Origin of the sequence: Nocardia sp. NPDC059229, assembly GCF_042754165.1 — a bacterium.
In the GTDB taxonomy this organism is placed as follows: Bacteria; Actinomycetota; Actinomycetes; order Mycobacteriales; family Mycobacteriaceae; genus Nocardia.
The window spans coordinates 674,966-732,636 of record NZ_JBHZAK010000001.1; the positions used below are offsets into that span (position 1 = coordinate 674,966).

Below are 57,671 nucleotides of genomic sequence, written 5' to 3' on the forward strand. Positions count from 1 at the left end.
GTCCTTCGGCTCCGACTCCGCGGCCGTGTCCACCACCGCGGTGCTCGACGGCGACGAGTGGGTGCTCAACGGCACCAAGATCTTCGTGACCGCCGGTTCGCGCGCCACCCACATCGTGGTGTGGGCGACCGTCGACAAGTCGCTGGGCCGCGCGGCCATCAAGTCGTTCGTGGTGCCGCGGGATGCCAAGGGCCTCACCGTGTCCCGCCTCGAGCACAAGCTGGGCATCAAGGCCTCCGACACCGCCGAGCTCCGCCTCGAGGACTGCCGCATCCCCAAGGACAACATCCTGGGCTCGCCGGAAGTCAATGTGGAGAAGGGTTTCGCGGGCGTCATGCAGACGTTCGACAACACCCGCCCGCTGGTCGCCGGAATGGCCGTCGGTGTCGGCCGCGCCGCCCTCGAGGAGCTCCGCACCGTCCTCACCGACGCGGGCATCGAGATCTCCTACGACAAGCCGGCCAACAACCAGCACGCCGCCGCCGCGGAATTCCTCCGCCTGGAGGCCGACTGGGAAGCCGCCTACCTGCTGTCGCTGCGCGCCGCGTGGATGGCCGACAACAAGAAGCCCAACTCCCTCGAGGCTTCCATGTCCAAGGCCAAGGCCGGCCGCATGGGCACCGACGTCACCCTCAAGGCCGTCGAACTCGCCGGCACCGCGGGTTACTCCCAGCGCACCCTCCTGGAGAAGTGGGCCCGCGACTCGAAGATCCTCGACATCTTCGAAGGCACCCAGCAGATCCAGCAGCTCATCGTCGCCCGCCGCGTGCTCGGGCTGTCGAGCGACAAGCTGAAGTAACAAGTCCCCGACGAAAACCGGTGCGGCCCGCATTCGTGGCCCGCACCGGTTTTCTCGTTCCGGACGCCGTGATCCGGGTCAGATTACGAGTGCCTTCAGCAGGCTGCCGATAACCGGAATGGAGTCGGCGCTGCCCGTGCGGGTTTGCGCGGCCGTCACGCTCACGACCAACGTCGCGGTCGGCGGGCGGACACCGGCAGGCCAGGCGGGGCCATCGCAGCCATACTCTGATTCAAGCTGGGTGTATCGGCGTTGCAGTTGCTGAAATGTGATTTACGCGGATAGGTTTCGCCGGTGCGTGGATTCAGTAGGCGGATGCTATTGGGGGCCGGCGCTATTGTCGCTGGGGGGATGATGCGGGCGGGGACGGCGCGGGCGGGGGTGCCGGTGGTGGGGCCGGCATTCGATGCGCAGTATCGGGCGATCACGAAGGTTGCCGGGGGGCGGTGGCATTGCCTGGTCAGTGATTTGGGGTCGGGGAAGCCGGTTCCGGTGGTGGAGGAGGACGCGGACTTCGTCATCGAGGGGGCCAGTGTGCAGAAGCTGGCGGTGATGACGGCGCTGATGAGTGAGGTGGATGCGGGGCGGATCAAGCTGTCCGACACCACGACTCTCGATGCCGACATGGTGGCCGAGGGCAGCGGGCTGTATTTGAATCAGGCGGCGTTCGGGGATCAGCTCACGGTGGCGAATCTGCTGACCACGATGTTGCAGGTTTCGGATAACACCGCGGTGCGGTTGCTGTCGCGGTTCGTGTCGGGGGAACAGGTCAACGCGACGTTGGATCGGCTGGGTTTCAAGGAGACCCGGGTGGTGCCGTTGCCCGGGGAGAGCCGGTTCTATCTGGGGAATACGACAGCCCGGGAGAACAACGATCTGCTGTTCCGGCTGGCGTCGGGGACGTTGTTGTCGAAGGAGTCGACGCAGGCGGTGCTGCGGATCATGACGTGGACGGCGGTGGGGTACACCGACGGGATCCGGCGCAACATGTCCTCGGACGAGCGGGCCCGCTTCGCCACCAAACACGGTGCGTCCGATGACAAGCGGCACGATACCGGGATCATGTTCGATGCGGCGGGGGCGCCGCTGGTGGTGTTCTCGTTCTTCGCCGATCAGGCGCCGGACGCGGACAACTACGGGGCTACGAATCCGGTGGTGGAGGCGCATGCCACGCTGGGGCGGGCGTTGCTCGACACCTATACGCATCTGTCGCCGCTGCAGTCGTTCATCGATCCGAAGAAGATCGCCTCGGGCGGACACTGAACGCCGGGCAGCGGAAGCGTCAGCCCGCCAGCAGGTTTCGCATGGCGGTGAAGACCTCCGAGGCGCCGCCCAGGGACCAGCCACCGTCGACGGGAACGACCGCGCCGTTGACGTAGGACGCCAGCGGAGACGCGAGCCAGAGGCAACAGTCGGCGATCTCCTGGGCGGTGCCGTAGCGGCCCATGGGAACGGATTTGGCCACCAGGTCGGACAGTTCGGGGGTGGGGGCCAGGCGCGACATGCCCTCGGTGTCCTCGATCGGGCCGGGGACCACGGCATTGACGCGAATGCCCGCCGCCGCCCATTCCAGCGCCGCGACCTTGGTGAGCATGTCCACGCCTGCCTTGGCGGCGCAGGCATGGGCCTGCAGGGCCATAGGAACGGTCGACTGCGGCGCGGAGACGGTGATGACCGAGGCCCCGGGCGTGCGTAGGTGCTCGCGGGCGGCGCGCAGGACATTGAAGGTGCCCTTCAGATCGATGTCCACGACCGCGCCGAAGGCCCGGGCCGACATGGATTCCGTTGCGGCGGGGAAGTTCCCGGCCGCACCCGATACCAGCACGTCCAGCTCCCCGAGCTCGGTGCAGGTCGCGGCGAGGCCCGCGGCGACCGCCTCGTAGTCGCGCACGTCCGCGGCGAAGCCCAGGGCGGTGACCCCGCATTCGCCGAGCGAGTCGACCGCCGCCCGCACCTTGTCCGGCGTGCGCGAGAGCACCGCCACCGAGGCCCCGGCCCGCGCGAAGGCGCGCGCCACAACGAGATTGATGCCGCTGGTACCGCCCGCCACGAAGACCGTCCGGCCGGAGAAATCGAAGAGGTCGTTCATCTTCTGATTCTGCGGCGATCAGCACGAGAATTAGTTCGGATCGGCCCAAACCCTCAGTCGCGGAACCGTATTCCGGCCCGGCGCATGACATCCTGGCCAACGACGGGCAAGCTGGTCATCGACCCCGACCCGGGGCATAGCCGGATCTCGCAGCAAAGGATCGACATGAGTACAGAAGACCCGCGCCGCTGGCTGATCACCGGAGCCAACAGCGGTTTCGGCGCGGCCTTCACCCGGGCCGTGCTGGCCGCCGGGGACGAGGTGGTGGCCGCGGTGCGTCGCCCCGAGACCATGGCGGACGTGGTTGCCGCGCACCCGGACCGGGTGCAGGTGGTGACCCTGGACGTACGCGACCCGGCCGCCGCCGAGCGGGCGGTGAAGGAGGCCGGGCGGATCGACGTCCTGGTCAACAATGCGGGCTACGGCATCGTCGGCGCGATCGAGGAGACCACCGAAGCCGATCTGCGGGACGCCATGGAGGTCATGTTCTTCGGTCCGCTGCGGCTGACCCAGCTGGTCCTCCCCCAGATGCGCGAGCGCCACGCGGGCACCATCGTCCAGCTGACCAGCATGGGCGGATTCCTGTCCTTCGCGGGCGTGGGCGCCTACAGCGCCGCCAAGGGCGCGCTGGAGCTGGCCAGTGAAGCCCTTGCCGCCGAGGTGGATCCGCTCGGCATCCAGGTGCTGATCGTCGAACCCGGGGAATTCCGAACCGGTTTCGCCAAGCCCGCCGCCCTCACCATCGGTTCCGCTATCCCGGACTACGCCGGCACCGTGGGCGCCATCCGCGACGGCCTGCCCGCCTCCGACCAGCAGCAGCAGGGCGATCCCGGCAAGGCCGCGGCCGCCGTCCTCGCGGTGGTCGGCCAGGCGGACGCGCCGCTGCGCCTGGCCCTGGGCCCGGACGCGGTCGGCGCCATCCGCGGCAAGCTGGCCGCCGTCGCCGCCGAGCTGGACGCCACCGCCCACCTGGGCCTGACCACCGGCTTCGACCAGGCCTGAGCCCGGATATGCGAACAGCCCGCCGATCGGTCGGCGGGCTGTTCGCGTGAGCGCCGGATTACAGCGCGGCCAGCGACGCGCTTCCGGTGCTCATGGCGGCGACGATGTTGGCGAGTGCGGCGAGAATCTCCATAGGGGTACCTCATCGGTTCGGGGAAGGGGGAACCCGCAGCCTGGGCGACCCAGATTACGAGCGAGCTATCAACAGGTGAACACAGTAGGGCCATTCGCTCAGAGTTGCTGTGTGTCTGTTGTGACCGAATTTGTGTAACGGCCGTCACAGGCCGCTGTTACGGTGACGCTACCGCCGTCGGGTCCGGGCGGTGGACGGCTCGTCAACGGAGGTGGTCCGCATGGCCTCGGTTCTGCATTCGGCTCGGCAGCGCATGGCGCACACCGGTGAGGCGGTCAAGGGCCTGAGGCGTTTGCGGGAGCTGGGGTTGAGCGATCCCACCGACCCGGTGGGGACGGTCCGATTGCTCAGGGACGCCAGGGTTTTCGGGCCGCCGGCGACCGCGGTACGGCGCGCGGCGCGCCTGTTCGGGGACCGGCCGGCCCTCGCGGACGAGCGGGGTGAGCTCACCTACCGGGAGCTGGACGAGCAGTCGAACGCGCTGGCGCGCGGATTGCAGCGCAACGGCGTCAAGCCCGGAACCGTGGTGGGCGTGCTGGCCCGCGATCACCGGGGCCTGGTGCTGACCATGGCGGCGCTGGGCAAACTCGGCGCGCGGCTGGCACTGATGAACACCGGATTCGCCAAACCGCAGTTCGCCCAGGTCTGCGAGCGCGAGAACGTGCGAGTCGTATTGCACGACAGCGAATTCCTCGGCCTGCTCGACGCCCTGCCCGAGGACCTTCCGCGCATACTGACCTGGGTCGACGAGGGCACCGAAATACCGTCCGGCACAAAAACTCTGGACGAGCTCATCGCGGCCAACGCACCGACGCCGCTGCCCGCGCCGAAGCAGCCGGGCGGCTTCATCATCCTCACCTCGGGCACCACCGGCATGCCCAAGGGCGCCCCGCGCGAACGCACCGGACCGCTGTCGACGGTGCAGATGGTGGACCGCATCGACTTTCCGCAGCAGGGCACGATGGTCATCGTCTCCCCCATCTTCCACTCCACCGGGTTCGCGACCTGGCTGACCGCGTGCGCCTTCGGCAACAAGGTGGTGATGGCGCGCCGCTTCGACGCCGAGCGGACGCTGCGCATGATCGCCGAGCACCGCGCCGACATGCTGGTGGCGGTGCCGACCATGCTGCATCGAATGGTGGAGCTGGACAAGGAGATTCGCCAGCAGTACGACACCTCCTCGCTGACCGGGATCGTGCTCGCCGGTTCGGCGCTGTCGCCGGAGCTGTCGGTGCGCACGGCCGAGGTGTTCGGACCGGTGCTCTACAACCTCTACGGCTCCACCGAATGCGCGATCGCCTCGGTCGCCCGGCCCGAGGATCTGGCCCTCGCGCCGGGGACGGCGGGACGGGCGCCGCTCACTTGCGAAGTGGCGCTCTTCGACGACGACGGGCGGCGCATCCTCGCCAAGAACGTGACGGGCCGAGTCTTCATCCGCTCGGGCTCGCCGTTCAAGGGCTACACCGACGGGCGGATGAAGGAGGTCATCGACGGGTACATGTCCAGCGGCGATGTCGGGCACTTCGACGATCACGGACTGCTGTTCATCGACGGCCGCGACGACGACATGATCGTCTCCGGCGGCGAGAACGTCTTCCCGCAGGAGGTCGAGAACCTGCTGCTGGAGCGCCCCGACGTGTTCGATGCGGCCGTGGTCGGCGTGGACGATGTGGAATTCGGTAAGCGCCTGCGCGCGTTCATCATTCCAGAGCCCGGCGCGAAGCTCGCGCCCGAGGAGATCAAGACCTATGTGAAGGCCAATCTGGCCCGCTACAAGGTGCCACGGGACGTCTTCTTCCTCGACGATCTGCCGCGCAATGCCACCGGCAAACTGCTGCGCCGGGTCCTCGTGGAGTACGAGCCACCCGTCGCGAGTCAGTAGGCGGCACAGCACCGAGTCAGCACGCGGCACAGCGCCGAGTCAGCAGGTGGCACAGCGCCGATGACGTCCGCGACACGGCGGCAATCCTGGGATCCCCACCACGAGCTGCGCGGTTTATTCGTAACTGTGAGTAACGGAGACCTCGGCCACACCCCGGCTGCCTGCGCTTGCTAGGGTTAGCACCGCACTGGATCTCGATGTTGCGGTCCGTCGGCCGACTCGTCCGGCGGGGGATCGCGGAAGGTTGTACCCATGTCACTTGCCCTTCCATCGGCTGGCACGGTTCTACGCAAGGCCGGCGATACGGCGCTCAGCGTCAATGCCATGGTCCGAGGGGGACTCTTCAATCCGCTGCGCCCCGATCACGCGGTGCGCTCGGCGCTCAATGTGCTGAAGTTCGGTCCGTTCGCGGGCGCGGTCGTGCACGCGGCCAACACCAATCCCAAGTCCGCGGCCATTGTCGACGAGCGCGGTGAGCTGACCTTCGAGCAGCTCGACCAGCAGTCCAATGCCTTTGCGCGCGGCCTCGCCGCCCAGGGCCTGGGCCCCGGCGATGTGATCGGCGTACTGGCCCGTGACCACCGCGGCATGGTGCTGAGCCTGGTCGCCGCCGGCAAGCTGGGCGTGCGCGCGGTGCTGATGAACACCGGCTTCGCCAAGCCGCAGTTCACCGATGTGGCCGCCCGCGAGAACGTCAAGGCGGTGCTGCACGACACCGAGTTCTTCGATCTGATGTCGGCCATTCCGGCCGAGATTCCGCGCATCCTGACCTGGGTCGACGAGCAGGACAATGCCGACCCGTCGATTCCGACCATCGAGTCGGTGGCGGCCGGGCAGTCCACCGCGCCGCTGGCCCCGCCGGAGAAGCCGGGCGGCATGGTCATCCTGACCTCGGGCACCACCGGCACCCCCAAGGGCGCGCCGCGCGACAAGGTCAGCCCGTTCATCACGGCCCAGTTCCTGGATCGAATCCCGTTGCCGCGCAACAGCACCGTGGTGATGGCCGCCCCGATCTTCCACGCCACCGGCCTGTCGCAGTTCACGCTGTCGATCGCGCTGGGCAACCGGGTGGTGTTCCAGCAGCGCCGCTTCGATCCCGAGGGCACGCTGGCCAATATCAAGAAGTTCCGCGCGCAGGGTCTGATCGTGGTCCCGACTATGCTGCAGCGCATCCTGGACCTGCCGGAAGAGACGCTGGCGAAGTACAATCCGGCGGAGACCCTGAAGGTCGTCTTCGCCGCCGGCTCGGCCATCCCGCCGGACGTCGTCACCCGCACCCTCGACTACTTCGGCGAGACCCTCTACAACGTGTACGGCTCCACCGAGTGCGCGGTCATGACCGTGGCCACCCCGTCGGAACTGCGCAAGGCCCCGACCACCGCGGGCAAGGCGCCGGTCGGCATTCGCGTCGCGCTCTACGACGAGAACCGCAAGCGCATCTCCGCGCCCAACGTGACCGGCACGATCTTCATCGAGAACGGGCACTCGTTCAAGCAGTACACCGACGGCCGCACCAAGGAGTACGTGGACGGCCTCATGTCCTCCGGCGACGTCGGTCACTTCGACACCGACGGGCTGCTGTTCATCGACGGCCGCGACGACGACATGATCGTCTCCGGCGGCGAGAACGTCTTCCCGCAGGAGGTCGAGAACCTGCTGTCCAACCGCCACGACATCCTGGAGGCGGCGGTGGTCGGCGTCGACGACCGCGACTTCGGAAAGCGCCTGCGCGCCATCGTGGTTCCGGGGCCCGACTCCAAGCGGGACGTGCAGGAGATCAAGGACTACGTGAAGGAGAACCTGGCGCGCTACAAGGTGCCGCGCGAGGTGATCTTCCTCGATGAGCTGCCGCGTAATGCCACCGGCAAGCTGCTGCGCAAGCCGCTGATCGAGATGGAAGTCACGGAGAATTAGCCAAAGCCGTTCGCACCCCGCCGGTTAACGGCAGGGTACGGACAGGGGCTGGATCAGGCCTGGCTATTATCAGCGCGTGAACATCGAATCCGGCCGCTCTACAGCGCATTCCCGCAGCGATGCTGCGGCATTGCGCGGTGGGGCGGCCGGTTCGGTATCCGGGGCGCTCGCGGTGGCCGCGCACGGCTGGATCTCGGGGGCCGCGCCCCTGGAGTCCGGTCCGCTGACGCTGCTGGTCGCCGCCTCGGCCGCGGTCGGCGCGGTGGTGGCGAGCGTGCACACGCTGCGCACCACGGCGCTCGGGCTGGTGGTCGCGCTGATCGGCGGGCAATTCCTGGGTCACTTCAGCATGATGTGGGGCTCGCCGGGCAGCATGCACCATCACCACCACAATGCCTCGATGTGGAGCCCGGCCATGCTGGCCGCGCACATCGTGGCAGCGTGCGCGGCGGCCGTCGTAATTCTCGGTGCGGAGGCGGCCTATCGGATCGGCACCACGGTGCTGTCCTGGGCGCTGCCGCTACCTATTTCACTACCGGTGCGCATCGGGCCGCCGCTGCTGCCCATCGCGCACCGGGATCTCGTCGTGCTGCGCATCTTCGCGGCCGACGTCTTCCGCACTCGCGGACCACCCGCGCTCGTTCGAGGCTGATTCCCTTCTTTTCACACCCGGGCACACGGACTTTCGCGTCCGTGTGACTTCGCTGTACGCCCGCGTCCGTCGCGGTGGCGTCATGCGCGTCCGGGCATCCCCATGACCGCTGTGCGCACGCGGTGGCAGTCGCGTGCGCACCATGAGGGGGTCATGGTGTGCCCTGACATGCGTCGCCTCGACGTGTTCGCTCCCCGTACCGCGTGTCCCCGGGTGTTCCCTCGAACCCGAAAGATCGCTGGTGACAATCACTGACAGCGGTGTCGATACGACACCGCCGCCCTCCCCTACCCGGACGACGGAGCCGCCGCCGTCCGGCCGGCCCCCGAAACGTGGCGCGGGCAATGCCTTTCAGGCGCTCATGCTGCGACTGCACTTCTACGCGGGCGTCTTCGTGGCGCCGTTCATCCTGATCGCGGCCGTGACCGGTGCGCTGTACGCGATCTCGCCGACGCTGGAGACCATCACCTCCAGCGGCCTGCTGCACACCGATTCGACCGGCCCGGCCAAGCCGTTGCGGGAGCAGGTCGCCGCCGGGCAGGCGGCCGAGCCGAACCTGGCGCTGGTGGCGGTGGCCCCGGGACGGCACGCCGGGGAGACCACGCGCGTGCTCTTCAGCGATCCGTCGCTGGGCGAATCCGAGCGCCGCGCGGTGTTCGTCGACCCGGTGACCGCGCAGCCGGTGGGCGACAGCGTCGTCTACGGCAGCTCGGGCGCGCTGCCCATGCGCACCTGGATCGACCAGCTGCACAAGGATCTGCACCTGGGCGCGTTCGGCCGCTACTACAGCGAGATCGCGGCCTCCTGGCTGTGGCTGGTGGCACTGGCCGGGCTGGTGCTCTGGTACCGGCGGGTGCGGGCGCGGCGCGAGAAGCGGTCGCCCGGCTGGCTACTGCGGCCGGATCGGTCGCGGACGCGGGCCCGGACACTGAATTGGCATGCGGTGGTGGGTGTCTGGATCCTGCCGGTGCTCCTGCTGCTGTCGGTCACCGGTATGACCTGGTCGAAGTACGCGGGTGAGAACGTCACCCAGCTGCGGCAGGCGATGAGCTGGACCACGCCCGCGGTGAGCGCGAAGCTGCCCGGGTCGACCGGTCCGGCCATGTCCGCGGGCGGTGAACACGATCACCACGGTGGCGGTGCGGCCGCGGCCATGCCGGCCGCCGACAAGGCGGCACTGGTCGACACCGTGTACGGCGTCGCCCGGGCCAATGGCCTGACCGGGCCCTTGGAGATCAGCATTCCGGCCAAGGACGGCATGGCCTTCGTGGCCCAGGAGCTGCGCCGGCCCGGCCAGTACACCCGCGATGCCATCGCGGTGGACGGCGCGACCGGCAATGTCACCGACAAGCTGCCGTACTCCGACTGGCCGCTCATGGCCAAGCTCACCAACTGGGGCATCCAGTTCCACATGGGCCTGATGTTCGGCCTGGCCAATCAGCTGTTGCTGCTGGTCATCATGGCCGGACTGGTCACCGTGATCGTGCGCGGCTACCTCATGTGGTGGCGGCGCCGCCCGACCAAGGAGTCGAGGCTCGCCGCGGGCAAGGCGCCGCGCCGGGCGCTGGCGCAGACCCCGCTGATCGTCCTGGCGCCGTTGGCAGCGGCCGCCGCGGTGGTCGGCTGGTTCGCGCCCATGGTCGGCATTCCGCTGCTGGGCTTCCTGGTGATCGACCTGCTGGTGGGTGTGGGAGCCCGCCTGCGCGCCACCGCCTAGTCCACGAAAACCGCTGAGCGACACGGCCTCCGGGCCGTGCCGCCGGCCAGTCACATCCTTTCGCGGCTCACGCACATAGAAGAGCCGCGCCATCCGTGCGGACCCTGACCCGCACTGACGAAAGACCAAACCTGATGAAGCTCAACAAGTTCGCCGTATCCGCCGCCCTCGTGACGACCGCGCTCGGGGTCACCGCCGGAACCGTGAACGCCGCACCCGCCCAGTCCGACGCGGGTGTCGTCAACTACAGCGCCACCACCGGCGAGAGGGACCTGACCATCCGCACGGATGCCGGGTCGCTGGTGGTGGACAATGGCGTCCTGAAGATCAAGGCCGCCGACGGAACCACGGTCGCGGGCACCGAATTGTCGTTCCGGGTGGACGATTTCGTCTTCCCGATCGCCGCCGACATCCATGACCACGTCGCCACGCTCACCCCGCAGTTCGACACCGCCCACGCGGTCTACCAGCCGGTCGCGCTGCCCTTCGAGAACAGCGCCCCCTGGAAGTCGGACTACGAGCGTGAACAGGCCGCCTGGAGCCGCATGACCAGCACCATCTCCATGGGCGCCACCGTCGGCACCCTGGCCGGCGGCCTCGGCGGCGCGGCTCTCGGCTGCCTGCTCGGCGCCGTCGGAGCCGCCGGCCTGGTCACCCTCGGCTCCGCAGGCGTCCTCGCCGCCATGTTCGTGCCGCTCCTCGGCGCAGCCGGCACCGGCTGCCTCATCGGCGCAGGCGCCGTCGGCTTCGTCGGCACCATCGCCGGCCAGCTCTTCGTAACCGCCCCGGTAGCCATCGCCGCCGCAGTCCAGTACTTCACAACCATCACCCAGCCCTCGATCACACCCGCGAAGTAACCCGAAACCCGTTGCCGCCGACCGATCCACCGACTTCCCGATCGGCCGGCGGCACCGTGACCACCACCGAAAAACGGGCGTCTCGCCACCATTTGCACCAGCCCGGACGACAACATCACACCAACTGTCACTGCTGATACACCGCCGAACCGAGCGAGGCCAGGCGAATGACCCACACGCACTGCAGTTTCGCGGCTCGGCGAACAGCGCGTTGCTCGGCGGAGGGTTACCGCTCGAGTCCGGCCGCGCGTGGATCCAGTTACGGCGGACAGCCTCTGACGACGAGTTGGAGGTACAGCGCGGGTCAGGGAAGGCGGTGGGCGCCGGCGGAGGGGGTTGCCGTGTAGTCGTGGGGTGGGGGGAATCCCTTGGTGGCGAAGGATTCTCGGATGGCGGTGACGATGTCGGGGGTGTCGTCGCGGTCGGCGAGGGCGAGGATGCTGCCGCCGAAGCCGGCGCCGGTCATGCGGGCACCGTGGGCGCCGGCGGCGAGGGCCGCGTCGACGGCGGTGTTCAAGGGTGGGGCGGAGACTTCGAAGTCGTCGCGGAGGGATTGGTGGGCGGCGGTGAGGAGGGGGGCTATGGTGCGGGGGTCGGCGCCGGTGCGCAATTGTTCGGCTATTTGCAGGACACGGGCGTTTTCGGTGATCACGTGGCGGGCGCGGCGGCGGAGGAGAGGGTCGGTGAGGCGGTCTGCTTCGGCGGCGAAGGGGATGTCGCGGAGGGTGGGGGCGTCCAGTTGGGCTGCGGCGGCGGCACATTCGGCGCGGCGGGTGGCGTAGTCGCTGTCCACCAGGCGGTGGGGGGTGCCGGTGTCGATGATGAGCAGCGTCAGGCCGAAGGCGGCCAGGTCGAAGGGGATCTGCTCGGTGGCTCCGGTGCGGGTGTCGAGGAAGAGGAGGTGACCTGCGGTGCAGAGGAGAGAAGCGGACTGGTCGAGGGTGCCGGTGGGGACGCCGGCGTAGACGTTTTCGGCGGTGCGGGCGATGTCGATGAGCTCGGTGTCGGTGATGGCGGGGGCGAACAGGTCCCGCAGGGCGATGGCGACCGAGCAGGACAGGGCCGCCGAGGAGGACAGGCCCGCGCCGATCGGGACAGTGCCGTCGAGGTCGAGGTGAACGCCGGGCACCTCATGGCCGCGGCGCTCGAATTCGCGGATGACGCCGAGCGGATAGCGCGACCAGGCGGGGAATTCGGACCAGCCGCCGGTGGCGATCGCGGGCGTGGTGGTGTCGACGGGGTCACCGGGCGCCTGCCGGGATCTCAGCCGCACCACACCACCCGGTCTGGCCGCCGCGGCGCAGGTCACACCCAGCGGCAGGGCCATCGGGAGCACGTAGCCGTCGTTGTAATCGGTGTGCTCGCCGATGAGATTCACCCGGCCCGGGGCCCACCAGCGTCCCGCCGTCGTTTCCACTTCCGGCTCCTGTTCACAGGTTCGCGCAGGCCGTACGGTTCGATTCGCTGGGGAGCATAGCGAGTCTCGCGGAAAGTGATCCTGCGGGTTCGCCGAACTCCGCTCCGGAGCGGCCGTTTTCATGTCATGATCGGTTCGGTTGCCCAGATAGTGGCAGCGCCTTTTCTCTACCGGGCACTCTGTCACTGCTGCGCGGGACCTATGCTCGTACCGCAACACTCGGTTGATGATCGGCGGTGTCTTTTCGAGTACTGCTCGGACAAGGGGGGCTGGTGGGAACGGACGCACAACCGGCCGAACGGTCTGGTCCGCGCTTCAAAATCTGCTGGCGCACCGTGCTGTTCGTCGGTGGCGTGCTAATTCTCGGCCTGCCCATGGTGGTCAATGCCCGCGCGGTAGCCCTGGGCACCCTGTTCGTGTCGGTGGCCATCAGCCTCACCATGATCGGGCTCGGTGTACGCAGGTACCACCCCCGCCATCCCCTGCCCTGGTATCTACTCTCGGCGTCCGCCGTGCAATTCGCCATCGGCACCGGGCTGCGCCACATCTCCGAATCGCAGCGCCACCCCTTCGACGATCTGTTCACCCTCAGCGGGTACTGCTGCGTCGGTGTGGCCGCGGTGCTGTGGCTGCGCCCGCGGCAGAACAGCACCGACCACGATCTGCTGCTGGATTCCGGGCTGATCGGCCTGGGCGCGCTGCTGCTGTCGTGGACGTTCCTCATCTCACCGGTGCTGCACATGACGCACCACACCTACTTCACCACCATCACCTCGGTCGCGGATCCCATCGTGGACGCCCTGCTGCTCACCGTGATCGTGCACTCGGTGATCACCTCGGCGCGCTCGGAAACCTCGCTGCGGCTGGTGCACCTGGCCATGCTGGTGATCCTGGCCGGTGACCTGGCCTACAACCTGGAAACCGCGGGCTCGGCGGTCTTCGGCCGCCAGATCCAGCTGCTGCCACTGCAACTGGGCTTCACACTGATCGGCGCGGCCGCCCTGCACCCGAGCATGGTGGTCCTGGGCGAGCCGCGCGACATCCATCCGCACCGGTCCCGGCAGCGGGCCAGCATCATCGCCATCGTCATGATCGTGGCCTCGCTGGTGCCGGTGGTGGGCTCCAGCCTCGACACGCTCGATCGCGTGGTGGTGTCCTCGCTCTTCGCCCTACTACTAGCGGGCGTACTGCTACGCAGTGAACGCGCCATCGAACGCAGCGCCCGCAGCGAACGGCGCGCGCAGTATCAGGCAGACCACGACATGCTCACCGGACTCCTGAACCGCGCCGCCCTGCTGCGGGCGCTGCATCGTAATCGGGAGCGTTGGGCCGGACAGCCTTTGGCCCTGCTGTTCATCGACCTCGACGGCTTCAAGCGGGTCAACGACAACTACGGCCATGCGGTGGGTGACGAGCTCATCGCCAATGCCGCCGCCCGCATCCGTCGCGTGATCCGCCGCGATGACGCGGCCGCCCGCTACGGCGGTGATGAATTCGTGGTGCTCGCCCCGCTGGCGCAGCAGCAGGCCCGCCAGCTGGCGGAGCGGCTACTCGCCACCTTGGGCGAACCGTTCGAGCTGAGCGCGGCCGAGGTGCGAATAGCGGCCAGTATCGGAATCGCCTGCACCAAGCCACGAGAGAGCGAGACCACCGTCTACGAGCTACTGCGCGAGGCGGATTCGGCCATGTACCACGCCAAGGAATACTCCCTCGGCTACATCTTCCACGACGACCTGCGCCGCAGCCGTCCCGAATCCGGTCCTCGCACCTGGCAGCGCGAATCCGCGGTATGACCCGGAAGCGGCCCAGCCCCACACGAAAAGGGTTGGGCCACCGGTCCTCGCGCCGGAGTTACCCGCGTGGAATCTCGTCAGGCCAGGTCTTCGAGTAGCCGACGGGCCGATTCGAGTTCGGCCTGCAGCTGCGCGACCTTGGCCTGCTGGGCGGCGCGGACCGACTCGTGGATGGAGTCGACGACCTCGGCGAATTCGGGGTGGAGAATCTTGGCGGCCTGGGCCACAGCGGAACTCGTGACCGGCAGGCCCTTGATGGTGCGCTTCTTGCCGTTCACGACATCCAGGGTCCACTCCCCCTCGGCGGTGCCGCTGAGGGTGACCGTCACCTCGGCAGCCTTCGGCTTCTTCGCGGCGGCGCTGTTGGCGGCATTGCGGGCCGGACGCGACGCGGCGGGCTTGGCCTTGGCCTCGGGCGCGGATTCCGCAGCCGGCTGCGGGGTCTCGACCTTGGCTTCCGGAGCGGGCGAAGCGCTCGGCGCGGTGGCCGGCATCGTCACGGGAGACGACATCGTCACGGTGGGTTCCTTCCTGGTTGCCGTTTTCGGTTGAGCTCCGGCCGGTTTGGCCGGGTTCTGCCGGGCCGGTTTGGTCAGGGTCACCTCGGTGGGACCGAAGGACAGCACATCCTTCGAGCCAGTCGGCTTCACCTGCAGGAAATCCCCCTCGGACGGATCCCCGAGGGACATCACCTTTCCGGAACGGCCTTCCGGGACGCCGACCGCCACCGCGGTGAACCACACCATCGGTGGCCGGCCCGCGTCGATTTCCGCGGCGATCTGCCGAATTTCGGTATCCGACAAGGGCTGTGGCTTGGTACGGGTCGACATGGGGCACTCCGGGCGGACGGGGCGGACATCTGCGTGCCAAGAGCATGCACCATGGCACCGACAAATCCACATCCGGAGAACGCACATGGTCACCGCCCGAGGGCCAGTGAACCGTCAGCTATTCCTACTGGTGCGGCCCACAGAGCATGGCCGGCGCTGGTGATCCTAAGCGTCCGCCCCTGTCCCCGCGCAACTTTCGAGGCAGCGCGACCGCCCGGCCGCCCGATTCGCGAGGATCGGTCAGAGTTGCTCGACCCCGCGCAGCACACACCGGACGGTCTGTGGCCGCGACACCGGATTCAGCCGCGTCTCCGTGGTGAAGTCCTGCGTCGAGCCCGGCGCCACCAGGACCTCGGTGCGTGTCCGTTCCAGATCGGTGGACTCCGGCGACATGAAACTGATCACCACCAGATACCGGTGCTCCACCACATCCCGATTGCTCACCACCGCCGTCGCCTGCCAGCCCGCAGCGGTCCCCGCGCAGGCGGTGACGAAGGCGCTGCGCTGCATCTCGCCCGAGTCGCTGGCGGCCAACTCGCTGTTCGCCTGGTGTACGTGCGCGGCATCGGTGTGGCCGGCGTGGGCGCATCCGGTCAGCAGCGCCGCACATCCCGAGACGACACCGACGAGACCTCGGCCGGGGGTGATCATGAATCTCCCATTCCACCGCGCACTTCCGCCCCCGCACTCCTGTTGCGGCTGATTAGCCGCGCGCCGAGAGTACCCCAGCTCGACCGCGTGTCGTCACATGACGGCATAGGCGTGTCGCGCCCGGAAACCGGCCGTACGCTCGCCTTTCGCGCGCACGCGCGGACCTGCCTACGATCGATCGGGTGAAGGTTCTCGGAGCGTGCCCACTCGACTGCCCGGACGCCTGCTCCTGGGTGGTGGACGTGCAGGACGGCCGGGCGACCGGCCTGCGCGGCAACCGCGAGCACCCGGTCACCCGGGGCGCGCTGTGCGTGAAGGTGAACCGCTACCTCGACCAGGTGCACTCTCCCGAGCGCCTCACCCGGCCACTGCGCCGGGTCGGCCGCAAGGGCGAGGGCCGCTTCGAACCGATCACCTGGGACGAGGCGCTCGACGAGATCGCCACCCGGCTCACCGGCATCCTCGCCGAGTACGGCGGCGAGGCCGTCTGGCCCTTCCACGGCACCGGCAGCCTCGGCTACATCCAAGGACTCGAGGGCTTCTCCGGCCGGCGGTTCTTCAATGCGCTCGGCGCCTCCCTGCACGACCCGACCATCTGCTCCGTCGCGGGCAGCACGGGGCTGAAATACACCCTGGGCACCGCGGGCGGCATGGACCCGGAGCAGCTGGCGCAGTCGCGGCTGATCCTGCTGTGGGGCACCAATCCGCTCAGCTCCGGCCATCATGTCTGGAAGTTCATCCAGGACAGCGGCGCGTACACGGTGGCCATCGACCCGGTGCGCACCCGCACCGCCGAACGCTGTGACGAACACCTCGCCCCGCTGCCCGGCACCGACGCGGCGCTGGCGCTGGGGCTCATGCACGTCATCGTCGGGCTGGGCGCCGAGGACACCGAGTTCCTGGAAACCCACACCGAGGGTTGGCCCGAATTCCGCGAGCGCATCGCGCAGTACCCGCCGGAGCGGGTCGCCGAGATCACCGGGCTGCCAGTGGAACGCATAGTGACCCTGGGCGAACGCATCGCCCGCACCCGGCCCACGGCCATTCGCGCCTCGCAGGGGATGCAGCGGCACGCGGGCGGCGGGATGGCGCTGCGCACCCTGGCCTGCCTGCCCGGTGTCACCGGCGACTGGGCGATTCCCGGTGGCGGACTGCACTATTCGACCAGCGGGCACTTCCGGCTCGACACCCCCGCGCTGATGCGATTCGATCTGCTGCCGCATCCGGTGCGGACGCTCTCCATGACCCGCATGGGCGAGGTGCTGCTGGACACCGACGGACCGCCGGTCAAGGCGCTGTTCGTGATCGCGGCGAATCCGGTGGGCTCCAATCCCGATCAGCGCCGGGTGATCGAGGGCCTGTCCCGCGAGGATCTGTTCACCGTTGTCCTGGAACACTTTCCGACCGACACGGTCGACTACGCCGATATCGTCCTCCCGGCCACCATGCAGCCCGAGCACCTCGATGTGCTGGCCGCGTACGGCAATCTCTATCTGGTCTGGAACGAACCGGCCGTGACCCCACCCGGTGAATGCCTGCCCACCACCGAGACCTTCCGCCGGTTGGCCCGGCGCCTGAGGCTGACCGAACCGGCGCTGTACGAGTCGGATGTGGACCTGGCGAACCAGCTGTTGAAACAGTACGACGTCGACCGGCTGCGCGCCGACGGCTTCCTGAAGATCGATCCGAGCCCGGTGCCCGTGGACAAGCTCCGGTTCGTGTCGGACCGCGCGGCGCGGGCCGGCCACGATCCGCTGGCCGGGTACACCCCGCCCTCCGATCCGGGCGACGGACTGGTGCTGATTTCCGCGGCGTCGCACTACTTCCTGAACACCAGCTTCGGCGTCGATCCCGAATTACGCAGGCGCGCAGGCGAACCGACCGTCACGATCCATCCCCGGGACGCGGCGGCGCGCGGCATCGCGGACGGCGATCCGGTCACCGTCCGCAATGATCGCGGCTCCTTCGAGGCCGTCGCCGACGTCTCCGACCGGGTCCGGCCCGGTGTCGCCGCGACCACGAAGGGCCGCTGGGCCAAGCACTCCGGCGGTTCGACGGTGAATGCGACGGTCGCGGAACGTGATTCGGACTTCGGTGGCGGCGCGGTGTTCCACGACAACCGGGTATCGATCACCCCGCGCCGCTGACCGCGCCGGTCAGGAGGTGGCGTCGAGGGTCTCCAGGACCCGCCGCGCCTGGTAGTCCGCGCCGAGCTGGTTGGGGTGGAACGGCACCGCGAGCCCGACCGGGCTGCCCGAGAACGGCAGCAGACCCTCCACCCAGCGGGTGCCGACGGGCTGACAGGCGTCGTGCCCGGAGCTGCCGTCGTAGGTGTCGACGAACTCGACTCCGGTCTCGGCGGCCACCCGCCCGAGCATGTCGTGCAGTTCGATCAGCTTCTGCCCCAGCCAGATGGCGTCGGCGTCGGAGATGGGGATCTCCGGCCAGCAGCCGCCGTCGAGGCCGATGCCCTCGAAGTAGTCGAGCAGCAGGATGCGGGCGTGCGGGGCGCGCTCGCGAATGCCGGCGATGGTGGCGGCCACCCGGGGTTCGGTGCGAGCGATGTTCTGCGACATCCGGTCGACGCCGCTCACCACCATCTCGTTCAGGCAGGGGCTGACGGCCGGGTCGAGGGTGATGCAGTCGGTGACGGTGGCCGCGAGATCCGCGTCATTGCCGCCGATTTCGAGGGTGACCAGGTCGGTGTTCTCGGTCAGCCGGTCGAACTGCGGCGCGTTGTCGCCGAGCGCGGTGTGCTGCGGCCGGGTCATGTCGGCGGTGACCGCGCCGCCGCAGGTGGCGTCGCGGAATACCGGCACGGCCAGGGCCGCGGCGACCTGCTTGGCGTAATTGTGGACGCTCTGCACGCAGGGCACCGGGGTGAAGGCGGTGGTGAGCTGGCTCAGGGTGGCGTCGGCGGCCCAGGAATCGCCCAGGGCCACATACTCGTTGACGGCTGCGCCGGTGTCGGGGGTGGCGGGTTCGGCCTGCGCGGCGGCGGTGGGCACGAGGGCGGCGAGGGCGGCCACGGTCAGCAGTGCACGCGAGGTCTTCATGTCGGTTCTCCCCTGGACCAGCCCAATACCGAACATTGAACGGTATTCAGCTCGGAAACCTAACAGCTGCAGGACCGCGGCGCGCGGCGAATTGAAACAATCCTCAGTCGCAACCACTCCCGGCCCCGGCTCAGACCCGATCCACCGACTCCCAGCGCTCGCGCCCCGGCGATTCCACCCGCTCGTAGCCCAGCAGGACATCGTGGGCGACCTCGCCGTCGGCGACCGTGACCCGGCTGAACACCGCCGGATATCCCCGGGCCATCACGGTGTAGCGTCCCTCCGCCAGATCCGGCACGGCATAGCGGCCGGTGTCGTCGGTGCGGGTCACGGCGATCAGGTCACCGGCCTCGTCCAGCACCGTGATCTGGGCATCGGCCACGCCGTGACCGCGGTCGTTGCAGGCCGATCCGGCCAGCACCGCGCGCGGCGCCAATTCGATGTCGTGGCGCAGCATTCCGCTGTCCGGCACGGTCAGGGTGACCGCGGAGGGGCGCATGTGATCGGCCACCGCGACCAGCGTGTAGGTGCCGGCCAGCACGCCACGGCAGATGAAATCGCCCTCCGGGGTGGTGACCGTCGAGCCGACCACGTCACCGAACGCGTCGGTGAGAGTGATGGTCGCATCGCCCAGCGGCGCACCGCGTCCCACCGACCGCACCACGCCCGACACCTCACCGGATCCGAGCAGCGCCACGTCCTGGCGGTGCGGGCGGCTGCCGACCGAAATGGTCACCGCGGCGGGCTGATACCCGAACGCCGACACGATCAGCACGTAGCCGCCCGCCCGCGGGACCGCGATGATATAGCCGCCGTCGGGTTGGCCGACGGCTCGCGAAACCTGGCGTCCGCGTTGGTCGATGAGGGTGAGCACGGCGTCGGGCACCGACTGCCCGTCCTCGCGGTGCACGCACCCCGACACCGACAGCCCTGACGGCTCGGCGATATGGAATTCCGGCTCCGGCTCCGGCTCGGGCTCGAGTTCGGGCTCGATTTCCGGCTCGGCGATCTCCTCCACGACCGGCGTCGGAACATCCTGCAGCGGAATTTCTTTCATGAACATGAGCACGAACGCCGCCACCACCGCCACCGCGGCCGCCACGACGAACACCCCGCCCATGGCGTGGGTGAATCCGGTCAGGATGGGTACACGCACCTGGTCCGGCAGGGCCGCGATGCCGCTGGTATTGCTCTGGATCCGGCCCAGCTGCCCGGCGTCGAATCCCGGTGGCAGCTGTCCGCCGAACGCCGCCAGGATCTTGCGCGGCAGCAGGTTGAACAGGATGGTCAGGAAGACCGCGACGCCGAGCGTGCCGCCCATCTGCCGGAAGAAGGTGGCCGATGCGGTGGACACACCCATATCCGAACGCGGCCCGGCGTTCTGCGCCGCGATGATGAGCGTCTGCATGCACCCGCCGAGACCGAAACCGATGATGCCGCAGTACAGCAGCGGCTGCCACAGCGGGCTGTCGTAGTGCACCAGCGCGAACAGCACCGACCCGGCGCCGATCACCAGCGAGCCGAGGATCGGCAGCACCTTGTAGCGCCCGGTGAATTTGGTGATGAGCCCGGACAATTGCGCGCCCAGCATGATGCCCACCACCAGCGGCAGCATGAATAGCCCGGAGCGCGTGGGCGAGTACCCGCGCACCACTTGGAAGTACAGCGGCACCAGCACGATCGCGCCGAACATGGCGACACCGACGATGAACCCACCCAGGATGGCGATGCTGAAGGTGCGATTCGCGAACAGCCGCAGCGGAATCAGCGCGCTGTCCTTCATGAGGAATTCGACAATCAGGAACAGCACCAGTCCGGCGGCCGCGATGCCGTAGCAGAGCAGCGCGCGATGGGAGCCCCAACCCCAGTCGCGGCCCTGCTGGGCGACGATGAGCAGTGGAACCGTGCCCGCCGCAAGGGTTATCGCCCCCGGCCAGTCGGTGCGGTGGCGGTGCCGTGCGAAGGGCACGTCCAGCACCTTGCCGACCACCAGCAGCGCCAGTACCCCGATCGGCACGTTCACCAGGAACACCCAGCGCCAGCCCGCGAGCCCGAGAATGTGGTCGGCATTGGAGAAGAAGCCGCCCAGTACCGGTCCCAGCACCGTGGCGATGCCGAAGACCATCATGAAATAACCCTGGTACCTGACCCTTTCGCGGGGCGGCACGATATCACCGATGATGGTGAAGGCCAGCGACATGAGCCCGCCCGCACCGACGCCCTGCAGCGCACGGAATCCCGCGAGCTGGTACATGGAGGTGGCGAAGGTGCAGCACACCGAGCCGATCACGAAGATGCCGATTGCGATGAGGTAGCAGGGTTTTCGGCCGTAGATGTCGGCGAGCTTGCCGTAGAGCGGCGTCGAGATGGTGGCGGTGATGAGGTAGGCCGTGGTGGCCCAGGCCTGTTTGTCGAAGCCGTGCAGGCTGTTGGCGATGCGGACGATCGCCACGCTGACGATGTTCTGGTCCAGCGCCGCCAGGAAGACGCCCAGCAGCAGGCCGGACAGGATGGTCATGATCTGACGGTGCGACAGTGTTCTCTCGATCGGCGCTGCCCGGTCGCTGGGGGCCGGGGCGGCCGGGGCGACCCGGACCGGCGCCGCCACCCGCGCCGGGGTGGACACCGATGTCTGGGTGGAGATGTTGGTCATGTTTGGGGCCCTTGTCGGATTTCGGCTGTCCGTGCGTGCGGTGCTACTCGAAAAGACCTCGCCATGAAGCAATTCGGGCAGCTTACTCCCGCCGATCGGGGCCCCTCACACGAGGTGGTGGTTACGCCTCCGTTTGCGCGTAGAGCGGAATACCGGTGTGGAAGAAGCGAATGAGCCGCCCGATGCGCACGCAGTGGTCGGCCCCGCGCTCGAAGTGGTGGGCCAGCAGCGCGATATCGATGGCCATGGCCGACCCGTGCGGCCAGCGGTCATCGGCCGCCAGCTCCACCAGCCGGCCGCGCAGCCGCTCCAGGTTCTCGTCGGGCGGCACCAGGGCGCGATCGCGCGGCGGGTTCTGTGCCGCAATGACTTTGCCCGCCAGATCGGTGAGATAGGTGACCGCGGAGGACATTTCCGCGAGCAGGTCGAGGACATGCTGCGGGGCCACCGCATTCGGGTAGCGGCGCACCACCACATCGGCCACCCGGCTCAGGGCGCGGCTGACCGCCAGCAGGTCGTCGGCGATCTGCATGGCCGTCACCACCTGGCGCAGGTCGCGGGCCACCGGCGCCTCCAGGGCGAGCAGGATGACCGACCGGTCCTCACATTTCGCGTGCTCGATCTCCACCTGCTCTTCGAGCGCGAACACCTCGTAGGCGGCGGTCAGGTCGCTGCCGAGGAGCGCCGCCGCGGCCCGTTCGGAAGCCTCATGCGTCAGCCGCGCCATATGCGCGAGCTCATCGGTCAGCGCTATCAGCTCGCTGGAGAATTTCGTGCGCACTCGCATATCTTGGCCGCCCACCCGCATGCCTGCACACTATCGCGGCAAAACCTTTATCCCCGAATGGCTCTCGGTTCTCTCCCCGAGGCAAGAACCGACCGCCCAGTCGGGCGTGTGGCGGCTCCATGGCTACTGCCCGGCTGCGGGGCCGTTCTCGGTGCGGTGCAGTACCCAGGTGCCGCGGCCCGCGGCTTTGGCGCGGTACAGGCCGACATCGGCGTCGTCCAACAGCTTTTCGGCATTCGCGCCGGCAACCGGAGTGACAACGGCGCCGATGCTGGCCGAAATCGACAGCAGATCGCCAGGACCGACCGGAACCGGGTCTCGCAGCGTCGCAAGCATGGTCTCGGCGGCCGCGTGGGCCGTGTCGTCGTCGCAGGGCGGTGCGAGCAGCGCGACGAACTCGTCTCCTCCGATGCGGGCCGGCGTGACCGTCGGCGAGGTCAGGGTCGCGTCGAGCCTGCGGCCGACCTCGGCCAGCACGCTGTCTCCCGCGTGGTGGCCGTAGCGATCGTTGATCATCTTGAACGCGTCGAGATCGAGGAAGCACAATCCGATGTGATCGCCGGGACGGGCCGCCGCCACAATGGCCTCCAACTGTTCGAGCAGGCAATGACGATTCGGCAGACCCGTCAACGGGTCGTGACGGGCCTCCCACCACAGTTTCTGCTGCATGGCCCGCCGTTCGGTGATGTCCTCCCCGACGGCGAGCACGCGCACGTCACGTCCGTCCGCATCGTGCACCAGCGTCATCGTCCATGCGCCCCAGCAGACGGTGCCGTCGGGGCGACAGAAGCGGCCTTCCAAGTGCGCGGTACCGCTTCTGCGCTTGAGCAGACCGACGACCGTGTGCCGGAGCTTGTCGCGGTCGTCGGGGTGCATCAAGTCCAGCGCGGAGACCCCCGGCAGGTCCTCCTGGTTCATCCCGACCATCCGTGCCGTCGTGGCATTGGCCTCGAGGGTGATGCCGTAGTCGTCGTAGAGCGCGATAGCCACCGCGGCGTTGTCGAACACCACGCGGAAGCGTTGCTCGGCAGCCTCCTGGCTGCGGGCGTGGACGTCCAGCAGCTCGGTGGTGTAGCCGCGAGCAAGCTCTCCCAGGAGCGCGCCGAACCGCTGTGCTCGATCCGGGCGCCGTGACCGCTCCAGCAATCCGGCCAGCACCGCCGCGGTCGAGGTCATCATGGCGGGGACCGTCAGGTTCGACCGGACCATCTCGACCCCGACTCGGCATGCGGGCGACGGATCGAACGACTCGGCCGACAGGGCAGCTTCCAGCGTGACGATCCATCCTGTCGTCAACTGGCGGATGTCGGGCGGCACCGATGTCGGCACGCCACCGCAATCGACCAGGGCCGCCGACCATTCCCGCGCCATGTCGGCAACCTCACGACTGTCCATCCGTGAGGACCTTCCTCCATCGCCGGACCATCGAGGTCCAGCCCTTCCCTCCCCACTCGCTAACAATGAGCATACGAAAGAACCGCGGTGCCCGTGTCGGTGCCGGCCGACCGAGCTAGGCCGGCGCGGGCTCGGCCGCGGGCTGCACCCGGGCCCGGGCGGTGCCGAGGATCGAGCCCAGGATCACCAGCGGGAAGCCGATCGCCATGCCCGCGGTGAGGGGCTCGTCCAGCAGCGAGACGCCGATCAGCAGTGCCACCGCGGGATTGATGTAGGTGATGACGGTGGCGCGCGACGGGCCGACCTCGCCGATCAGGGCGAAGAAGACCACGAAGGCCAGCGCGGTGCAGATCAGGCCCAGGCCCACCACCGACCAGCTCGCTCCGGCCGGGAAGCGAGCAGGCATCCGCCACAGCGCGAACGGCAGATAGATGGCGGCGGCGAAGATCAGCGACCCGGTCACCACGCCGATCGGCGGCAACTCGGCCAGCTTGCGATCGATGATGATCGGGCCCAGCGCATAGCCGATGACACTCACGCCGATGGCCGCCAGCGCACCCAGATTCGAGACGTCGATATCCAGACCGACCAGGGCGGTCACGCCCGCGAAGCCGATCACCAGGCCGAGAATGCGCCGCGGATCGAGGCGTTCGTGCCCGAGGCGGGTGGTGAGCACGATGGCGATCAGGGGCACCGCCGCGATCAGCAGGCCCACCGTCGAGCTGGTCAGCCTGGTCTCGGCGCGCCCGATGAGCAGCCACGGACCGGTGATCTCGACGATCGTGTACACCAGCACCCAGCGCCAGTGCCGCAGTGCCGGCCGCAGCACCCGGGTGGACAGCGCGATGGGCAACAGCACCAGTGCACCCAGGAGGGTCCGCCCGAAGGCCACGAACACCGGATCGAAATCCCGCACCGCGACCCGGATCATGGCGTATGGCACACCCCAGATCACACCCATGCCCAGGAACAGCAGCCAGCCGCGCTTGCTCACCGACCCACCCCACAACCTCGTCGCACGACACGCTCCTTCCGAATCCCCGGGAGCGTAAGCCACGCCGCCGACACGCTGAATCGGTCGTCCGAACGCCATGGGCGTCCGAACTATTTCGGTCAGGCATGCGACACCCGCGAATAGAGCAGTGAAAACTTTCCCAGCGAGAAACATTGCCCATTGGGCACGTTTTGCGCATACTGGAGTCATGCCGGACGAACAGACCCTCGGTCTCCGCGAACGCAAGAAGCTCGACACCCGGAAAGCCTTGAGCGACGCGGCACTTCAGCTCATGTTCGAGCGCGGCCTGGAGAACGTGGTGCGCGAGGACATCGCCGCCCGCGCGGGAGTGTCCGTGCGCACCTTCAACAACTACTTCTCCGGCAAGTACGACGCGCTCGCCTACCGGCAGCTGGCCCGAATCAGCAGCGCCGTCGAGATTCTGCGCGGCCGTCCGGCGAACGAGCCGCTGTGGGAGTCGCTCACGGCGGCACTGCTCGAGCCACTCGAGGCGGAACACGCCGAGTCGCCCGGGTATCTGCCCTCGCCCACGGAGCTCGCCGAGGTCCGGAAACTGGTGGCCGCCCCCGAGACTCGGGCCCTGCTGTCCAAGGGCGTCGAAGACAACCTGATCATCGCCATTGCCGAACGCACCGGCACCGACCCGGAACTCGATCTGTACCCGCGGCTGGTGGCCGGGGCGGCCGGCGCCGCGCTGCAGGCCGCCTTCGAGGTCTATGTGCGCACGGCGCCGACCGTCCCCGTCACCCATCTGCTCCGCCAGGCCCTGTCCGCGCTCGCGGCGGGCCTGCCGCAACCGCCGGCATAGCAGCGCCGCTCTCGCCGGTTTCTCCACATACCCTCAACGACAAGAGGTTTATTTGCCATGCCCGAAAACACCGTCGACATCGTCATTGCCGGAGCCGGACCCAACGGCCTGATGCTCGCCTGCGAACTCGCACTCGCCGGCCTCCGCCCGATCGTGCTGGATCGGCTACCCGCACCCAGCCCCGAACCGAAGGCCAACGGCCTGGCCGGGCAGGTGGTCCGGGTCCTCGATATGCGGGGGCTGTACGGCGCGTTCAGCGGCAGTCCGGCCGCACCGGCCCCGACCCCGCGCTACATCTTCGGCGGCCTGCCCCTGGATCTCACCGCCGTACAACCGAATCCGGTGCACCTCGTCTTCAAGCCGCAACCGGAGATGGTGGAGATCCTCACCAAGCGCGCCATCGACCTCGGCGTGGACCTGCGCTGGGGACACGAGCTGACCGGCATCGAACCCGCCGGCGAGCAGGTCACGGTCACGGTGTCCGCGCCCGACGGGCCCTACCCGCTGACCGCCCGCTTCCTGGTCGGTGCGGACGGCGGAAAGAGCCTGGTGCGCAAGCGGATCGGGATCGAGTTCCCGGGCATCACCTCCGACGGGCATGTCAGCCGGGTCGGCCATGCCACCCTGCCCGACGAGTTCCGTTCCGGCGACGGCGGCATCGAGATTCCCGGGGTGGGCCGGTTCGGACTCGGCCATCACCGGCTCGAACGCGGCATCTTCATCTATGCCGAACTCGATCCGGGCCGGCCGATCATCGGAACCATGGAATTCCAAGGCGGCGAGCAGTTTTCCGACGACGAACCCCTCACGTTCGAGGAACTGCGCGAGAGCGTCGAACGCGTCCTCGGCGCCCCGCTGCCCATTACGCCGCCGCCCGGCCCGGGTCCCCACACGCTGCGCCGCACGATCGGCCAGAACACCCGGGTGGCGCAGCACTACCGGCAGGGCGCCGTCCTCCTGCTCGGCGATGCCGCGCACGTGCATTCGGCGATGGGCGGGCCCGGGCTGAACCTCGGCCTGCAGGACACCGTCAACCTCGGCTGGAAGCTCGCGGCCGAAATCCGGGGCTGGGCTCCCGAGGGCCTGCTCGACACCTACGAGTCCGAACGCCACCCGGTGGCCGAACGCGTGGTGATGTACTCGCTCTCCCAGGCGGCTCTGGTCTCCCCCGGTCCGGAAATCACCGCTCTCCGAGAGCTTTTCGGCGAACTGCTGCGGCTCCCGGCAGCGGCCGCCCATATTGCCGGGATGCTGGCGGGCTCGGACATCCGCTACGACGTCGGCGACGATCATCGGCTGTCCGGCTACTTCTTCCCCGACTGCGCCCTCGAAACAGCCGGCGGCCCAACCCGGATCGCCGAACTCCTGCGCGACGCCCGGCCCCTCCTGCTGACCTTCGACGCCGCCCTCGATCCGGTCGCCGCCGCGGCGGGCTGGACCGACCGCGTCACGCCCATCGCCGCCACCGCCACCGACGCACCCGCCGCGGCGCTGCTGATCCGCCCGGACGGCTATGTGGCCTGGGCGACCGACGATATCACCCCGGCCGCGCAGGAGAGCCTCCGGAACGCGCTGCACCGATGGTTCGGCGCACCCACTCGCGACGCCGCGGCCGGATAGGAGGGTCGCGCGGGCTCGATCAGGAGTCGCCGGGCAGCCAAGCTGATCGAGCCCGTCGGCACTGCCGCCGGCGGTGTCCGGACCCGTGGCCCTGCGACCAGCGTGATCGTGCCGGCCGCGGGGCCACGGGTCCTGGGAATCCGCGAGCGGTCGAACTAGAGTCCTCCCATGGCGACATCGGAGGCGGAGTCGGCGGCGGGCGGTAACGGGGCGGTGGAGGCCGGGCGGGCCGCACGGAAGCAGGTGCCACGGCGATCGCTCGGTGAGTGGAAGCCCGCGGCGGATCGGGAGGATCCGATAGCGGTGCTGGAGCGTCAGGCCGCGACCCGGGTACCCGAGCTGGTGGAGATCCGGTACGCGCGCATGGCGGCCGGGCAGTTCCCGTTCTACCGGGGTGCGCCGGCGATCATGGCGGCCGATCTGGCGAGCGGGCCGAACACCGGGCTCACCGTGCAGTTGTGCGGGGACGCGCACCTGTCGAACTTCGGGTTGTTCGCCTCGCCGGAGCGGTCACTCGTGTTCGACGTCAACGACTTCGACGAGACCTTGCCCGGGCCGTTCGAATGGGATGTGAAGCGGCTGGCGGCCAGCGTGGCGGTGGCGGCGCGAGCCAATGGGTGCGACGACGCCGAGGCGAGCGGGGCGGCGGCCGCGGCGGCGCAGGCCTATCGCGAGGCCATGGTGCGGCTGGCGGGTCTGGGCGAGACCGACGTCTGGTACGAGATGGTGGACGCCGAACGGGTCGCCGAGCTGCTGCGCCCGCATGACCGCAAGCAGACCGAGAAGGTGATCAGCCGGGCGCGGGCGCGCACCAGCCTGCAGGCGCTGGACAAGCTCACCGAACCCGGGCCCGATGGCGTGCCGCGCATCAAGGCCGATCCGCCGCTGCTCAGACCGATACCGAAAGAGCAACACACGGAACTGCTCTCGGTGCTCTCGAACTACCGGGACACGCTGCCGGAGGAGCGCCGGGTGCTGCTGGATCGGTACGAATTGCGGGATATCGCCATGAAAGTCGTGGGCGTGGGCAGCGTGGGCACGCGCTGCTTCATCGCGCTGCTGACCGGGCGCAATACAGGCGATCCACTCTTCCTCCAGGTGAAGCAGGCCGAGAATTCGGTACTGGCCGCGCACCTGCGGAGCAGCAAGTTCCAGCACCAGGGGCACCGGGTGGTGCACGGGCAGCGGCTCACCCAGTCGGCCGGTGACATCTTCCTGGGCTGGGCGACCGGCCCCGATGGGCTGTTCTACTACTGGCGGCAGCTGCGAGACATGAAGGGCTCCTTGGTCATCGACGAGATGTCGGCGGCACAGCTGCGGCAGTACGCCAGCCTGTGCGGGCACACGCTGGCACGTGGCCACGCGCGATCGGGAGATCGGGTGGCCATCGCCGCGTATCTCGGCAGCAACGACGTCTTCGACCAGGCCATGGGAGCCTTCGCGCTGGCCTACGCCGATCAGACGGCGGCCGATCGCGCATCCCTGCTCGCCGCCATCGAATCCGGTCGCGTCACCGCTGCCGAGAACCTCTCGCCGGAGAAGAACGGGCAGTAGGCGGGCCGGGCGCTACTCCGGGTTGACGGCGATCACCAGCTTGCCGGTCGAGGAGCGACCTGCCATCAGCCGGTGCGCGTCCGCCGCCTCGGCGAGCGGGAACTCGGCGGTGATGGGCAGCCGCACCTTGCCGGAGGTGGCCAATTCGAAGGCGTGCGAGGCGATCTCGTGCAGAACGTCCGGGGCCTCGACACTCAGGCCCCGGTCAGCCAGAGCGATTGGCGTTGCGGGCGGTGCCGCGGTGGGCGGTGACCGTGGTGGGGTCCTCGGGCCAGGAGTGTTTCGGGTAGCGGCCGCGCAGGTCGGCGCGGACCTGGGGCCAGCCGGTGCGCCAGAAGGACGGCAGGTCGGCGGTGACGGCGACCGGGCGCTGGGCCGGGGACAGCAGGTGCAGCAGGATCGAGGCGCGACCGCCGGCCAGCCGCGGCGGCTCGGTCCAGCCGAAGATCTCCTGCACCTTGACCGCGAGCACCGGCGGGTCCGCGGAGTAGTCGAGGCGGACGCGGCTGCCGGAGGGGACCTCCAGTCGTTCGGGGGCGAGCTCGTCCAGGCGTGCGGCCTCGGGCCACGGGAGCAGGCGGCGCAGGGCCTGACCCGCGTCGGCGCGCTCCAGGTCGGCGCGGCGGCGGGCTGTGGAAAGCTCTGGGGCGAGCCAGGTTTCGGCGCCGGCCAGCAGCGTGTCGTCATCGACGGCGGGCCAGGGCGCGCCGAGGGTGCGGTGCAGGAAGTCCAGGCGCTGCCGCAGGCTGCGGGCACCCTCGTCCCAGCGCAGCAGGTCCAGGCCGGTGGCGCGCAGTCCGCGCAGCAGGGCGGCCGACACCAGGCTCGGATCCGGTTCCCTGAGCGGCTGCTCCGACAGCACGATCGCGCCGAGGCGCCGCACCCGGCGGGCCACCAGATCACCGTCGGCCCAATCGACCTCGTCGACGGTCTCCAGGAGGTTCGCGGCGGCCTGCCGGGCGAGCTGCTCATCGGCCTTGGCGGCCAATCGGATTCGCCCCTCGGCCTGGCCCGGGTCGCGCCCGGCCACCGCGATGGCGAGCCATTCGGCATCGCCCAGCCCGCTGCCCGGTGGCAGGGTCACCGCGGTGCCGCCCGCCATCAGGTAACTGGCCGAACCGGGGGCCCGGCGGCGGGCCAGCCGTTCCGGATATGCCAGTGCCGCAACGAGAGCCGGGTCGTCCACGCCGTCGCCCTCGACGAGTTTCGCCAGCCGCTGCGCCTCCCGCTGCCAGCGGGCGGGCCGGTCGCCGCGCAGGCCCCGCAGTGCCGCGGCCAGATCGATACCGGGAGCGAGGGAATCGTCATCGAGTAGCGCGACCACCTCGGCGGCCGCCCGCGCCCCCACCTCGCGCGCCCCGTCGAGCAGTGCGCGCGCCAGGCGCGGATGCAATCCGACGGCCGCCATCCGCCGTCCCCGATCCGTCACCGCCCCATGGTCATCCACCGCGTCCAGCGCCCGCAGCACCGCCCGCCCCGCCGCCAGGCCACCCACAGGCGGGGCGTCCCACCAGGCCAGCGCCTGCCCGTCGACGGTGCCCCAGCACGCCAATTCCAAGGCCAGCCGGGTCAGATCGGCGGTGCGGATCTCCGGTTCCGGATACGCGGGCAGGGTCGCGTGCTCGTATTCCGGCCAGCACCGCCACGCCCACCCCGGGCCTTCGCGGCCCGCGCGTCCGGCCCGCTGCTCTGCCACCGCGGCCGAAACCCGCACGGTCGCAAGCCCGGACAGCCCGCGCCGATGATCGATGCGCGGCACCCGCGCCAGCCCGGAGTCCACCACCGCCCGCACCCCCGGCACGGTCAAACTGGATTCGGCCACCGCCGTGGACAGCACCACCCGCCGCCGCGCGCCGGGCCGCAGCGCGGCGTCCTGGGCCGCGGCGGACAGCCTGCCGTGCAAGGGCAGCACGTCCACGTCGGGCAGTCCCGACAACAGGTCGGCGGTCCGGCGGATCTCCCCCGCCCCGGGCAGGAAGACCAGCACGTCGCCCGCGCTGCCCGCCAATGCCTGGCGGGTCACCCGCGCCACCTGCTGCTCGATCCGCTCCCTGGCGGCCGGCGGCACGTACTCCAGCTCGACCGGATAGGCCCGGCCCCGCACCTCCAGCACCGGCGCGGCGGGCTCCCCCTCCCCGCCCAGCAGCGCCGAAAGCCGGTCCGCCGCAACGGTCGCCGAGGTCGCCAGCACCCGCAGGTCGGGCCGCAGTCCGGCCCGGGCATCCAGGAGCAGGGCCAGCAGCAGATCCGCGTCCAGGTGACGTTCGTGGCACTCGTCCATGACGACCACGTCGACCCCGGCCAGCTCCGGATCGTTCTGCAGCCGCCGCACCAGCAGCCCGGAGGTCACCACCTCGATCCGAGTCCCGGCCCCCACCTTGCGGTCTCCGCGCACCGCATACCCGACGGTCTCTCCCACCCGCTCGCCCAGCAGCGCCGCCATTCGCGCGGCCGCCGCCCGCGCGGCCAGCCGGCGCGGCTCCGCCACCACCACCCGTCCGCCGGTGGTCGCCGCCAGGGCCAGTGGAACCAGCGTCGTCTTGCCGGTTCCGGGCGGCGCGACCAGCACGGCGGTCCCGCATTCGCCCAGGGTGGCCACGATGCGGTCCAGCGCCGGGCGTACGGGGAGGTCGGGAAGATCAGGCAGCTTCATTACCGCTCAGTCTGCCGCCCCGGCGACGCGCCGCCGCCACCGGCGTGGGCGGTGACGGGCCGGAACGACCGATACCGTGACCGGTTCGTGCCGCTACGCGCAGCGGGCGGAACCGGACTAGGGTGATTCAGCCGATCTTCGACGAGGAGCCGCACACCACATGGGAATTCGATCCCGCCGCTGGTCGAGTCATTCCGGATTCCCTGCGGCGCCCGCACTCTCGGGCGTCGTCGCACTGGGCGCGATGCTGCTGCCCGCGCTGCCCGCCGGGGCCGCACCGCATCCCTGGGCGCCCGCGCCGGTGAACAGCTGCGGCGAGACCGGATTCGACCCGCTGGATCGCCGGGCGGACCCGAATGGCGCCCAGCCGCAGGGCAATCAGACCATCAAGGTCCCGGTGCCGGTGCCCCAGATCGTCACCGTCCAGGTGCCCGGCCCGAAGCCCGACAACATCCGTGTCGATCCGGTCGCGCTGCCCGCCGATCCTTGCGCCAATCCGTGCCCGGACGTCCGCGACACCGTCCCGGCCCCGGCGAATCAGCCCGGCGGCGGCAGCGCGTCGCTGCCGCAGGTCGAGATCACCACCGAGCCCGAACCCATCCCGATCGTGGTGCCGGGCGGCGAACCACCCGAACCCCAGGCCGCGCCCACCGCGGCCGTCCAGTCCGCCACGCCCGCGCCCGTGGCCGCGGCGGTGGCGGCGCCGCAGGTGGATTCGGTCCAGCTGGTCAACCAGGTCACCGGGCAGGGATCGGTCAATCGCACAGATATGCGCTGGTCGGTCGACGGCACCGACCTCGGGCTCATGTGGGAGACCAAGCCCGGCCAGGTCGCCGTCATGTTCGGCGACACCTTCGGCAAGGGCTGGAAACCCACCGGCGCCGGCACCGACCAGCAGGACTGGCGCAGCAATGTGCTGGCCTACAGCAGCACTCGCGATCTGTCGCAGGGTCTGGTCCTCGACGACTTCGTGCAGAACAGCCGCTGCCACGCCGCCGAACTGCTCGACAGCCGCAAGATCAAGAACTTCGAGACCACCACCATCCCCACCTCGGGATTCGCCGTCGGCGACCGCCAGTACCTGACCTACATGTCGGTCAACCACTGGTCCAAGATCCCCGGCATGTGGTCGACCAACCTGGGCGGCATCGCCTGGTCCGACGACGACGGCCGCACCTGGACCAAATCGCAGTGGGCCCGCTGGGACAATCTGTTCGGACTCGGCCGCTTCCAGGTCGCCACCATGGTTCCGCACGGCGACTACGTCTACATGTTCGGCACACCCAACGGCCGCCTCGGCGTCATCGGCCTCGCCCGCGTCCCCGCCGACCAGGTCCTGAACAAGTCCGCCTACCAGTACTGGATCGACGGCACCTGGACCCCCGCCGACGGCCCCAACGAATTGCTCGCCACCCCACTGGTTTCCGGCACCGCCAGCGAACTGTCCATCCACTACGACCCCGAGTCGAACCAGTGGCGGATGGTCTACCTCGACGTCACCCGCAACCAGATCGTGCTCCGCACCGCCGCCGAACCCCAGGGCACCTGGTCGGATCCGACCCCGCTGCTCAGCACCGACGACTACCCCACCGCCTACGGCGGCTTCATCCACCCCTGGTCCACCGCCGAGGACCTCTACTTCACCATCTCCACCTGGAACAGCTACAACGTCTACCTCATGCACGCGACGCTGAAATGATCACGCGGCGCTGAAGTGATAGCGACCCGCTGAGCACTCCCGCTCGATTGCCGCCAGGTGTCGGTTACGCGACGGAACGGTGGAGATCCCGTCCGGCGTCGTGATCTTGTTGGCCGGCGGCGCGATGCTGACACGACCGAGCCGGGTCCGGGATCAGGTCGAAGGGAGCGCGCGTTGGGGTTGCGACGTCGTCAAGTATTGACCGGGATCATGGGGCTGGGCGGCCTGTTCGTCGCCGGCAGCGTGCCCTACCGGGGCAACGGGCTGCTCCCGCGCGCCTCGCGGCACGCGGCCATCGTGTTTCCGCCCGTGGCCGCCGGGCGTGAGTTGAGTCCGCGCCAACTCGGCCGGGTCGGTGTGCTCAACGGGACCTTGACCTCGGTCTCCTGGATCGACGAAACCGGTCGACCGCTACCGGGCGCGCTCTCCGCGGATCGCCTGGCCTGGATCAGTTCCGAACCACTCGGCTACGGCCACACCTATACGGCGTCGGTGGTGGCGAACGGCGAGACCGGAGACGTCGACACCACCGCCGTCTTCACCACTGTCCGGCCCGACACGCTGACCAGCGTCTCCTTCCGCTCGAACAATCTCCTCGACATCCAGGACGGCGAAACCTACGGCATCGGCCTGGTGCTGGTCGCGCACTTCGACGAGGCCGTCGACCGCGCCGCCGCGGAACGCACCCTCCAGGTCACCACTGAGCCCCACGTGCCGGGCGCGTGGTACTGGCTCGACGACCGCAATGCCCACTGGCGTCCGGAGAACTATCACACGCCCGGCACCCGGATCACGGTGGCGGCGAACCTGTTCGGCACCCGCCTCGGCAACGGCGTGTACGGCCGGGACGACCAGCGGGTCTCCGTGGTGATCGGCCCCTCCCACATCGCCATCGCGGACGACAACACCAAACACATCGAGGTCTTCGAGAACGGCAACCTGGTTCGCACCATGCCCACGTCCATGGGCCGGGGTGGTACCGCCGTGGTGGGCGGGCGGGTGTTGTCGTTCTGGACCCATCCCGGGGTCTACACCGTGCTCGACAAGAACAGCGTCGTCAGCATGGACTCCTCCAGCTACGGCCTGCCCGTCAACTCCGGCCTCGGCTACCGCGAAAACATCAGAAATGCCGTCCGCATCAGCCACGACGGCATCTACCTGCACGAACTCGCCGCGACGGTCTGGGCGCAGGGCAATACCAACGTCTCGCACGGCTGCCTCAACCTCAGTCCCGCGGACGCCGCCTGGTTCTTCGACTTCGCCAACCCCGGCGATGTGGTCGAAGTCCGCAATACCGGCGGCGATCCCCTCGACATCGGCCAGGGCGGTGACTGGACCATCCTCTGGCCGGACTGGCAGCGCGGCAGCGCCCTGGCCTGAGGGCCGTCAGCGGTCTGCGGGCAGGAAGTCGTCCACCGTCTCGTGATCGGCGAGCGTGACCCGGCGCAGCTCGGCCGGACGGTCCAGGCCCGCCTCGGCCAGCACCTCGTCGATGACGGCCAGGCCGTTGAGGGCGCCTGGGAATCCCGCGTACGCCGAGGCGTGCTCGGCGAGGGCGATCAGTTCCGCGGCCTCGAGTCCATTGCGCAGGGCGGCCCGCACATGGGTGGCCAGCTGCCGCTCGGTGTCGCCCAGCGCGATCAGCATCGAGACGGTGGCCAGTTCGCGCCGGGCGCGGCTGAGTTCCGGGCGGGCCAGGGCGCCGCCGAACGCGCCCTCGATCATCGCGTCGAACAGATACGGTTAGCGGCGGCGCAGTTCGGCCTGTGCCACATCGGCGTCCGCGCCGATCAGCGCCGCGAACTCCCGGCGCCCCTTGTCGAAACGCTCCATGGGTGGTGTCTCCTCGTGGTGTTGCGTTGCAGCCGGGCGAGCGGCAGCGGGGTCGGCGGGCGCCGGGCCATGAGTCCCGCGATCCTCTCCCGCATCGCCCCGCTGGGCATCGAGCCTCCATTCCGCGTCCGCTCCAAGGTATGTGCGGACCCACCCCTCGTTGGGCCCGGACCGGGCAAATCTATCGGTGTTCCGACGGCAGGACGGGGATGGAACGCGCCTGCTAGGGGACATTTCGTGCCAAAGTGCATGATTCGATCCGCATGACTCGACCACGAATGGCGTCCAGATCACATTCACGGTGAGTCCGCGGGTTCGGTCACGCTGCGGGCCAATCGTTCTCGGTCCCGGCGACCTTGTCGAGGTAGCCGGTCAGGGTCTGCAGCGCGCCGAGCGGCGCCGGCGTCAGCGGACTTCCGGCGTCGCGGTCCTGGTTGCGACACCTCGCAGGATGACGTCGAGTACGTCGCGCAGTTCGCCGGCTATCCGCTCCTGGCCGGTCGTGCGGCGCGCCCAGCGGTACACGACCCCGAGGTAGGCATCGCGGAGGAGGTTCCCCAGCAGGACCGGATCCACGCGTGCGTCGATGTCGCCGCGCCGGACGCCGATCTCGATGATCCGCGCGAAAACCTCGGCGGTGTACGGCTCTTCGGTGAGGGGGCGGCCCGTCTTCACCCACGCCGTCAGCATGATCTCGGTAACTCCGCGCTGCGCCTCGCTGAGCTGGGCGAGACCGGCCATGCACCGGTGCAGCAGCGCGCCGGTGTCGCTCGCCCCGGTCCCGAGTGGCTGCTCGATCCGGTCCATCAGTGTGCGGCGCCGGTCCTCGGCCCACTCGGTGATGAGGTCTTCCTTGCGCGGGAAGTGATTGAAGAAGGTGCCGCGCGACACGTCCGCGCGTTCCGCTATCTCGTCGATTGTCGTTGCGTCGTAGCCCTTTTCGGCGAACAACTCCAGCGCGGACGTGTAGATCCGGGCACGGACCCGCTGCCTGTTGCGCTCCCTGCGGCCGATCACGGGTATATCGGTGGTAGTCACCATGTTTCGCTCCCCCTCAGGTCCGGCTCCCCACCGGTCCATGAATCACAGATCCTAACCCGCCCCAACGCGGGCAGCCCCGGAACCAGTGGTTCCGGGGCAGGGAGCGGCGTTCTGTCAAGCAGCCAGGGAGCCCAGGAAGCCCAGGAGTATCTGTGCGTCGTCGCCGTAGTCGACGTGCGCCTTCGAGGCGTAGAAGGTGGCCATGTCGACGCCCTGGCGGCTCAGTTCCAGCAGATCGTTGATGCTGTCGATACCGCCGATGCTGAGCAGGGTTTGCGCGGCGACGCGGAGATCACCCCGTACGGCGTTGGTGAGGGGGCCGAGAACGGAGCCGGCCAGATCGAGTCCGGCCGGGGCGAGGGTCGCCACTTCGGCAGCGGCGCCGGACGCGTCGTTGCGGGTGAGGGATTCGACTGCGCGCCAGAGGGTTTCCTGCATGCGGCCGACATTCCCCGCGATGCGCAGGATGTCGATCTGGGTCAGGGCATCGGCGATCACGCTGGCAGCGGCGGTCCAGCCCGACGGGTCGATGGCCGCGGCCGCCCGGATGACCGAGCCGATGAGAGGCAGGTCCACGCCCGCAGCTGCCTGGACCATCGGAGCCAAGGCCATATTGAGGTTGCTCGCGATCTCGTGCGCGCCACTGATATCGCCCGCTTGGATCAGATCCGGGAGGTTGGTGAGGCTTTGGAAAATGGCGGGCAGGTTCGCCGCGGTCGCCGTCCAGCCGGCGCCGACCTTCACGGCCTGCGCGAGGAGTGTGCTGGGATCCATGCCCGCGGGAATCAGGGATGCGATCATCCCGGAGTCACCGCTGAGCACCCGCCCGAGCGCAAAGAGGAACGGGGACGTGGCGGCATTGAGCGAGCAGTACAGGTCGCCTTCGACGCATAGGGTGCGCACCCGATCGGTCAGCGCACCGAAGTCCTGACTCCGCGTCCCCGCGATGCCGTGACCGGGTTGCGGGTCGCCCAGCGAGAGTGTGGTTCTCGGATCGCGATGCGGATCGGCCAGCAGCCCCACGCCGACCACCCGATCGGCGCTGATCGGCCCCTCGCCATTGCCGATCTCGGTGGCGAAATCGCCGATCCCGTCCGCACCCTGGCTGTACCCGGCAAGGAAGACTCGCGTCGAACCGCACAGGCTGCTCGCCATCTGGTGCAGCCGGGATTCGAGGGTGCTCAGGGATTGCGCATAGCTCAGCCCCTGATCGAAAGCGCTCGCGGCATACGGGGCATAGAGCACGGTGATGTCACTGCCGTACTGCCGTTGCAGCCCATCGCCGATCGGCCTGAGCATGCCGACCGGGACCATCGGGTCCGCATCGAAACGCGTCTCCCAGGTCCCCGGCGCGAGAATCGCCGTATACGGGGTGCAGGGCAGTGCGCCGTGCGTCTCCGCCCGCGCATCGCCGACCACCGTGGTCCCGACCGTGACGCCCGCGGCAACCAAGATCGCCGCGCACGCTGTCGCCAGCCTGCTCATTGTCCAATTCCTCTGGTGCCGAAGGGGTTTCGGGCCGGTGCGGCGGCAGGTCCTCCTTCCGCTGCGCAGTCATAGACAATTCTCGCCACTCACGGTCGGTTTCGCAGGCTTTTCAGACACATAATCGTTTCAGACCACGTCAGGGGCCTGCGGGCCACCACGCCGCGTCGTCCGTAGGCGACGGGCTCTGTTCGGTCTGCTGGCCGACTACGCACCACCCGTGAATGAGGACAACCGGTCGGCCGCTGCCGTGGTCTTCGTAGTAGATGTCGATGGTGTCGCTGTTCTCGCGACCCACGGTCAGCTTGGCCATTTGGCAGCCTCCGACCAGATCAGCATCGCTACCGGGCCGCAGACGAAAAGCTCTGCGATGAGGCGTTGTTCGGACTTCGGCAGGTTCATTGCACGAGCCTTTCGGGATCGCCGTCGCTCCGCGATGGCATGGATTGTGGGGAGAGCGAAGTACGAGGGCAATGCACCGCGGGCGACGGCGAGGGTCTGCTCATCGCTCGAAATGGCTCCCCCGTGCTCGGTCCGGTCACCGGCGCCGAGCGCCTCGACCTACAGCCGGGTGGGTCCGAAGTCGGTGAGCACGTGCATGACTTCGGCGGGAGACAGGGTGGACATCAGGTGAAATCGAACGGTAGCCATGGAAATACCTTCGCCGCTGGCGGCGGGGCGCCGAATCTGTCGGATGACGCTGTCTTGACGTAATCCAGTTTCGGTGGGGTTCCTGGACTCCGGTGTCGCGGACGGCGCAGGGGACGCTTTGTGCTGCCACGCGTCGAACGAACCCGCGCTCAACAGATTTGGGTGAGGCGCCCCCTGCCGGGAGCCGGGTTCAACGGGATGTCGCCGCCATTACGTCAGCACAGCGTCATCCGACGGATTCGGCTGGGCGGTCTCGGCGGGGATGTTCGAAACGCATCCGGAACCGCTTGTGCGGCAACCACGCCCGCTTCGGACCGTATCCCGGATTCTTCGCGCACTACACAAAGGATGATCGAAATGCCTTCACCCGATGCCTACGACTTCGTCATCGTCGGTGGCGATACCGCGGGCTGCGTGCTCGCCGCCAGCGCAGCGAGACTGCCGTGAGCGGTGCGCCCCGCCGCGGCACCGCGGGGCCGCTGACCGTCGGCCCGACCACCGAGCCCAATGAGATCCTGCGCGCCTGCCTGGCCGGCGCGATCGAGGTCGGATTCCCGCGCGCCACCGATATCAGCGGCGGACTCGAGGACGGTTTCGGTCCGGTCGATCTCAATATCGTCGCCGGACAACGGCAGAGCGCCGCCGACGCATACCTCGCGCCCGCGCTGGGACGACCGAACCTCAGTGTCGCCACCGGTGCGCTCGCACACCGGCTCCTCGTCGAAGGTCAGCGCTGCACCGGTGTCGAGTACCGCGTGGCCGATGAAATCCACTGCGCTACCGCCACTTCCGAAGTCGTGCTGACCGCCGGAACCATCGGCAGCGCACAACTGCTGTTGTGCTCGGGCATCGGACCGGAGTCCATGCTGCGGGACGCGCACGTAGAGGTGCTGCACCCACTGCCCGGGGTGGGCCGCAATCTGCACGACCATCCCCGGATCAACCTGGTGCACAGTTCCCGGCGCCTGGTACCCACGCCGCGAGCCAATCACGGCGAGGTCATCGGCCTCTTGCACAGCAGCCCGGATCTGGCGGGGCCGGATCTGCAGATCATCTTCATCGATATCCCGCTGCCCAATCCCGTTGCGGCGGTACCGAACGGCTTCACCATCGGTGTCTCGCCGATGCTGCCGGTGAGCCGGGGCTCGTTGCGTATCTCCTCGGCCGACCCGTCCGCGTCGCCGGTACTCGACCCCGGATACTTCACGGAGGCAACGGATGTCGAGGTGGTGCTGGCAGGCATCGAGGCCGCTCGCGAGATCGCCGGTTCGGCGGCGCTCGCGGGATGGGGCGTCACCGAGGTCGCGCCCGGACTCGACGTCACCGACGAGGCGGTGCTCAGCGACTATGCACGAAGGAATTTCGGCTCCTACTGCCACCCGGTCGGCACCTGCGTCATGGGTGAGGATGAGTCATCCGTCGTGAATTCCGAGCTGCGGGTGCACGGGTTGGAGGGGCTGCGCATCGCCGACGGGTCGGTCATACCAGCGATTCCGTCGGCCAATACGAACGCGACGGTATACGCGATCGCCGAACGCGCCGCGGATCTGCTGCGACGATCATGGCAATGACCGGTTCGCCTTCAGCGGCGAACTTTCTTTCCAGAGCGATCAATTCCGGAGCTCGGGACTCCACTCCGTTGTCGGCTGGTCCTCGACCAGCCACAGGGGATGCTGCCGGTCCGCCCAGACCCGGTCGACGTACCCGGTCCGCATGCCGCGCCGCGCCTCCGGATCCTGGTACGCCTTTCGTATGTGACCCACCAGCACGGCCGCGATACCCCACGCGAGGACGTCGTGCACGAAGATCGCGCTGGTCCGGGAGATTCCCGGGAGCAGGTGCATGAACCACATCAGCAGGCCCGTGAACATCATCACCAGCACGGCGCCGGCGATCCAGCCCGCGTAGAGCTTCTGGCCGGCGTTGAACTTGCCGGCGGGGCGCTCCGACGGTGCGGTCAGGCGCCGACGGACCGCGCGCAGCCAACGCCGGTCGTACGGCGCGAAGCGGTTCAGCTTGCGGAGATCGGCGCGGAAGGCCGGCGAGAACAACCCCAGCAGGACCGGCACAGGCAGTAGGACGCCCGACCACTCGTGGACAGTCACCACGATGTCTCGTCGCCCCACCAGTTGAGCCAGCGGCCCGATATACAGGAAGGCAGCGGTCGTCGCGCACAGCAGCATCAGCGTTCCGGTGGTGCGGTGGACCACCCGCTCGGCTGCGGTGAACCGCCGCACACCGAGCCGTCGAGGCCACTGTTCGGGCTGCCCTCCCGTCTGCGGTTCAGTCCGTGCCATCGAGCCAGCCGTCCACGTCGTACCCGCGCTCCTCCCAGTAGCCGGGGATGACCCGGCTGGTGACCGATATGCCGGATAACCATTTGGCGGACTTGTAGAAGTACATCGGCGCCACGTAGAGCCTGACCGGGCCGCCGTGCTCGTGCGTGATCGGCGCGTCCTGCATCCGCAGAGCCACCAGCACGTCGGAGCGCCGGGCCTGCTCCAGCGTGAGGCTCTCGGTGTACGCACCGTCGAAACAGCCGAAACTCAGGGCTTCGCCGCCTGCGCCGACCCCGGCGTCGTCCAGCAAGTCGGACAGCTTCACACCCTCGAAGGGCACCTTCTCGACGCGCCAGCCGTCGGTGCATTGCACGTCGTGGACGACCCGGGTCTGCGGCAACGCGCGCAGGTCCGCAAGCGTGTACGTCCGCGCACGGTCCACCAGGCCGTCGATTTTCAGCTCGTAGTCGGTCTCGCCTTTGCGGGGAACCGAGCGGACAACGCTGTAGTACCGGAACCCGCCCGGGTTCGGGAGCAGGCCGGTGAGACCGGTCGGATCGTTCTGAGATGCCTTGGCCAGCAAACCCTCCCAACCGGCCTGCACGTACGGCGCGGTAATCAGCCCCGCCGCACCGAGGCCGAGCATGCCCAACATCGTTCTCCGAGCCACGGGAGCGCCGCCCGCCATGTTCTCGGGTTCGGTCTCCGGCATCTTCGGCTCCTTTCGTCGTCTGGAATGTCTGCGCGAACTGGGCTGGGCCGCTCCCCTTCGAGAGATCGGCCCAGCCCAGGCCGGGATGGTCGGTGCTAGGGCGAGGGTGCGACGCAACGGAAGTTGGCCGGGGACGTCGGGTCGCCGTCGCCGCTGTAATGGGAGACCAACGGGAAGCGGCAGATGTCGCGCGAGACCGTCTGGCCGGTGGCGGTGGTCAGGGTGGCCTGTAGGACCTCCGGTGCCTGGCCGTGCTCAACCCACGCTGTCAGGGCGGTCAGGTCGTTGACGGTGCTGCCGGTGAGGGCGCAGTGCGCGACACCCGGTGCCAGGAAGACGCGGTAGAAGTCGTCGACCTTGGTGGTTCCGCCCATCAGTGCATCCACGCGGTTGCGGTAGTCAACGGTGCCCGCGGTAGGGATCAGCTGGTCGGCGTCGCCCTGCCAGGTGATCATCTTGCCGCCCGCGGCGCGGAACGCTGACAGGTCCGGATCGGAGGTGCCGATGATCGAGTCGTACTCGGAGCGGGCCTGCTGGAAGATCTGGTCGAACTGCGCGTAGGTGAGGTTCGCGGTGTTGAACGCCGGCTGCTTCTCCACGAACGTGGCGACCCACTGGGCGGGGACGGTGAACGGCACGCCCGTGGTGACGCCGTTCGCGCCGGCGGTGCTGGCCGTCAGCGAGCTGAAGTCGGCGCCGGTCGGCAGGCCGAACCACAGCTGCTTGCCGTTCGCGTCCCGCGGACCGTCCCAGATCCTGCGGACCACGTCGGCGTCGGCCTCGCTGATCGTGTACTCCTTGTCGTTGCACTGAACCTTGGTGCCGATCAGGCGGCGCGGGTCGAAGTTGCACCGGCTCGGGTCGCTGATCAGACCGTCGACAACGCCGTCCAGCGCGTCGCAGTCCTTGACTGCGGCCTGGTTGAATGCGTTGAACTCGCACGTGGTCGGGTAGGTGTGGGCCTCGTTCATCACCACCTGCGGCCATAGCGTGGCGACCTCGAACTGGTTCCAGTTGATGGCCGGGGCGTCGGCGTTGATGCCGTTGAAGTCGGTCGGGTACTTCTGGGCCTCCATGTAGCCCTGTCGTCCGCCGGTGGAGCAGCCGTTCCAGTAGGCGTAGGACGCGGCATGGCCATAGACGTCGGTGACGACCTGCTTGCCGACGACGGCCAGCTCGTGCACCGAGCGGGAGGCGAAGTTCTCGAGCAGCGCAGTGTTCACCTGACCGCTCGAGTTCAGCGCCCAACTGGTGTCCAGGCCGCTGGTATCCACGCCGGCGTCTGTGGTCGCGGCCGCGTAGCCCTGCTTGACGGCCGTGGCCACGCTGCCGATGTTCCCCGCGGCGTAGGCGGCGCCACCGACCGCCTGGAGTCGGCCGTTCCAGCCGGACTCCGGTAGCCAGACCTGCACCTTGGCGTGGTCGTTGGCGCCGGGGTGGGTCAGTGTGACCGTCACTTCGCAGTGCGCGGGGACGTCGGGCACGGGGTAGCCGCCCAGCGGCGGGCTCCCGGGGACCTGAAACGCTCCTGCGGAGACGTTGGTCGCCGTCAGGGACTCCACCGTGGCGCCGGCCGGTGCCGGTATCTGGAATGTGGAGCAGTTGAACGCGTTTGCGCTCGCGGGGGCGGCCGCGGAATCGTCCGACATGTCCACCAGTGCGTAGATGGCGGCGGCGCCGGCCACCGTGATGCCGACGGTCGCGATAGTCAGAAGCCGTCTTTTCAAGATCTCTCCTCGGTTGGAACTTCCCCCTCACTGTGGCCAGCGCACCAGCACCGGCACATCAGTCACCTGACGCTCCAGCCGACGTAATTCGATGCCGCAGGACCGGAACCGCGGCGCCGGGATCTCGCACACCGCCCGACACCCGCGGCGTGGGCAGCGAGTTCGATCATCCGGCCACAAAATAGGGCGCCAGTGGCTCCGAGCCGCGATGCGCTCAAACGGTCAGTACCCGGGATCATGAGAAGCGGACGCTGCCCGATCAACGGCACTGCTGATGGTCACTACCGGTGGCCGAGAGCACATAGCCGCCAAACGCGCAGATACCGAGCGCATCGATGCGTTCGGCATCGACCTCGGACCGGGTGGTCAGATAGCACACCGCGGCCTTGATATCTTCGACTCGGTGGTTCGGGTCTTCCAGACCCGGGGCTCGCCACCGCTCTCGCCCTGGCACGCAGCATCGAAAGTCAGTGTCACAAAGCCCTTTTCAGCAAGGAAACCGACCGCGCCGATGCTGGTGAAGTTCTACACCAGCATGTCCTCCCCGGTATGGACGAAGACGCAGCTGCCCGCGCCGCCAGCTCGCGAAAAAGGCCCGGAACCTGATGGTTCCGGGCCTTTTTGCCTAGTAGCGGGGACAGGATTTGAACCTGCGACCTCTGGGTTATGAGCCAACCGGACACCGTCCAGGACGTGCCGCCATATTCCACCACGTCCTATCTATACAGGTCAGAACGCTTTCAACCATCCAGCTTGTCCACGTGATCCCATACCGTCTGTCGGGTCCCGCCCCATCGTGATGCCAATTTTGATGCCAAATCGACCCGACCGCCGCGACAGCACGGACAGGCTCGAGCAGTTGCCCCGCGTATGCCTCCCCGGCTCCTGTGCAGGCTCAGCTCGCGCGGCGCGCAGTGCGCATTGCCAGCACACCGGTGACGCTCACCAGGCCACCCGCCATCAGGTACAGCGCGACGGGCCACGAGGCTCCACCGGACCAGTGCACGAGTGCGGTTCCGACCAGTGGAACCAGGCCGCCGCCGAGCACCGCCCCGAGTTGGTATCCCAACGACAGACCGCTGTACCGGACGCGAACGTCGAAGGCCTCGGTGAACGCCGCGGCCAGCGGGCCGAGCATGGCGCCGGTGCCCATCTGAGCAATGCAGATCGCCAGGGTGAGGAGCACGGGTTGCTTGGTATCCAGCAACCAGTAGAGCGGGAACGCGACCAGAGTATTGAAAATCGCTCCGCCCAACATGATTCGCAATGCGCCATAGCGGTCGCTCAAATGCCCGAACAGCAGAGCCGAAGGCAAGAGAAGGAACTGAGCGAGCAAAGTCGCGCGCTGCAGTACCGGCTGCGCGATGTGCAAGGTGTTCAGTCCGTAGGACAGGACGAAGGTGATGAGGGTGAAGGTCATCATGGTCAGCCCGGTATTCGTGGCTGCCACGATCACGATCTGCCGCCACGCTGTTCGCCACACCCGCAGCCAAGGCCATCGAACCAGATCGTCTTTGTCCCTGTGGATTTCGAATTCGGGCGTCTCCGGCAATCCCGAACGCACCAGCAACGTCACCACGGTCGGCACCGCACTGATCAGGAACGGCAAACGCCAACCCCAAGTGATGAACTCGGTCCCGGCCACCGTATGCGCAAACAACGAGGCAAGGCCGGCGAGCACCGAACCACCGACCAGGGCGGTGATGATCCAGCTGCCGTACCAGCCCCGACGACCGGGCGACGCATGTTCGACGGCGACCAGGATCCCACCACCGACTTCACCACCGACGAAGAAGCCCTGCACGACCCGCAGCAGCACCAGCGTCAGCGGCGCCAGCGCACCGATCGCGGCGTAGGTCGGAAGCACACCGATCGCCACCGTCGCAAGCCCACCTACACCCACCGACAGCAGCAATACAGGCTTGCGCCCCAACCGATCACCGAGATTTCCCAACACCGCCGCCCCGAACAGCCGGGCGACGAAACCGGCACCGAAGGTCGCGAACGACAACAGCACGCCAACCCATGGAGCGGCCGCCGGGAAGAACAGCTTCCCGAACACACTTGCCGCCGCGAGGCCGTAGGTCAGAAAGTCGTACAGCTCGACCACGCTGCCCAGCGCGCCGGCCAACGCGGCCCGACGTCCTTCCGGCGAAATGGTCACTCGCTCTGTGCCCGGGTATGTCCGATACATTTCGATCTCCTGTTGCGCGATTACGTCGAATTCGGCACCTCTTCGTTGAGCTACCCGTGAGTTACACCGCGTCCGGTCGATGGCGCGCTTTTGCCCACGATTGGGTCAGGTTCTTCTTGGAGTCGAACTCTGTTCTGCGATATCCGGATGCAGCGAGCTCTTATCGGTCGCATTCGGGGGCGGGTTCGTCCTCCGACAGCGGGCTGTGGGATGGCAGGACGTAGAGCACGTCCAGAACCAGTGGCTCGGATCCCAGGTTGCGGCCGATGTGAACGTAACTGGGACTGGGGGTTTCGACCAAGGACTCGCCCGGATGGTAGATGCCGTCAAGTGTGCAGTCGGAGTGATAGTGGGACAGGACACCGCTGCGCACAGTGCCGTAGACGGGGCCGTCATGATAGTGCCAGCCCGTGGATCCACCAGGTGCGATGGTGATTTCGCGGAGAATATAGTCGGTGCCGCCGATACTGGCCTGGGCAAGAATCGTGCCGGTGACCCCCTCCGCAGGGGTTGCGGCGGCCGGAATCGCCATCGCGGCGGTCACACCTGTAGCCGCTAGCGCTGTCATCGCGGCGTGTATCCCATATCGGGGCGAGTTCCGTACAGTCCGAGTCGATTTCATATACTTCTCCTATCTTTCTGTTGCGCAATGCATCTCGGTTCCACGTTCGGGGAATCAGAGATTCGAGATCAATTGGTGAAGCCGCCACCACAGATGAGGGTCTGCCCGCTGACGAAGTCGGATTCGGGGATACACAACAGGTAGACGGCACCTGCCGCTTCGATCGGGGTTCCGGCACGACCGCGCGGGATCATCTGCTCCATGGCGGTGAACTGGTTCGGGTCGGCGCCTACCTTGACCTTGCGGCCCTCGATGTCGATGGTGCCGTCGCCAGCCATTGAAGCCTCGGTGAGGCGAGTCTTGATGAGGCCGAATGCCACGGCGTTGACCGTGACGTTGTAGCGACCCCACTCCTTGGCAACAGTCTTGGTCAGGCCGATGACGCCTGCCTTGGCCGCCGAGTAATTGGCCTGTCCCACATTGCCTCCGGTACCGACAACCGAGGAAATGTTCACGACCTTGCGGCACGGGACCGGCTCCCCCGCTTCCTTGGCCCGCTTCACCTGGGCTGCGATCACCGGCTGGGCGGCCCGCAGGATCCGGAATGGGGCCGTGAGGTGCACGTCGAGGATGGCGTTCCATTGTTCGTCGGTCATTCGCTGGATCACTGAATCCCACGTGTAGCCAGCGTTGTTGACGATGATGTCGAGTCCGCCGAAAGAGCCGACGGCGGTCTGAACGAAATGCTCGGCGAAACCCGCTGCGGTGACGTTGCCCGCGCATTCGACGGCGTTTCCGCCTGCGGCCTTGATCGTGGCGACCGTTTCCTGGGCGGGTCCGGTATCAAGATCGTTGACCACGACAGCCGCGCCTTCGGAAGCGAGTTTCAGCGCGATCTCGCGGCCGATGCCGCGGCCCGAGCCGGAAACAATGGCTACCTTGCCATCCAGTGTTCCCATGATTCGTTCTCTCCTCGTATATGTTTCGCGTCTACTCAGTGCGCGGCAGAGCTCTTGGCGGCCCGCTCGATGACCTCGGCCACCTTGTCCGGATGCGAGACGGCGACCGAATGCGAGGCCGCGATCTCGATGGACTGGGCGTGCGCCCGCTCGGCCATGAACCGTTGCGCCGCAACGGGAATATTGAGGTCCTCGGTGGTGATCACGTCCCAGCTGGGCTTGTCGGTCCAGGCCGCGGTGGTGGCCTTCTCCTCGAGGGCGGCCTGCAGGATCGGGCGCTGGCTCGCCGCGGCCAGGGCGGCGCGGTCGGCCGGGACATCGGCGGCGAACTGGTCGTGGAACTTGTCCTGCTGGATGTAGAGATCGGTGCCGGTGCTGCCGTCGGCATTGGTGAACGGGACCGGATTCAGTGTGCCCGGCAGGGTCGATCCCGGGTACTTGTTGGTCAGCTCGAGCGCGGACTCCCCCGGCGCGGGGAGGAACGCTGCCACGTATACCAGTGCCTTGACCTGGTCGATTCCGGCCGCGGCGGTGCTGATGACCGATCCGCCGTAGGAGTGCCCGACCAGGACGACGGGTCCGTTGACGTGGCTGATCAGCCCGCGCAGGGTGGTGGCGTCGGAACTCGGCCCGCGCAGTGGATTCGCCGCGGCGACAACGGGATACCCGTCCTTACGCAGCTTGTCGACCACATCGTTCCAGCTGGATCCGTCGGCGAACGCGCCGTGCACCAGCACCACGGTCGGCTTGGGCGCATCCTCGGTGGGCCCGGCGTGGGTGGTAGTGCTCGCGGTGCATGCGACGGCGAGGCTACCGGCCGCCACGGCGGCCGTGACCGCTGCGATCGCCCGGCTCGCGCGCCGGATTCGAGAGCGTCGGATGTCGTCCATTGTGGTGTCCTTTCGAGGAGCGATGAAGCACGTTGTACGGCCCCTACTTTCGCGCCTCGCGCCACACCGCCACATCTGTCAACTGACGCAGGCCACGACCTAATCGCATGGGCCTCGACTGATCGATGCCGTTGCCCGGAAATGCGTCAGTTGACTGATGCCGACGACACCCGCCCGGAATCAGACTTCAACCGCACATCCACTTCGTCATCGAGAAGGAAACACCATGGCCAAGCTGACCGTGGGTCGCGAGAACAGCGACACCATCGACATCTACTACGAAGACCACGGCACCGGCCGACCGGTCGTGCTTATCCACGGATATCCCCTCAACGGCGCCTCCTGGGAGAAGCAGCAGCGGGTGCTGCTCGAGGCCGGTTACCGGGTGATCACCTACGACCGGCGCGGTTTCGGCAAATCCAGCCACCCGACGGTCGGCTACGACTACGACACCTTCACCAACGACCTGTACGCCCTCCTCGAGCACCTGGACCTGAACGACGCCATCCTGGTCGGGTTCTCCATGGGCACCGGTGAAGTCACCCGATACCTGGGCCAGTACGGGTCGGCGCGCATCTCGAAAGCCGTTCTGATGGGCTCGGTTCCGCCGTATCTGCGCAAGACCCAGGACAATCCGGAGGGTGTGGATCAGTCGGTGTTCGACGGCATCAAGGCCGCGGTCCTCGCCGACCGGCCCGCCTACTTCAAGGACTTCCTGGACAACTTCTACAACGTCGACGTGCTGGGCGGCACCCGTATCAGCGAACAGGCCTGGCAGAACAGCTTCAACGTCGCCGTGTCCGCCTCGACCCACGCCGCCTACGCCTGCGTCGACACCTGGCTGACCGACTTCCGCGACGATCTGCCCGCCATCGACGTCCCCGTGCTGCTGATCCACGGCGACGACGACCGCATCCTGCCGTACTCTGCTACCGCGGCCCGGCTCCCCGGCCTCGTCAAGGACCTGACCGTGGTCACCGTGCAGGGCGGTCCGCACAACATCGCCTGGACGCACCCCGAGGTCGTCAACCCCGCGCTGCTCGACTTCCTCGCGAACGACAGCGACACGAACGCGGGCTGACCGCCGCCAGGCGGCGATACCCGGATGAAATCGCAGCGGGCCGCCGACGACATCGGAACGGACGAGCCATCAACCGAACCTTCGATGTCGACGGCGGCCCGCATCAGCATCCGAGTGAACCGCTGGCGCGGCGTCATTCGCGTAACACCCACTGCCACAATCAGATCAAGCATGAGCGAGGATGCGAATTGAAGATCGCACAGGTCTCCGACTCGGTATATGTGGTGTCGGGAACCAATGTCAATTGGGCGTTGGTCAGCGACGGATCCGGCGTCACGATCATTGACGCCGGCTATCCGTTCGACACGAGTACGGTACTCGATTCCGTACGTCAGATCGGTCATGCGCTCGCCGATGTCGCCGCTGTCCTGCTGACCCACGCACACCTCGATCACATCGGCGCGATACCCACGCTCGTCGAGCAGGTCGGCATGGCCGTCTACACCGGCGAATTGGAAGTTCCGCACGCCAAACGTGAGTATTTGCAACAAATCACGGCGTCACAGATGCTGCGACAGCTGACGACACCACGAGGGGCCCGGTGGGTAGTACAGACGGCACGCGCGGTCGCCGGACATCTCGAGATGCGTGTACCCACCGCGCGGGCAGTGGATCCGACAGTGCTGGCGGCGCTGCCTGGCGGATTCGTCGCGATCCCGACACCGGGACATACCGACGGGCATACGGCTTACCTCATGCCCTCCGAAGGGGTGCTGTTCTCCGGGGACGCACTCGTCACCGGGCACCCTCTGCTACCGGGATCCGGACCCCAACTGCTGCCACAAGTGTTCAACCACAACGAGATCCGCACGCGGGCCAGTGTTCACACTCTCGCTATCGAACGGGCGCGTGTCCTGGTCCCCGGGCACGGGAGAGCCGCGCATGGGCATCTACCGACCCTCATCGCCGAATCATCCAGCCTTCACGACTGACCGGCACACTCGAATACCGAACCGCAACAAGCGGATTCGCAAACCTATTTCGCCCTCGGGCCGCATGAGCGGCCCGAGGGCGAAAGTCGTATGCGGTGAGCTAACGGCCCGAGGCGGCGACGAACTCGGCGACCGACTCCGCGAACAGTTCTTCCTGCTCCAAGTGCCCGAAATGCCCACTGTGTTCGAGGATCAACAGGCGCGATCCGGGGATCAGCTTGTGGAGTTCCTCGGCCCAGCGGACACCGCAGATCACGTCGAAGCGGCCACCCACGACCAGAGCGGGCACCCGTAGTTCGGGCAGCCCGGTCCGATCGTCGATGGGGTCGGGCGCGCCGAATTCGTCCAGTCCGGAGATGAAGGTTGCCTGCGTGGCGTTCTGGAAATCGACCCACGGGCTCGGGTCGGCCCAGTACGACGCAACATAGGCCGGGATGATCCCCCGGGCCACACGTACCATCGTCTCGTCGTCGGCGATAGTGGGGAACTCGGCGATCGTCTTCATGACGCCGGGCAGCAGCGGATGCCCGGCATATCGCTCCGCGAGCTCGCCGATCTTGCGTTGAAGTTCGGCGCCGAACTCGGGGCCGGTACTCGGCGCGCTCTCGTACAAGATGACACCGGCCAGCTGGTCGGGACGATGAATCGCGTGGTACTGCGCGACAAAACCCCCGTACGAATGTCCCAGCAGGTGAACGCGGGAAGGCGGGAGGTGGTCGATCAGCGCGGCCAGATGCCGACTGTACAGCTCCCTGGTGTAGCCGTTCGGGTGCGTGGCCAGCCTGCCGGAGGCGCCGGTGCCGGCAGGCTCCAGATAGACCATTGTCAGCCGCTGTTCCAGGGCCGCGGAGCGCAGGTAGTTCCAGTGGATGCCAGGTCCGCCCGGATGGGCTACACACAGCGGTCCGGTGCCGTGAACGTGGTAGCTCAGGGTGATGCCGTCGACGTCGAGGGTGTGCGAACCTTCGGCCAGTGGACCGAAGGTTGAGGGGTTCGCCATGAGTTCTTCCGATCGTGATGGTGGCCGGTGGTTCCGGACACCCGTCGAGACTCGCCTCCCGGACCGCCCCACCGAATCAGTCAGATGACGCTGAATTCGCCCGGCCGCGAGCGGCGTCGTCGCCCACTTCGCCTCGAGCACAACCGGACTGGTTCACATATCTCGCTCGGATACGATCCCGGACTTGATCGCCAGGTTGGCCAATCGGGCGCGCTTCTGGTTCTGCGGCAGGTCTTCGACGCCGAACTTGGCGAACAAGGTCCGCAGATGAACCTTGACGGTGTCGACGGAGAAGAACACCTCGTCGGCGATCCGCTGATTGGTAGCGGGCAGCGCGAACCCATCGATGGCGGTGAGATACGGACGGCACAATGCGATCAAGACCGACCGCTGCGACGCGGTCAACGAATTCAGCGTCGGCAGACCATCGCGGGAAGTCTTTGTACGATCGCCACCGACACCCTCGGTGAAATCATGAAAAGTAATGCGGGACTTGCCCATACGTATCACATCACCGGGTCTCAGCGTGTGACGACCAGCCAGCCGGTCCCCATTGACGAACGTGCCGTTGAGCGAGAGACCACCATCGACCAATGCCCACCGTTCACCCAGGTATTCGGCGACGGCATGCAGACGTGAGATCTCGTCATCCCAGAAGAGCGATACATCCGCCTTCGAGGACCGGCCGATGGTGATACGTGATTGCTTGGGCGACAACCGGAGTTCGCGGTGCCGCCCCTCGCTGTCGTAGACCCTGAAGAAGGGTCCGTCGACACCGGTCACCGCGGTTCCAACGATCGACCGGCGGCGGGATGGTTCCCGTAGGTCTCCGCGGTCTTCCGAGTTGGCCCGAGGAACAGGGCCAAGATGACACCGAGGGCGAGGACAGGGGCAATCCACAGGTATCCCATTGCCGTCGCGTGCGCGAAGGCGTCCAACGCGATGACTCGCAACGCATCGGGCAGCTGCCCGACAGTGTCGGGACGAGCGGCGTCGAAGCCACTGACGGGCGGCAGATTCCTGGTGCGGTCAGCGAAACCTGAGCTCAGGAGAGTGCCGAAGGCAGCGACTCCGAAAGCCGCACCGATGGAACGGGAGAAGGTGACCACCGCACTCGCCGCGCCGAGATCTGATGCCGGCACGCTGTTTTGAACGGTGGTCAGCACGACCATGGGCACCATTCCGATGCCGATCCCCGTGATCAGGAAGTAGACGCTCAACACCACGGTGTGGGTCGCCGCTCCGATGGTGCCCAGCAGGCACAGTCCGGCGAGGTTGGCGATCAGACCTGCCAACAAGATCATCCGTAGCCGTTCGACATGTTCGACCCAACGTCCGGCCAGGGATTGGCTGACGACCAGTCCGGCGACCAACGGCAGCATGTAGATGCCGGAGAGGGTGGCCGAGACCCCGTGGACGATCTGCAGGTAGGTCGGCAGATAGACCAAGACCGCGAACATCGCCGCATTCGCGAAGAAGGCGATCAACGAAGACAGGACGACGGTCCGCGAGGCGAATACGGCGGGGGGCAGAACAGGGGCCGCGGCGTGGCGCTCCACGGGCACCAGAACCACAGACAGGGAGATGGTTCCGGCAATCAACCCGATGATCGCCGGTGAACTCCAGCCCCAGCGCTCACCGAAGGACGTGATCATCACCAGGCCGGTGGCGATGGCAGCCAGAATCATGGAGCCCAGGTAATCGATGTGTGCGGTCACGCCTCTCGTAGCCGACGGCAACACCCGCGCGGCGAGAACCAGCGCGACGATTCCGACCGGCAGATTGACCAGAAACGCCCAGCGCCAGGAGAGTTGGTCGGTGAAGACGCCTCCGAGCAAAGGGCCGATGATGCTGGCGACGCCGTAGACCGAGCCGAACATGCCTTGGTAGCGGCCCCGTTCACTCGGCGCGGCGATGTCACCGACGAGGGCGAAAGTCAGCACGATCATCCCGCCACCCCCGATGCCCTGGAGCACTCGACTGCCGATCAGTTCGATCAGGTTCTGAGCCAGGCCACAAGCCACCGATGCCAGGAGAAAGACCGATGTCGCGGCCAGGTACAGACGCTTGCGGCCGAACATGTCGCCGAGCTTGCCCCACAGCGGAGTGACGGCCGTCGACGCGAGCAAATAAGCAGCGCTGACCCAGGCGATGTTGCTGAAACCGTTGAGATCCTCCGCGATCCGGGGCAAGGCTGTCGAAACGATCGTCTGATCCAAGGCAGCGAGCAGGACTGCCAAGGCCAGGGCACTCATCGCAATGGCGACACGGCCCGCCGGGGCTTCCGGGGGATTCGGTGACTTCGGCATCGAACTGCCTCTCTAGCTGTGGCGAATGTGGTGCTCGGTTCTCAGATTTCCGTGCGGCCCTGCCCGGTCGAACCCGTGTCGAACCCTGGTGTCCGCCCGGCCAGGGACCCGGGCCAGTGCGGGACCCGTGCCCTGGCCCGGGGGGACCAGGGTTCGACGCAGGGGCGATGGGTCGTTGTTTCGGGACAACGTGGACGAGGGATGCCGACGGGCGTCCGTCGCTACGAAGGAGCTGGAAGTGGTGGACTTGCACGGTCGCGCCCACGAACAGGCTGTGCTCGACCGCCTGTTGGTGGACGTGCGCTGCGGGTACAGCCGTGCGCTGGTGTTGCGTGGGGATTCGGGTGTCGGCAAGACCGCGCTGCTGTCGTACCTCGCCGGGCAAGTTCCGGCGAGCCGAGTCATCTCCGCGGTCGGAGTCGAGAGCGAATCAGAGATCACCTACGCGTCGCTCCAGCAGATTTGCGCGCCGCTGCTGGGCTATTTGGACCGATTGCCGGCGGTCCAACGAGCCGCACTGGCGACGGCGTTGGGGCTCAGCGGCGGCGGATCGCCCGGGCACCTGCCGACGGGACTCGGCGTGCTGGGTCTGTTCGCCGAGGCCGCGGTCGACGAACCGCTGGTCTGTGTGGTGGACGACGTGCAGTGGATCGACCGGATGTCCGCCGCCATTCTCGCGTTCGTCGCCCGCCGACTGGACACCGAATCGGTGGCCCTGGTCTTCGCCATCTCCAGCTTCGCCTCCGCGCTCGCGCCTCCCAACGCCGAGTTCCTGTCCGGGCTGCCGGAGCTACGGGTGGACAGACTCCGTGATGAAGACGCCCGGGCGCTTCTGGGCCAGCTACTTCCCGGTTCGGTGTCCGCCCGTGTGCGAGACGGGATTGTCGCCCGAGCACGCGGTAACCCGTTGGCGCTGATGGTGCTGTCGCGCGGAGAGAACAGCTTCTAGACCGGCGGTCCTGCCAATCGACTGGCAGAGCGAAGCCGGTGAACACAGTCGTAGATAGGGAGAGGGCCTGTCGAGATGGAATCGGAAAACACGACGATGGTCGGACGAGAGGTCGAGCAGGCGGAGCTGCTGGCCTTCGTCTCGTCCGCCCAGGGCCGGGCTCTCATCCTGAGAGGGGAGGCCGGGGTCGGCAAGAGTTCGCTGTTGAGCCATGCTGCTGTGACGGCCGAGCACGTGGGCCACACCGTCGTGCGGGCCGCCGGGGTCGAAGCCGAGTCGCAACTGCCTTACGCGGGGCTGCATCAGCTCCTTCATCCACTGCTCACCGAGATCGGCGGGCTGGACGAAGGGAGCCGAGCGGCTTTCGACGCCGTCTTCGGCGGAGTGCCGAGCAATCCGCCATCGGTCATGACGCTCGGCATCGCGGTTCTGGCTCTTCTTTCCCTGGCCAGCGCACACCGGCCGATGCTGCTGATCCTCGACGACGGCGAGTGGCTCGACGATTTCAGTGCGGACGTCTGTGGTTTCGTGGGCCGACGCCTGGCCGGTAGCTCGGTGAAGCTGCTCGTCGCGATCCGCACCGACATCGTGTCGCGCTTCGACACCGCCGCACTGCCCGAACTGCCGGTTGCCGCGCTGTCCTATGACGATGCGGCGCGCTTGCTCGATCGGCGATACCCGAACCTGGACAAGGACATTCGCCGCACGGTGTTGGCGCAGGCACAGGGCAACCCGCTGGCGCTGGTTGAGATGCCCGTCTACTTGGCCGACCGGTCGGGCGAACTGCCGTTGGACGACTTCGGCTCGCACGGCGGATCGATGCCACGTCGGCTCGAGCGTCTGTTCGGCGAACGGATCGCCGCCCTCGACGAGGGCGTGCGGAACGAACTGCTGATGGGTGCCCTCGACGGCGCCGGGACCCGCTCCGACTCCGACACGATCACCGGTGTCCGCTACCGAATGCGCGATGCCGACCAGGCCGTGGCGGCGGGGCTGCTGGACATCGATTCGGCCACCGGTGAATTCGTCTTCCGGCATCCGCTGGTGCGTTCCACGATCGTGCAACTGGCAACACCCAACCAGCGCCGCGCCATCCACCGGACATTGGCGCAGATCCACGAGAGGAATCTCGAGCGCCGGGCGTCGCATCTGGCGGCGGCCACCGTCGATCCCGACGAGGAAGTCGCCGGCGCGCTCGAGGCGGCAGCCGAGTCGGCGACCCGTCGTGGGGGCGCCCTGGCGGCCGTGACCTGGCTGACCCGTGCGGCCGAGCTCAGCGAGAACTCCGGCGAGCGGTCGCGGCGATTGGCTGACGCCGCGTTCGTGGCCGGTCACGCGGCACGCCTCGGTCAAGCCGACCGCATCGTCCGGTCCGACCTCGCCCCCGGCGCGACGGAATCGCCTGCCTCGGTGTTGGCCTACGCCTATCAGGCGCTGTACCAGGACGGGGATGTCCGCTCCACTCACCGACAGGTCTCCGCCGCGATCGCGAGGCTGCGCGACGCCGGAACAGCCGACTCCGGTGAGGTCCGGACGCGGCTGGTAATCCTGTTGCTGGCAATCAGTCAGTACGCCGGAGACCACGCGACGTGGGAGCGTACGCATGAACTCCTCGCTTCGCTGGGCGATTCCATCACCACCCCCGAGCGGATGTACAGCGCCGTCTGGAGTGATGTAATCCGCCGCGGAGCAGCCTGGGCGGGACCGGTGGAACAGGCCACGGCGAATCTCCCGGACCTGGAACCCTGGGAAGTCGGCCGCCTGGCCGTCGCGGCGTATCACCTCGACATCCTGAGCCAGTACCGTCCGTACCTTCAGCACATCGTCGATCGTGAGTTGCGGACCGGTGCCGTGGCCAGCGGCATGGTCATGCTGCACCTGGTAATGCTCGACCAGATGGCCAGCGGTGAATGGAACGAGGCGCAGGACACCGGGCAGCGGAGTCTGGAACTGGCAAGAGAGCACGGACACGACCTGTTCGCCGCACAGAGCCGCGCTTATCTCGCCCAACTCGCGGCGCTTCGCGGGAAGCCCGGGCAAGCAAGAGATCTGCAAGCGGAGGCGGACGCGTGGGCACGGCCCCGCGGACTGGGATTCATCACCCAGGTCGCCGACTCCGCGGGCGCTATTGCCGGGTTGAGCACTGGAGATTATGAGGCCGCATACCTGTATGCCATCGGCATCACCTCACCAGGAACGTTGCGGCCCTACGCCTATCAGGCTTCGCGTACGGTCCTGGATCTCGTCGAGGCCGCCCACCACACCGGCCGCGTCGACCAGGCCCGCGCGCATGCCCTGGCCGCCCGCGATGCCGGGCTGCCGGACATTTCGCAACGCCTGGCGCTGATCACCTACGGTGCGCTGGCGATGACGGCCGAGAGCGAACGCGAAGCCGAGGAGATGTTCGCCCGGGCCGAATCGCACCCCGATGCCGAGCGGTTTCCGTTCGAGCTGGCTCGGATTCGGCTGGCGCACGGGATCCGGGTGCGTCACGTCCAGGGCAGAGCCGCGGCTCGGCGATACCTGGTTCCGGCATTGGAGGCGTTCGAGCGGCTCGGCGCGGCGGGCTGGGTGGAGCGGGCGCAGGCCGAGGTGCGCGCCACGGGCACCCCGCCGCGCGCCTCGACCCTGAACCTGGCGTCATTGACCTTGCAGGAACGCCGGATTGCCGATTTGGCTGCCGCCGGATTGACGAACAAGGAGATCGGTAAGCGGATGCATCTGTCGTCGCGTACGGTCAGCTCACACCTGTACCGGATCTTTCCCAAGCTCGGCATCACGACCCGGGCGGCGCTTCGCGATGCGTTGACCCGGACAGCGGACGTCTGACGGCGGCGCTCAGCGCTTATGCGGTCACGGCTGCGATGCCATTGGTGGCCAGCCAGGTCAGGACAAAGTCGGCGACCGAACGCCAGCCGCTGTCGAACGCGAGCGAATGGCCTCGATCAGCGAACTGCTTGAGATCGGTGACGGCTGGGGAATCGCCGTACAGCTTGTACACCGAGCGGGTAACCGCGTCCGGGACCATCCGGTCCTCCTGCCCTGAGATGAGCAGCAGGGGTCCTCGCGCAGGGTTTGCGGTGTTCACGGTGCGAGCAGGACCGATCAGCGTGGGGCCGAGCCCGAGATCGGACAGCAGCTGGACCGGTATCGGGACGGCGTACTGCTCGAAGAGTCGCTCGGCTTCCCCGTCATCGACCGCATTGGCGACCGCATTCCGGAACTGTGCCCGCAACAGCGATCCCGAATACTGTTGCCGCGCTCGGGGACTGCGGATGTCGCCCAGCGGTATCCCATTGATGGGCAAAGGTGCGAGGGCGACCGCGGCACGGCCGAGGCCATCTCCGAGAAGTTGCTGGGCGATCAGACCGCCGACGGAGTGTCCGACTAGGACCGGCGGGTTGTCGTACGAGCGGACGATCCGCTCATAGTGTGTGGTGAGCGCGCTGAGCCCGAGGCTGTCCACTGGGCCGGGGTCGGCGCGGACTAGAGCGGCGGTGGCGGATTCGCCGGGCCAGCTCGGGACTCTGGCCGCGAAACCGTGTGAGGTGAGTTTCTCTGCCCAGCCCTCCCATGACGACATGTGGAAACATGCACCGTGGATGAGGACTACTTGGGTTTGTTTCACGGACCAACCTTCCGGTGACAAACGGCGACCCCGCCGCTGGCGTAGTGGCATTCCGTCCAGGATCACCGAGTCGGAACTCGACGAAAACCGTCGGATGACTTAAGAAGTGACTCGCGAGCATGCGCTTTTCCACCGCTGAAGGATCGTGATGTTGTTTGGCCGACGCACCGAGTGCGCGAGATTGGATGCCCTGCTGAAGGAGGCTCGGGACGGACACAGCGCCGTGCTGGTCGTCCTCGGCGAGGCAGGCGTGGGGAAAACCGCGCTGCTCGACTACGCCCTGCACGCCGGTGCCGACGTTCGAATTCTGCGAGTCGCCGGGGTCGAGTCCGAGATGGAGCTGCCCTACGCGGCCTTGCACCAGCTGTGCATGCCGCTGCTGGGCATGGTCGAGCACCTGCCGACGCCCCAGACCGAAGCGCTGGCAACGATTTTCGGCTTGCGCGGTGGTGAAGCACCGAGT

At 67.9% G+C, this 57,671-nt stretch carries 47 protein-coding genes (2 of these 47 running past the window's edge); 21 read left to right on the forward strand and 26 right to left on the reverse strand.

The window, feature by feature from the left end; translation table 11 throughout:
- Window positions 1-799: the 3' portion of an acyl-CoA dehydrogenase family protein gene (locus ACFXHE_RS03215; protein WP_379379278.1), read on the forward strand. 452 nt of this gene lie to the left of the window's left edge; the window shows 799 of its 1,251 coding nt (coding positions 453-1,251); its start codon lies beyond the left edge, outside the window; its stop codon occupies window positions 797-799.
- Between the two features lie 354 nt (window positions 800-1,153).
- Window positions 1,154-2,062, forward strand: a complete 909-nt coding sequence (locus ACFXHE_RS03220; RefSeq protein WP_379379280.1) for a serine hydrolase — start codon at window positions 1,154-1,156, stop codon at window positions 2,060-2,062.
- Between the two features lie 19 nt (window positions 2,063-2,081).
- Here the strand turns inward: ACFXHE_RS03220 and ACFXHE_RS03225 are convergent, their stop codons facing one another.
- On the reverse strand, window positions 2,082-2,888 hold the full coding sequence (locus ACFXHE_RS03225) for an SDR family oxidoreductase (protein ID WP_379379282.1): 807 nt from the start codon (window positions 2,886-2,888) through the stop codon (window positions 2,082-2,084).
- Between the two features lie 165 nt (window positions 2,889-3,053).
- Here ACFXHE_RS03225 and ACFXHE_RS03230 point away from each other — a divergent pair, with 165 nt between their 5' ends.
- The 6 genes from ACFXHE_RS03230 to ACFXHE_RS03255 all read left to right on the forward strand — a co-directional run bounded on the left by ACFXHE_RS03230 (window position 3,054) and on the right by ACFXHE_RS03255 (window position 11,045).
- Window positions 3,054-3,890, forward strand: a complete 837-nt coding sequence (locus tag ACFXHE_RS03230) for an SDR family NAD(P)-dependent oxidoreductase (RefSeq protein WP_379379284.1) — start codon at window positions 3,054-3,056, stop codon at window positions 3,888-3,890.
- Window positions 3,891-4,243: 353 nt separating this feature from the next.
- Complete coding sequence (locus ACFXHE_RS03235; protein WP_379379286.1) at window positions 4,244-5,905, forward strand: acyl-CoA synthetase; 1,662 nt, start codon at window positions 4,244-4,246, stop codon at window positions 5,903-5,905.
- Between the two features lie 252 nt (window positions 5,906-6,157).
- Entirely contained in the window at window positions 6,158-7,819 is a 1,662-nt protein-coding gene (locus ACFXHE_RS03240) for an acyl-CoA synthetase (RefSeq protein WP_379379288.1), read from the forward strand.
- 76 nt (window positions 7,820-7,895) lie between these two features.
- Entirely contained in the window at window positions 7,896-8,471 is a 576-nt protein-coding gene (locus tag ACFXHE_RS03245; protein ID WP_379379290.1) for a hypothetical protein, read from the forward strand.
- Between the two features lie 241 nt (window positions 8,472-8,712).
- The gene (locus tag ACFXHE_RS03250; protein ID WP_379379292.1) at window positions 8,713-10,188 is read left to right on the forward strand and encodes a PepSY-associated TM helix domain-containing protein; all 1,476 of its coding nucleotides are present in this window, start codon (window positions 8,713-8,715) and stop codon (window positions 10,186-10,188) included.
- A gap of 134 nt (window positions 10,189-10,322) precedes the next feature.
- Window positions 10,323-11,045, forward strand: coding sequence for a hypothetical protein (locus tag ACFXHE_RS03255; protein ID WP_379379294.1), 723 nt, complete (start codon window positions 10,323-10,325; stop codon window positions 11,043-11,045).
- 304 nt (window positions 11,046-11,349) lie between these two features.
- Here ACFXHE_RS03255 and galK read toward each other — a convergent pair whose 3' ends face one another.
- Window positions 11,350-12,462: a galactokinase gene (gene galK / locus ACFXHE_RS03260; RefSeq protein WP_379379296.1), complete on the reverse strand. Its 1,113-nt coding sequence runs from the start codon at window positions 12,460-12,462 to the stop codon at window positions 11,350-11,352.
- A 272-nt stretch (window positions 12,463-12,734) separates the two neighbouring features.
- On the opposite strand from galK, the gene ACFXHE_RS03265 reads away from it, so the two are divergent.
- A complete protein-coding gene (locus tag ACFXHE_RS03265; RefSeq protein WP_379379298.1) occupies window positions 12,735-14,255 on the forward strand; it encodes a diguanylate cyclase domain-containing protein in 1,521 nt (506 codons plus the stop codon).
- 77 nt (window positions 14,256-14,332) lie between these two features.
- Here ACFXHE_RS03265 and ACFXHE_RS03270 read toward each other — a convergent pair whose 3' ends face one another.
- Together ACFXHE_RS03270 and ACFXHE_RS03275 are read right to left on the reverse strand one after the other, a co-directional pair.
- Complete coding sequence (locus ACFXHE_RS03270; RefSeq protein WP_379379300.1) at window positions 14,333-15,085, reverse strand: DUF6319 family protein; 753 nt, start codon at window positions 15,083-15,085, stop codon at window positions 14,333-14,335.
- A 240-nt stretch (window positions 15,086-15,325) separates the two neighbouring features.
- Entirely contained in the window at window positions 15,326-15,736 is a 411-nt protein-coding gene (locus ACFXHE_RS03275; protein WP_379379302.1) for a hypothetical protein, read from the reverse strand.
- Between the two features lie 182 nt (window positions 15,737-15,918).
- Here ACFXHE_RS03275 and ACFXHE_RS03280 point away from each other — a divergent pair, with 182 nt between their 5' ends.
- The gene (locus tag ACFXHE_RS03280; protein WP_379379304.1) at window positions 15,919-17,883 is read left to right on the forward strand and encodes a molybdopterin-dependent oxidoreductase; all 1,965 of its coding nucleotides are present in this window, start codon (window positions 15,919-15,921) and stop codon (window positions 17,881-17,883) included.
- A gap of 9 nt (window positions 17,884-17,892) precedes the next feature.
- Here the strand turns inward: ACFXHE_RS03280 and ACFXHE_RS03285 are convergent, their stop codons facing one another.
- The 5 genes from ACFXHE_RS03285 to ACFXHE_RS03305 all read right to left on the reverse strand — a co-directional run bounded on the left by ACFXHE_RS03285 (window position 17,893) and on the right by ACFXHE_RS03305 (window position 24,621).
- Window positions 17,893-18,792: an SGNH/GDSL hydrolase family protein gene (locus ACFXHE_RS03285; protein WP_379379306.1), complete on the reverse strand. Its 900-nt coding sequence runs from the start codon at window positions 18,790-18,792 to the stop codon at window positions 17,893-17,895.
- A gap of 130 nt (window positions 18,793-18,922) precedes the next feature.
- Window positions 18,923-21,445, reverse strand: coding sequence for an MFS transporter (locus ACFXHE_RS03290; RefSeq protein WP_379379308.1), 2,523 nt, complete (start codon window positions 21,443-21,445; stop codon window positions 18,923-18,925).
- A gap of 121 nt (window positions 21,446-21,566) precedes the next feature.
- The gene (locus ACFXHE_RS03295; RefSeq protein ID WP_379379310.1) at window positions 21,567-22,226 is read right to left on the reverse strand and encodes a phosphate uptake regulator PhoU; all 660 of its coding nucleotides are present in this window, start codon (window positions 22,224-22,226) and stop codon (window positions 21,567-21,569) included.
- A gap of 129 nt (window positions 22,227-22,355) precedes the next feature.
- The gene (locus ACFXHE_RS03300) at window positions 22,356-23,627 is read right to left on the reverse strand and encodes a diguanylate cyclase domain-containing protein (protein ID WP_379379312.1); all 1,272 of its coding nucleotides are present in this window, start codon (window positions 23,625-23,627) and stop codon (window positions 22,356-22,358) included.
- Window positions 23,628-23,742: 115 nt separating this feature from the next.
- On the reverse strand, window positions 23,743-24,621 hold the full coding sequence (locus tag ACFXHE_RS03305) for a DMT family transporter (protein WP_379379314.1): 879 nt from the start codon (window positions 24,619-24,621) through the stop codon (window positions 23,743-23,745).
- A 208-nt stretch (window positions 24,622-24,829) separates the two neighbouring features.
- On the opposite strand from ACFXHE_RS03305, the gene ACFXHE_RS03310 reads away from it, so the two are divergent.
- From ACFXHE_RS03310 to ACFXHE_RS03320, 3 genes are all read left to right on the forward strand, one after another.
- Window positions 24,830-25,450: a TetR/AcrR family transcriptional regulator gene (locus ACFXHE_RS03310; protein WP_379379316.1), complete on the forward strand. Its 621-nt coding sequence runs from the start codon at window positions 24,830-24,832 to the stop codon at window positions 25,448-25,450.
- Between the two features lie 57 nt (window positions 25,451-25,507).
- Window positions 25,508-27,070, forward strand: coding sequence for an FAD-dependent monooxygenase (locus ACFXHE_RS03315; protein WP_379379318.1), 1,563 nt, complete (start codon window positions 25,508-25,510; stop codon window positions 27,068-27,070).
- A 168-nt stretch (window positions 27,071-27,238) separates the two neighbouring features.
- Complete coding sequence (locus ACFXHE_RS03320) at window positions 27,239-28,624, forward strand: DUF2252 domain-containing protein (protein WP_379379319.1); 1,386 nt, start codon at window positions 27,239-27,241, stop codon at window positions 28,622-28,624.
- Window positions 28,625-28,636: 12 nt separating this feature from the next.
- On the opposite strand, the gene ACFXHE_RS03325 is transcribed toward ACFXHE_RS03320, so the two are convergent.
- The gene (locus ACFXHE_RS03325; RefSeq protein WP_379380362.1) at window positions 28,637-28,843 is read right to left on the reverse strand and encodes a zinc-binding dehydrogenase; all 207 of its coding nucleotides are present in this window, start codon (window positions 28,841-28,843) and stop codon (window positions 28,637-28,639) included.
- Window positions 28,830-31,277, reverse strand: coding sequence for an ATP-dependent helicase HrpB (gene hrpB, locus ACFXHE_RS03330; protein ID WP_379379321.1), 2,448 nt, complete (start codon window positions 31,275-31,277; stop codon window positions 28,830-28,832). The genes ACFXHE_RS03325 and hrpB overlap by 14 nt, the downstream gene beginning before the upstream one ends.
- A gap of 160 nt (window positions 31,278-31,437) precedes the next feature.
- On the opposite strand from hrpB, the gene ACFXHE_RS03335 reads away from it, so the two are divergent.
- Window positions 31,438-32,976 (forward strand): DUF4185 domain-containing protein, encoded by a 1,539-nt coding sequence (locus tag ACFXHE_RS03335; RefSeq protein WP_379379322.1) that lies wholly within the window; start codon window positions 31,438-31,440, stop codon window positions 32,974-32,976.
- 174 nt (window positions 32,977-33,150) lie between these two features.
- Window positions 33,151-34,356, forward strand: a complete 1,206-nt coding sequence (locus ACFXHE_RS03340) for an Ig-like domain-containing protein (protein WP_379379324.1) — start codon at window positions 33,151-33,153, stop codon at window positions 34,354-34,356.
- 6 nt (window positions 34,357-34,362) lie between these two features.
- Here ACFXHE_RS03340 and ACFXHE_RS03345 read toward each other — a convergent pair whose 3' ends face one another.
- From ACFXHE_RS03345 to ACFXHE_RS03360, 4 genes are all read right to left on the reverse strand, one after another.
- Window positions 34,363-34,701: a carboxymuconolactone decarboxylase family protein gene (locus ACFXHE_RS03345; protein ID WP_379379326.1), complete on the reverse strand. Its 339-nt coding sequence runs from the start codon at window positions 34,699-34,701 to the stop codon at window positions 34,363-34,365.
- 513 nt (window positions 34,702-35,214) lie between these two features.
- Complete coding sequence (locus ACFXHE_RS03350; protein WP_379379328.1) at window positions 35,215-35,850, reverse strand: TetR/AcrR family transcriptional regulator; 636 nt, start codon at window positions 35,848-35,850, stop codon at window positions 35,215-35,217.
- Window positions 35,851-35,964: 114 nt separating this feature from the next.
- A complete protein-coding gene (locus ACFXHE_RS03355) occupies window positions 35,965-37,335 on the reverse strand; it encodes a cutinase family protein (protein ID WP_379379330.1) in 1,371 nt (456 codons plus the stop codon).
- A gap of 139 nt (window positions 37,336-37,474) precedes the next feature.
- Entirely contained in the window at window positions 37,475-37,648 is a 174-nt protein-coding gene (locus ACFXHE_RS03360; RefSeq protein ID WP_379379332.1) for an alpha/beta fold hydrolase, read from the reverse strand.
- A gap of 781 nt (window positions 37,649-38,429) precedes the next feature.
- Between ACFXHE_RS03360 and ACFXHE_RS03365 the strand changes: the two genes are divergently transcribed.
- Window positions 38,430-39,557 carry a GMC family oxidoreductase gene (locus ACFXHE_RS03365; protein WP_379379334.1) on the forward strand — a complete coding sequence of 376 codons (1,128 nt, stop codon included), beginning with the start codon at window positions 38,430-38,432 and terminating at the stop codon, window positions 39,555-39,557.
- Window positions 39,558-39,596: 39 nt separating this feature from the next.
- Here the strand turns inward: ACFXHE_RS03365 and ACFXHE_RS03370 are convergent, their stop codons facing one another.
- The 7 genes from ACFXHE_RS03370 to ACFXHE_RS03400 form a co-directional block, all read right to left on the reverse strand.
- Window positions 39,597-40,283: a cytochrome b/b6 domain-containing protein gene (locus ACFXHE_RS03370; protein ID WP_379379336.1), complete on the reverse strand. Its 687-nt coding sequence runs from the start codon at window positions 40,281-40,283 to the stop codon at window positions 39,597-39,599.
- Window positions 40,270-40,977: a molybdopterin-dependent oxidoreductase gene (locus ACFXHE_RS03375; protein ID WP_379379338.1), complete on the reverse strand. Its 708-nt coding sequence runs from the start codon at window positions 40,975-40,977 to the stop codon at window positions 40,270-40,272. Before ACFXHE_RS03375 ends, ACFXHE_RS03370 begins: the two co-directional genes overlap by 14 nt.
- 95 nt (window positions 40,978-41,072) lie before the next feature.
- Window positions 41,073-42,704 (reverse strand): tannase/feruloyl esterase family alpha/beta hydrolase, encoded by a 1,632-nt coding sequence (locus ACFXHE_RS03380; RefSeq protein WP_379379340.1) that lies wholly within the window; start codon window positions 42,702-42,704, stop codon window positions 41,073-41,075.
- Window positions 42,705-43,599: 895 nt separating this feature from the next.
- Complete coding sequence (locus ACFXHE_RS03385; RefSeq protein WP_379379342.1) at window positions 43,600-44,898, reverse strand: MFS transporter; 1,299 nt, start codon at window positions 44,896-44,898, stop codon at window positions 43,600-43,602.
- Window positions 44,899-45,058: 160 nt separating this feature from the next.
- Window positions 45,059-45,442, reverse strand: a complete 384-nt coding sequence (locus ACFXHE_RS03390; RefSeq protein WP_379379344.1) for a cupin domain-containing protein — start codon at window positions 45,440-45,442, stop codon at window positions 45,059-45,061.
- 146 nt (window positions 45,443-45,588) lie between these two features.
- Window positions 45,589-46,419, reverse strand: a complete 831-nt coding sequence (locus ACFXHE_RS03395) for an SDR family NAD(P)-dependent oxidoreductase (RefSeq protein ID WP_379379346.1) — start codon at window positions 46,417-46,419, stop codon at window positions 45,589-45,591.
- Window positions 46,420-46,454: 35 nt separating this feature from the next.
- Complete coding sequence (locus ACFXHE_RS03400) at window positions 46,455-47,309, reverse strand: alpha/beta fold hydrolase (protein ID WP_379379348.1); 855 nt, start codon at window positions 47,307-47,309, stop codon at window positions 46,455-46,457.
- A 226-nt stretch (window positions 47,310-47,535) separates the two neighbouring features.
- On the opposite strand from ACFXHE_RS03400, the gene ACFXHE_RS03405 reads away from it, so the two are divergent.
- Together ACFXHE_RS03405 and ACFXHE_RS03410 are read left to right on the forward strand one after the other, a co-directional pair.
- Window positions 47,536-48,390: an alpha/beta fold hydrolase gene (locus ACFXHE_RS03405; RefSeq protein ID WP_379379350.1), complete on the forward strand. Its 855-nt coding sequence runs from the start codon at window positions 47,536-47,538 to the stop codon at window positions 48,388-48,390.
- A gap of 188 nt (window positions 48,391-48,578) precedes the next feature.
- Window positions 48,579-49,322 carry an MBL fold metallo-hydrolase gene (locus ACFXHE_RS03410; RefSeq protein WP_379379352.1) on the forward strand — a complete coding sequence of 248 codons (744 nt, stop codon included), beginning with the start codon at window positions 48,579-48,581 and terminating at the stop codon, window positions 49,320-49,322.
- A gap of 100 nt (window positions 49,323-49,422) precedes the next feature.
- Here the strand turns inward: ACFXHE_RS03410 and ACFXHE_RS03415 are convergent, their stop codons facing one another.
- From ACFXHE_RS03415 to ACFXHE_RS03425, 3 genes are all read right to left on the reverse strand, one after another.
- Entirely contained in the window at window positions 49,423-50,322 is a 900-nt protein-coding gene (locus ACFXHE_RS03415; protein WP_379379354.1) for an alpha/beta fold hydrolase, read from the reverse strand.
- Window positions 50,323-50,475: 153 nt separating this feature from the next.
- Window positions 50,476-51,105: an FHA domain-containing protein gene (locus ACFXHE_RS03420; protein WP_379379356.1), complete on the reverse strand. Its 630-nt coding sequence runs from the start codon at window positions 51,103-51,105 to the stop codon at window positions 50,476-50,478.
- Window positions 51,102-52,631 carry an MDR family MFS transporter gene (locus ACFXHE_RS03425; protein ID WP_379379358.1) on the reverse strand — a complete coding sequence of 510 codons (1,530 nt, stop codon included), beginning with the start codon at window positions 52,629-52,631 and terminating at the stop codon, window positions 51,102-51,104. The genes ACFXHE_RS03420 and ACFXHE_RS03425 overlap by 4 nt, the downstream gene beginning before the upstream one ends.
- 238 nt (window positions 52,632-52,869) lie before the next feature.
- On the opposite strand from ACFXHE_RS03425, the gene ACFXHE_RS03430 reads away from it, so the two are divergent.
- Together ACFXHE_RS03430 and ACFXHE_RS03435 are read left to right on the forward strand one after the other, a co-directional pair.
- Window positions 52,870-53,580: an AAA family ATPase gene (locus tag ACFXHE_RS03430; protein WP_379379360.1), complete on the forward strand. Its 711-nt coding sequence runs from the start codon at window positions 52,870-52,872 to the stop codon at window positions 53,578-53,580.
- 96 nt (window positions 53,581-53,676) lie between these two features.
- The gene (locus ACFXHE_RS03435) at window positions 53,677-56,409 is read left to right on the forward strand and encodes an AAA family ATPase (RefSeq protein WP_379379362.1); all 2,733 of its coding nucleotides are present in this window, start codon (window positions 53,677-53,679) and stop codon (window positions 56,407-56,409) included.
- 16 nt (window positions 56,410-56,425) lie between these two features.
- Here the strand turns inward: ACFXHE_RS03435 and ACFXHE_RS03440 are convergent, their stop codons facing one another.
- Window positions 56,426-57,208, reverse strand: a complete 783-nt coding sequence (locus ACFXHE_RS03440) for an alpha/beta hydrolase (protein WP_379379363.1) — start codon at window positions 57,206-57,208, stop codon at window positions 56,426-56,428.
- Window positions 57,209-57,356: 148 nt separating this feature from the next.
- Here ACFXHE_RS03440 and ACFXHE_RS03445 point away from each other — a divergent pair, with 148 nt between their 5' ends.
- Window positions 57,357-57,671, forward strand: partial view of an AAA family ATPase gene (locus tag ACFXHE_RS03445; protein WP_379379365.1) — the 5' portion only. It continues 2,397 nt past the right edge of the window; 315 of the gene's 2,712 nt are visible here — the first part of the coding sequence; the start codon lies at window positions 57,357-57,359; its stop codon lies off the right edge, out of view.

Bases quoted from the DNA above. Each gene is read 5' to 3' on its own strand.
- ACFXHE_RS03220 (WP_379379280.1), top strand. From the start codon at position 1,154: ATGCGGGCGGGGACGGCGCGGGCGGGGGTGCCGGTGGTGGGGCCGGCA.
- ACFXHE_RS03225 (WP_379379282.1), bottom strand. From the start codon at position 2,888: ATGAACGACCTCTTCGATTTCTCCGGCCGGACGGTCTTCGTGGCGGGC.
- ACFXHE_RS03230 (WP_379379284.1), top strand. From the start codon at position 3,054: ATGAGTACAGAAGACCCGCGCCGCTGGCTGATCACCGGAGCCAACAGC.
- ACFXHE_RS03235 (WP_379379286.1), top strand. From the start codon at position 4,244: ATGGCCTCGGTTCTGCATTCGGCTCGGCAGCGCATGGCGCACACCGGT.
- ACFXHE_RS03240 (WP_379379288.1), top strand. From the start codon at position 6,158: ATGTCACTTGCCCTTCCATCGGCTGGCACGGTTCTACGCAAGGCCGGC.
- ACFXHE_RS03255 (WP_379379294.1), top strand. From the start codon at position 10,323: ATGAAGCTCAACAAGTTCGCCGTATCCGCCGCCCTCGTGACGACCGCG.
- ACFXHE_RS03270 (WP_379379300.1), bottom strand. From the start codon at position 15,085: ATGTCGACCCGTACCAAGCCACAGCCCTTGTCGGATACCGAAATTCGG.
- ACFXHE_RS03275 (WP_379379302.1), bottom strand. From the start codon at position 15,736: ATGATCACCCCCGGCCGAGGTCTCGTCGGTGTCGTCTCGGGATGTGCG.
- ACFXHE_RS03285 (WP_379379306.1), bottom strand. From the start codon at position 18,792: ATGAAGACCTCGCGTGCACTGCTGACCGTGGCCGCCCTCGCCGCCCTC.
- ACFXHE_RS03290 (WP_379379308.1), bottom strand. From the start codon at position 21,445: ATGACCAACATCTCCACCCAGACATCGGTGTCCACCCCGGCGCGGGTG.
- ACFXHE_RS03300 (WP_379379312.1), bottom strand. From the start codon at position 23,627: ATGGACAGTCGTGAGGTTGCCGACATGGCGCGGGAATGGTCGGCGGCC.
- ACFXHE_RS03310 (WP_379379316.1), top strand. From the start codon at position 24,830: ATGCCGGACGAACAGACCCTCGGTCTCCGCGAACGCAAGAAGCTCGAC.
- ACFXHE_RS03315 (WP_379379318.1), top strand. From the start codon at position 25,508: ATGCCCGAAAACACCGTCGACATCGTCATTGCCGGAGCCGGACCCAAC.
- ACFXHE_RS03320 (WP_379379319.1), top strand. From the start codon at position 27,239: ATGGCGACATCGGAGGCGGAGTCGGCGGCGGGCGGTAACGGGGCGGTG.
- hrpB (WP_379379321.1), bottom strand. From the start codon at position 31,277: ATGAAGCTGCCTGATCTTCCCGACCTCCCCGTACGCCCGGCGCTGGAC.
- ACFXHE_RS03335 (WP_379379322.1), top strand. From the start codon at position 31,438: ATGGGAATTCGATCCCGCCGCTGGTCGAGTCATTCCGGATTCCCTGCG.
- ACFXHE_RS03345 (WP_379379326.1), bottom strand. From the start codon at position 34,701: ATGATCGAGGGCGCGTTCGGCGGCGCCCTGGCCCGCCCGGAACTCAGC.
- ACFXHE_RS03350 (WP_379379328.1), bottom strand. From the start codon at position 35,850: ATGGTGACTACCACCGATATACCCGTGATCGGCCGCAGGGAGCGCAAC.
- ACFXHE_RS03355 (WP_379379330.1), bottom strand. From the start codon at position 37,335: ATGAGCAGGCTGGCGACAGCGTGCGCGGCGATCTTGGTTGCCGCGGGC.
- ACFXHE_RS03360 (WP_379379332.1), bottom strand. From the start codon at position 37,648: ATGGCCAAGCTGACCGTGGGTCGCGAGAACAGCGACACCATCGACATC.
- ACFXHE_RS03370 (WP_379379336.1), bottom strand. From the start codon at position 40,283: ATGGCACGGACTGAACCGCAGACGGGAGGGCAGCCCGAACAGTGGCCT.
- ACFXHE_RS03375 (WP_379379338.1), bottom strand. From the start codon at position 40,977: ATGCCGGAGACCGAACCCGAGAACATGGCGGGCGGCGCTCCCGTGGCT.
- ACFXHE_RS03385 (WP_379379342.1), bottom strand. From the start codon at position 44,898: ATGTATCGGACATACCCGGGCACAGAGCGAGTGACCATTTCGCCGGAA.
- ACFXHE_RS03395 (WP_379379346.1), bottom strand. From the start codon at position 46,419: ATGGGAACACTGGATGGCAAGGTAGCCATTGTTTCCGGCTCGGGCCGC.
- ACFXHE_RS03400 (WP_379379348.1), bottom strand. From the start codon at position 47,309: ATGGACGACATCCGACGCTCTCGAATCCGGCGCGCGAGCCGGGCGATC.
- ACFXHE_RS03405 (WP_379379350.1), top strand. From the start codon at position 47,536: ATGGCCAAGCTGACCGTGGGTCGCGAGAACAGCGACACCATCGACATC.
- ACFXHE_RS03415 (WP_379379354.1), bottom strand. From the start codon at position 50,322: ATGGCGAACCCCTCAACCTTCGGTCCACTGGCCGAAGGTTCGCACACC.
- ACFXHE_RS03425 (WP_379379358.1), bottom strand. From the start codon at position 52,631: ATGCCGAAGTCACCGAATCCCCCGGAAGCCCCGGCGGGCCGTGTCGCC.
- ACFXHE_RS03435 (WP_379379362.1), top strand. From the start codon at position 53,677: ATGGTCGGACGAGAGGTCGAGCAGGCGGAGCTGCTGGCCTTCGTCTCG.